This is a genomic window from Asticcacaulis solisilvae, assembly GCF_017875235.1.
In the GTDB taxonomy this organism is placed as follows: Bacteria; Pseudomonadota; Alphaproteobacteria; order Caulobacterales; family Caulobacteraceae; genus Asticcacaulis; species Asticcacaulis solisilvae_A.
This window is the reverse complement of the sequence record NZ_JAGGMI010000013.1, coordinates 1-57,671: the sequence shown is the minus strand read 5'-3', so window position 1 is coordinate 57,671 and position 57,671 is coordinate 1. Positions and strand designations below refer to the sequence as shown.

At 61.8% G+C, this 57,671-nt stretch carries 51 protein-coding genes (1 of these 51 running past the window's edge); 32 read left to right on the top strand and 19 right to left on the bottom strand.

The features are described 5' to 3' along the window. From prpC to J2X24_RS18385, 3 genes are all read right to left on the bottom strand, one after another. Nucleotides 1-517, bottom strand: partial view of a bifunctional 2-methylcitrate synthase/citrate synthase gene (gene prpC, locus J2X24_RS18395; RefSeq protein WP_245344935.1) — the 5' portion only. The gene continues 644 nt to the left of window position 1, outside the view; 517 of the gene's 1,161 nt are visible here — the first part of the coding sequence; it begins with the start codon at nt 515-517; its stop codon lies beyond the left edge, outside the window. Nucleotides 518-544: 27 nt separating this feature from the next. After that, entirely contained in the window at nt 545-1,429 is an 885-nt protein-coding gene (gene prpB, locus J2X24_RS18390; RefSeq protein ID WP_209724831.1) for a methylisocitrate lyase, read from the bottom strand. Nucleotides 1,430-1,610: 181 nt separating this feature from the next. Beyond that, nucleotides 1,611-1,859 carry a hypothetical protein gene (locus tag J2X24_RS18385; RefSeq protein ID WP_209724829.1) on the bottom strand — a complete coding sequence of 83 codons (249 nt, stop codon included), beginning with the start codon at nt 1,857-1,859 and terminating at the stop codon, nt 1,611-1,613. Between the two features lie 263 nt (nt 1,860-2,122). Here J2X24_RS18385 and J2X24_RS18380 point away from each other — a divergent pair, with 263 nt between their 5' ends. Beyond that, on the top strand, nt 2,123-2,452 hold the full coding sequence (locus J2X24_RS18380) for a hypothetical protein (protein WP_209724827.1): 330 nt from the start codon (nt 2,123-2,125) through the stop codon (nt 2,450-2,452). Between the two features lie 7 nt (nt 2,453-2,459). Here J2X24_RS18380 and J2X24_RS18375 read toward each other — a convergent pair whose 3' ends face one another. The 4 genes from J2X24_RS18375 to J2X24_RS18360 are packed head-to-tail and all read right to left on the bottom strand — an operon-like array spanning nt 2,460 to nt 4,523. Continuing rightward, nucleotides 2,460-2,720, bottom strand: coding sequence for a DUF5985 family protein (locus J2X24_RS18375; RefSeq protein ID WP_209724825.1), 261 nt, complete (start codon nt 2,718-2,720; stop codon nt 2,460-2,462). A gap of 1 nt (nt 2,721) precedes the next feature. Beyond that, on the bottom strand, nt 2,722-2,982 hold the full coding sequence (locus J2X24_RS18370; protein ID WP_209724824.1) for a DUF5985 family protein: 261 nt from the start codon (nt 2,980-2,982) through the stop codon (nt 2,722-2,724). 1 nt (nt 2,983) lies between these two features. Continuing rightward, nucleotides 2,984-3,361 (bottom strand): hypothetical protein, encoded by a 378-nt coding sequence (locus tag J2X24_RS18365; protein ID WP_209724822.1) that lies wholly within the window; start codon nt 3,359-3,361, stop codon nt 2,984-2,986. A gap of 58 nt (nt 3,362-3,419) precedes the next feature. Continuing rightward, a complete protein-coding gene (locus tag J2X24_RS18360) occupies nt 3,420-4,523 on the bottom strand; it encodes a DNA topoisomerase IB (protein ID WP_245344934.1) in 1,104 nt (367 codons plus the stop codon). 119 nt (nt 4,524-4,642) lie between these two features. On the opposite strand from J2X24_RS18360, the gene J2X24_RS18355 reads away from it, so the two are divergent. Together J2X24_RS18355 and J2X24_RS18350 are read left to right on the top strand one after the other, a co-directional pair. Further along, nucleotides 4,643-5,038 carry a BlaI/MecI/CopY family transcriptional regulator gene (locus J2X24_RS18355; RefSeq protein ID WP_209724820.1) on the top strand — a complete coding sequence of 132 codons (396 nt, stop codon included), beginning with the start codon at nt 4,643-4,645 and terminating at the stop codon, nt 5,036-5,038. 39 nt (nt 5,039-5,077) lie between these two features. After that, nucleotides 5,078-7,006 carry a M56 family metallopeptidase gene (locus tag J2X24_RS18350; RefSeq protein WP_209724818.1) on the top strand — a complete coding sequence of 643 codons (1,929 nt, stop codon included), beginning with the start codon at nt 5,078-5,080 and terminating at the stop codon, nt 7,004-7,006. A gap of 58 nt (nt 7,007-7,064) precedes the next feature. Here the strand turns inward: J2X24_RS18350 and J2X24_RS18345 are convergent, their stop codons facing one another. Beyond that, nucleotides 7,065-8,087 (bottom strand): LacI family DNA-binding transcriptional regulator, encoded by a 1,023-nt coding sequence (locus J2X24_RS18345; protein ID WP_209724816.1) that lies wholly within the window; start codon nt 8,085-8,087, stop codon nt 7,065-7,067. A gap of 454 nt (nt 8,088-8,541) precedes the next feature. Here J2X24_RS18345 and J2X24_RS18340 point away from each other — a divergent pair, with 454 nt between their 5' ends. From J2X24_RS18340 to J2X24_RS18315, 6 genes are all read left to right on the top strand, one after another. Then, on the top strand, nt 8,542-11,688 hold the full coding sequence (locus J2X24_RS18340; protein ID WP_209724814.1) for a TonB-dependent receptor: 3,147 nt from the start codon (nt 8,542-8,544) through the stop codon (nt 11,686-11,688). A 368-nt stretch (nt 11,689-12,056) separates the two neighbouring features. After that, a complete protein-coding gene (locus tag J2X24_RS18335; protein ID WP_209724812.1) occupies nt 12,057-13,592 on the top strand; it encodes a tryptophan halogenase family protein in 1,536 nt (511 codons plus the stop codon). A gap of 25 nt (nt 13,593-13,617) precedes the next feature. Continuing rightward, nucleotides 13,618-15,156, top strand: coding sequence for a tryptophan halogenase family protein (locus J2X24_RS18330; protein ID WP_209724810.1), 1,539 nt, complete (start codon nt 13,618-13,620; stop codon nt 15,154-15,156). A 28-nt stretch (nt 15,157-15,184) separates the two neighbouring features. Then, a complete protein-coding gene (locus J2X24_RS18325) occupies nt 15,185-17,503 on the top strand; it encodes a beta-glucosidase family protein (protein WP_209724808.1) in 2,319 nt (772 codons plus the stop codon). A 233-nt stretch (nt 17,504-17,736) separates the two neighbouring features. Then, nucleotides 17,737-18,336, top strand: coding sequence for an NAD(P)H:quinone oxidoreductase (wrbA, locus tag J2X24_RS18320; protein WP_209724805.1), 600 nt, complete (start codon nt 17,737-17,739; stop codon nt 18,334-18,336). Next, on the top strand, nt 18,336-18,722 hold the full coding sequence (locus tag J2X24_RS18315; RefSeq protein ID WP_209724803.1) for an OsmC family protein: 387 nt from the start codon (nt 18,336-18,338) through the stop codon (nt 18,720-18,722). Before wrbA ends, J2X24_RS18315 begins: the two co-directional genes overlap by 1 nt. A 63-nt stretch (nt 18,723-18,785) precedes the next feature. Here J2X24_RS18315 and J2X24_RS18310 read toward each other — a convergent pair whose 3' ends face one another. Continuing rightward, nucleotides 18,786-19,325, bottom strand: a complete 540-nt coding sequence (locus J2X24_RS18310) for a DUF1993 domain-containing protein (protein ID WP_209724801.1) — start codon at nt 19,323-19,325, stop codon at nt 18,786-18,788. A gap of 290 nt (nt 19,326-19,615) precedes the next feature. Between J2X24_RS18310 and J2X24_RS18305 the strand changes: the two genes are divergently transcribed. The 4 genes from J2X24_RS18305 (at nt 19,616) to J2X24_RS18290 (ending at nt 21,760) form a co-directional block, all read left to right on the top strand. After that, entirely contained in the window at nt 19,616-20,194 is a 579-nt protein-coding gene (locus J2X24_RS18305) for a YceI family protein (RefSeq protein ID WP_209724799.1), read from the top strand. A 57-nt stretch (nt 20,195-20,251) separates the two neighbouring features. Continuing rightward, the gene (locus J2X24_RS18300) at nt 20,252-21,070 is read left to right on the top strand and encodes a DODA-type extradiol aromatic ring-opening family dioxygenase (protein WP_245344933.1); all 819 of its coding nucleotides are present in this window, start codon (nt 20,252-20,254) and stop codon (nt 21,068-21,070) included. 112 nt (nt 21,071-21,182) lie between these two features. Next, on the top strand, nt 21,183-21,488 hold the full coding sequence (locus tag J2X24_RS18295; RefSeq protein ID WP_209724797.1) for an antitoxin of toxin-antitoxin stability system: 306 nt from the start codon (nt 21,183-21,185) through the stop codon (nt 21,486-21,488). After that, a complete protein-coding gene (locus J2X24_RS18290; protein ID WP_209724796.1) occupies nt 21,485-21,760 on the top strand; it encodes a type II toxin-antitoxin system RelE/ParE family toxin in 276 nt (91 codons plus the stop codon). The genes J2X24_RS18295 and J2X24_RS18290 overlap by 4 nt, the downstream gene beginning before the upstream one ends. Here J2X24_RS18290 and J2X24_RS18285 read toward each other — a convergent pair. Beyond that, nucleotides 21,757-22,608 carry an NUDIX domain-containing protein gene (locus J2X24_RS18285; protein ID WP_209724794.1) on the bottom strand — a complete coding sequence of 284 codons (852 nt, stop codon included), beginning with the start codon at nt 22,606-22,608 and terminating at the stop codon, nt 21,757-21,759. The two genes, J2X24_RS18290 and J2X24_RS18285, sit on opposite strands and share 4 nt — an antisense overlap. Before the next feature lie 182 nt (nt 22,609-22,790). Here J2X24_RS18285 and J2X24_RS18280 point away from each other — a divergent pair, with 182 nt between their 5' ends. The 7 genes from J2X24_RS18280 to J2X24_RS18250 all read left to right on the top strand — a co-directional run bounded on the left by J2X24_RS18280 (nt 22,791) and on the right by J2X24_RS18250 (nt 32,433). After that, nucleotides 22,791-24,380 (top strand): sodium:solute symporter family transporter, encoded by a 1,590-nt coding sequence (locus J2X24_RS18280; RefSeq protein ID WP_209724792.1) that lies wholly within the window; start codon nt 22,791-22,793, stop codon nt 24,378-24,380. Between the two features lie 74 nt (nt 24,381-24,454). Next, the gene (locus J2X24_RS18275; protein ID WP_209724790.1) at nt 24,455-25,372 is read left to right on the top strand and encodes a glycoside hydrolase family 16 protein; all 918 of its coding nucleotides are present in this window, start codon (nt 24,455-24,457) and stop codon (nt 25,370-25,372) included. A gap of 98 nt (nt 25,373-25,470) precedes the next feature. Further along, nucleotides 25,471-27,048 carry a tryptophan halogenase family protein gene (locus J2X24_RS18270; protein WP_209724788.1) on the top strand — a complete coding sequence of 526 codons (1,578 nt, stop codon included), beginning with the start codon at nt 25,471-25,473 and terminating at the stop codon, nt 27,046-27,048. Between the two features lie 72 nt (nt 27,049-27,120). After that, entirely contained in the window at nt 27,121-28,722 is a 1,602-nt protein-coding gene (locus J2X24_RS18265) for a tryptophan halogenase family protein (protein WP_209724786.1), read from the top strand. A gap of 171 nt (nt 28,723-28,893) precedes the next feature. Further along, nucleotides 28,894-29,115 carry an AbrB/MazE/SpoVT family DNA-binding domain-containing protein gene (locus J2X24_RS18260; protein WP_209724784.1) on the top strand — a complete coding sequence of 74 codons (222 nt, stop codon included), beginning with the start codon at nt 28,894-28,896 and terminating at the stop codon, nt 29,113-29,115. A gap of 3 nt (nt 29,116-29,118) precedes the next feature. Further along, entirely contained in the window at nt 29,119-29,529 is a 411-nt protein-coding gene (locus J2X24_RS18255; RefSeq protein WP_209724782.1) for a death-on-curing protein, read from the top strand. Between the two features lie 126 nt (nt 29,530-29,655). Then, nucleotides 29,656-32,433, top strand: a complete 2,778-nt coding sequence (locus J2X24_RS18250; protein WP_209724780.1) for a bifunctional diguanylate cyclase/phosphodiesterase — start codon at nt 29,656-29,658, stop codon at nt 32,431-32,433. Between the two features lie 103 nt (nt 32,434-32,536). On the opposite strand, the gene J2X24_RS18245 is transcribed toward J2X24_RS18250, so the two are convergent. Beyond that, a complete protein-coding gene (locus J2X24_RS18245; RefSeq protein ID WP_209724778.1) occupies nt 32,537-32,710 on the bottom strand; it encodes a hypothetical protein in 174 nt (57 codons plus the stop codon). A gap of 74 nt (nt 32,711-32,784) precedes the next feature. Between J2X24_RS18245 and J2X24_RS18240 the strand changes: the two genes are divergently transcribed. Further along, the gene (locus J2X24_RS18240) at nt 32,785-33,903 is read left to right on the top strand and encodes a glycosyl hydrolase (protein WP_209724776.1); all 1,119 of its coding nucleotides are present in this window, start codon (nt 32,785-32,787) and stop codon (nt 33,901-33,903) included. A 199-nt stretch (nt 33,904-34,102) separates the two neighbouring features. On the opposite strand, the gene J2X24_RS18235 is transcribed toward J2X24_RS18240, so the two are convergent. Next, entirely contained in the window at nt 34,103-35,212 is a 1,110-nt protein-coding gene (locus J2X24_RS18235; RefSeq protein WP_209724774.1) for a Gfo/Idh/MocA family protein, read from the bottom strand. Between the two features lie 136 nt (nt 35,213-35,348). Beyond that, nucleotides 35,349-36,044, bottom strand: coding sequence for a FadR/GntR family transcriptional regulator (locus J2X24_RS18230; RefSeq protein ID WP_209724772.1), 696 nt, complete (start codon nt 36,042-36,044; stop codon nt 35,349-35,351). A 653-nt stretch (nt 36,045-36,697) separates the two neighbouring features. Here J2X24_RS18230 and J2X24_RS18225 point away from each other — a divergent pair. The 9 genes from J2X24_RS18225 to J2X24_RS18185 all read left to right on the top strand — a co-directional run bounded on the left by J2X24_RS18225 (nt 36,698) and on the right by J2X24_RS18185 (nt 46,201). Beyond that, complete coding sequence (locus tag J2X24_RS18225) at nt 36,698-37,390, top strand: AAA family ATPase (RefSeq protein WP_209724770.1); 693 nt, start codon at nt 36,698-36,700, stop codon at nt 37,388-37,390. Next, on the top strand, nt 37,387-37,743 hold the full coding sequence (locus tag J2X24_RS18220; protein ID WP_209724768.1) for a ribbon-helix-helix domain-containing protein: 357 nt from the start codon (nt 37,387-37,389) through the stop codon (nt 37,741-37,743). The genes J2X24_RS18225 and J2X24_RS18220 overlap by 4 nt, the downstream gene beginning before the upstream one ends. Before the next feature lie 241 nt (nt 37,744-37,984). Then, a complete protein-coding gene (locus J2X24_RS18215) occupies nt 37,985-38,953 on the top strand; it encodes a replication initiator protein A (protein WP_209724766.1) in 969 nt (322 codons plus the stop codon). Nucleotides 38,954-39,674: 721 nt separating this feature from the next. Further along, nucleotides 39,675-40,394 carry a hypothetical protein gene (locus tag J2X24_RS18210; RefSeq protein ID WP_209724764.1) on the top strand — a complete coding sequence of 240 codons (720 nt, stop codon included), beginning with the start codon at nt 39,675-39,677 and terminating at the stop codon, nt 40,392-40,394. Then, the gene (locus J2X24_RS18205) at nt 40,394-41,947 is read left to right on the top strand and encodes a hypothetical protein (RefSeq protein WP_209724762.1); all 1,554 of its coding nucleotides are present in this window, start codon (nt 40,394-40,396) and stop codon (nt 41,945-41,947) included. The genes J2X24_RS18210 and J2X24_RS18205 overlap by 1 nt, the downstream gene beginning before the upstream one ends. Next, entirely contained in the window at nt 41,934-42,890 is a 957-nt protein-coding gene (locus J2X24_RS18200; protein WP_209724760.1) for an AAA family ATPase, read from the top strand. Before J2X24_RS18205 ends, J2X24_RS18200 begins: the two co-directional genes overlap by 14 nt. 10 nt (nt 42,891-42,900) lie before the next feature. Continuing rightward, a complete protein-coding gene (locus J2X24_RS18195) occupies nt 42,901-44,217 on the top strand; it encodes a DUF58 domain-containing protein (protein WP_245344932.1) in 1,317 nt (438 codons plus the stop codon). 12 nt (nt 44,218-44,229) lie between these two features. Next, the gene (locus tag J2X24_RS18190; protein WP_209724757.1) at nt 44,230-45,285 is read left to right on the top strand and encodes a stage II sporulation protein M; all 1,056 of its coding nucleotides are present in this window, start codon (nt 44,230-44,232) and stop codon (nt 45,283-45,285) included. After that, nucleotides 45,278-46,201: an RDD family protein gene (locus tag J2X24_RS18185; protein ID WP_209724755.1), complete on the top strand. Its 924-nt coding sequence runs from the start codon at nt 45,278-45,280 to the stop codon at nt 46,199-46,201. Before J2X24_RS18190 ends, J2X24_RS18185 begins: the two co-directional genes overlap by 8 nt. Here the strand turns inward: J2X24_RS18185 and J2X24_RS18180 are convergent. Then, nucleotides 46,194-47,003 (bottom strand): hypothetical protein, encoded by an 810-nt coding sequence (locus tag J2X24_RS18180; protein ID WP_209724753.1) that lies wholly within the window; start codon nt 47,001-47,003, stop codon nt 46,194-46,196. The two genes, J2X24_RS18185 and J2X24_RS18180, sit on opposite strands and share 8 nt — an antisense overlap. Nucleotides 47,004-47,158: 155 nt before the next feature. Here J2X24_RS18180 and J2X24_RS18175 point away from each other — a divergent pair, with 155 nt between their 5' ends. Further along, nucleotides 47,159-47,458 (top strand): hypothetical protein, encoded by a 300-nt coding sequence (locus J2X24_RS18175; RefSeq protein ID WP_209724751.1) that lies wholly within the window; start codon nt 47,159-47,161, stop codon nt 47,456-47,458. Between the two features lie 16 nt (nt 47,459-47,474). Here the strand turns inward: J2X24_RS18175 and metK are convergent, their stop codons facing one another. The 4 genes from metK to J2X24_RS18155 all read right to left on the bottom strand — a co-directional run bounded on the left by metK (nt 47,475) and on the right by J2X24_RS18155 (nt 54,417). Next, nucleotides 47,475-48,653: a methionine adenosyltransferase gene (gene metK, locus J2X24_RS18170; RefSeq protein ID WP_209724749.1), complete on the bottom strand. Its 1,179-nt coding sequence runs from the start codon at nt 48,651-48,653 to the stop codon at nt 47,475-47,477. Nucleotides 48,654-48,745: 92 nt separating this feature from the next. After that, nucleotides 48,746-50,110 (bottom strand): efflux transporter outer membrane subunit, encoded by a 1,365-nt coding sequence (locus J2X24_RS18165; RefSeq protein ID WP_209724747.1) that lies wholly within the window; start codon nt 50,108-50,110, stop codon nt 48,746-48,748. Further along, a complete protein-coding gene (locus tag J2X24_RS18160) occupies nt 50,107-53,253 on the bottom strand; it encodes an efflux RND transporter permease subunit (protein WP_281064978.1) in 3,147 nt (1,048 codons plus the stop codon). Before J2X24_RS18160 ends, J2X24_RS18165 begins: the two co-directional genes overlap by 4 nt. Nucleotides 53,254-53,259: 6 nt before the next feature. Beyond that, complete coding sequence (locus J2X24_RS18155) at nt 53,260-54,417, bottom strand: efflux RND transporter periplasmic adaptor subunit (protein WP_209724745.1); 1,158 nt, start codon at nt 54,415-54,417, stop codon at nt 53,260-53,262. 398 nt (nt 54,418-54,815) lie between these two features. On the opposite strand from J2X24_RS18155, the gene J2X24_RS18150 reads away from it, so the two are divergent. Then, nucleotides 54,816-57,056, top strand: a complete 2,241-nt coding sequence (locus J2X24_RS18150; protein WP_209724743.1) for a hypothetical protein — start codon at nt 54,816-54,818, stop codon at nt 57,054-57,056. A 297-nt stretch (nt 57,057-57,353) separates the two neighbouring features. On the opposite strand, the gene J2X24_RS18145 is transcribed toward J2X24_RS18150, so the two are convergent. Then, nucleotides 57,354-57,671: SIS domain-containing protein (locus J2X24_RS18145; protein ID WP_209721984.1), on the bottom strand; the 318-nt coding region annotated here is incomplete at its 5' end.

The window sequence follows — 57,671 nt, the reverse complement described above, 5'->3', positions numbered from 1 at the left end:
GATGCAGGAAATGCCCGCCGATCGTGTCGTCATCGGTTTCGACCTCAATACGCCGGCCGTGATGGCTGAAGTGGAACCAATAGAGCAGCATCGAACCCAGGGACGCCATCAGCCGGTCGGCGATGTCACGCGCATTGGCGGTGTTGTGATCGTCCTTTTCCGGCAGGACACAGCCCAGGATCGACACGCCGGTGCGCATCACATCCATGGGGTGGGCCGAAGCCGGCAGGCTTTCCAGCGCCGCCATGACTGCCGCCGGCAAGCCGCGCAGCGCCTTGAGTTTGGCTTTATAGGCCGCCAGTTCGGCCCGGTTCGGCAACTTGCCGTGGACCAGCAGATGGGCGATTTCCTCGAACTCGGACGTGTTGGCAAGGTCCAGGATATCATAGCCGCGATAGGCCAGGTCATTGCCCGTCCTCCCGACCGTGCACAGCGCCGTATTGCCGGCCACCGTTCCGGAAAGGGCTACGGATTTCTTGGGCTTAAAGCCCGTGGTGGGGTCTCCTGCCGTATCCATGTTCATTTCCTCTGGTCATCTTGTTTGTTATTTTTGGCCGCTGAACAAGGTGTCGAGCCGGTGTTCGAAATCCCAGTAACCGATGCGGTCGTAGAGCTCTTCGCGCGTCTGCATGGTGTCGAGCACCGCCTTCTGGTGGCCGTCGCGGCGGATAGCTTCGTAGACGGCTTCGGCGGCCTTGTTCATGGCGCGGAAGGCCGACAGCGGATAGAGCTGGATGGCGACGCCGGCGGAGGCCAGTTCATCGCGCGTGAACAGGGGCGTCTTGCCGAATTCGGTGATATTGGCCAGGACCGGCACCTTCACGGCATCGACGAATTTGCGGTAGGTATCGAGGTCGTGGGCGGCCTCGGCGAAGATGCCGTCGGCCCCGGCTTCGACACAGGCTATGGCGCGCTCAATGGCGGCATCGATGCCTTCGACCGCGATCGCGTCGGTGCGGGCTATCAGGAAGAAGTCGGGATCGATCTTGGCGTCGGCCGCGGCCTTGACACGATCGACCATCTCGGACGCAGGTACGATCTCCTTACCGGGACGGTGACCACAACGCTTGGCGCCGACCTGGTCCTCGATATGACAAGCGGCGGCGCCCGCCTTTATCAACGCCTTGACCGTGCGTTCGATATTAAAGGCTGACGGCCCAAAACCGGTGTCGATATCGACCATGAGCGGCAAGTCGCAGACATCGGTGATGCGTCGGACATCGATCAGCACGTCGTCGAGCGTATTGAGGCCCAGGTCCGGCATGCCGAGCGATCCGGCCGCCACGCCGCCACCTGACAAATAGATGGCGCGATAGCCGGCGCGTTTGGCCAGCAAGGCATGATTGGCATTGATGGCGCCGATGACCTGCAACGGCTTTTCGGCCGCCAGGGCGTCACGGAAGTTACGGCCGGCGGAAGTGGTCGGCATTGGCATCCCTGTGTTTCTGACCTGTATATTTTTTCAGAAGTCGTATCTTTTGCAACAAATCAAGTCAAGTGATGAAATTTACGCATGCGTCAACATCGAGGTCAAATCAAAAGGCTGGCAAATCAAAACGCCGGAGACAAAGGATGTCTCCGGCGTCGTCACGAGAATGTGTAGCGGGATTTTAGTTTACCCGGTCAACGGCCTTTTCGGCGTTACGCTGAACATTTTCGGCCGGCGACTGATCGCCCAGCTTATCGGCGGCATTGTCGACGCCGTTCGGAAGGGCCTCGACGGCATCGCCCAGGCGTTCGCTGCCGGAACGGTTATCCTGCATCATGAATACGGCGCCGACAGCCAGGGCAGCGATGATCAGGACAGCAAGAATGATGATGGCGGTGTTGTTACCGGAAGATTGTGTGGCAGTGGCCATGGCGATTGCTCCTCTCAAGCGATATCCAAAAAGTGTGCAGCGGTTTTTGGATAGTATCGCGCCACACAAACATTTGGTGCAACCGTAACAGCCCCGTTGCAAAATGACGGTGCGGGCCTTGACGCCGATGAATAAGCATCGGATCAAGCCATTGTGAATTCACTTTTCAGGCGAATTGAGATGCCGCGCATGTGAAACGAGTTTTGTTGCGGCGCCACGGCATTGATGAGACGCTTAATGCAGTTTTCAGGACGGAGGCTCCCATGACGACCGACACGATTCCCGCGCCGATCAATGGCATGAATCAGCAATCCCGCCGTGATTATCTGGCCGAGCAAATGCAGATGCTCGACAGCAGCGAATCCGAAGATCGGGTGGTGTCCGGCCTTCAGGACCAGATCGAATCGCAGACATCATTGCGCCTTGGCGATGAGGACCGGGTGGCGCTCAGGGCCTACCTGCGCCGCGTCACCTCGCAATACCGCAGCGGCGAGATGGACCAGCGCAATGCCCAGATCGACCTGAACAAGGTGCTGATGGCGGCCGTGGCCAACAACCCGGATGTGCTCAACTACATCCATATGGACGCGTAAGCGGCGCCTAACTTCCTTTCATCGACCGGTTCTTGTCGATGATGGCAATGACGATCAGCAGGAACGAGAACAGCCGGATCAGGTAGATCAGCGGGCTCTGGTCGCTTGTCTGCGTCAGCCCCAGCACAACCCTGTCTATGCCTTCGACCACAAAGGCGGCCGCGAAAAACAGGAAAAAGCGGTCGCGCGTCGTCGTCCACGACCGGGCGAGCAGGAGCGCTATGGTGAAACACGCCATGGCGGTGGCGCCGAGAAGCATAAGTTTCATGCTATTCCGTGTCCCATATAAGGCCATAAAGAAAGATGAGAAGCGATATGCCGGTGATGACGTGCCGGACCATCGACAGGTCGGTTTCCGGCCCCAGCATCACCTTGTCGACCATCAGAAGCGCGTTCGACACCGTCATGCCGCAGAAGCACAGGCCGCCCCACAACAGCAGGCGATAGCGACTGCGGAAATAGGCCGCCAGCAGGAGCCAGGCGCAGACAAAGGCCATCAACGCGCACAGGGCATAGATAATGGCGGCCATCCTAGTCCTTTCTGATCCGGAAGGCGTCGGCAAAGGCCTGGACGCGTTTGGGTTTCGAATGGATGATCTTCGTCACCGGAATGAGATATTGCCGGTAAAGGTCGGCGCACACGCCGATGAGTGCGTCCGTCTCGGGCTTTTCCGGCGCGTAACGATAAAGCTTGCCGTCCTCGACGGCCAGGATGTGCCGCTCGGCCAGGCCGTTGAGCAGCACCGCCGTTTCACCTTCGGAGATATAGAGATGGCGTGCGACATCCGCCGCATCCCAAGATCTATCGGGATGGCCGCGCAGCCACAATAGCCCCTCCCACTGCGCCACCGAATCGATATTGCGCAAAAGAAACTGCCTTGCGTCGCCTGGAATGACGCCGTCGGTCATATCCCGACGTAGCGCGACTTAGGCCGCATGCAAAATAAGTTTTTGATAAAATTTCAGCCTATTCCGCGGCGGCACGCGGTTCCAGACGGCTTTTAAGGAAGCTGAGGACACACAGCTCGTCACCGCTCAGGCCTTCATCGTCCATCCTTTCGTCGATGGCGGTCCCGAGTTGCGAGACCAGATCGCCATCAAGATAGGCATTCAGGATTTCCGGGTGGACATAGCATTTGCGGCAAACACTTGGCGTGTTGCCCAGACGTTTGGCGACGGCCTCGATGGCCTCAACGATGTTTTTCTTTGCCCGCGTCTGCGTGTCGAAGGCTTCCAACCCTTTCAGCGCCATCGCCGCCAGGACCGTCCCCGTCCAGGTGCGAAAGTCCTTGGCGGTGAATGGCTGGCCGCTGATTTCGCGCAGGTAGGCGTTGACGTCACCCGAAGAGACATCGCGCACCCGTCCCTCTTCATCAACATATTTGAACAGCTCCTGCCCTTCGATATCGGCGCAGGCCGCCACGACGCGGGCAATGCGCCGGTCGCTGAGCTTGAGGTTCCACTCCTTCCCGGACTTGCCCTTGAAGCGGAAGCGCAAGGTCGAGCCGGTGACCTCGACGTGCTCGTCCTTCAAAGTCGTCAGACCATAGGACTGGTTCTTGCGGGCATATTCGTCATTGCCGACGCGGATCAGGGTCTTTTCCAGCAGGGCGACGACGGTCGCCAGAACCTTGTCGCGGCTCAGGCCCCGCTGCGCCATATGCTGTTTCACCATAGCGCGGATGCGCGGCAACGCCTCACCGAAGGCCAGGATATGGTTGAACTTGGTGGCGTCGCGGGCGGCACGCCAGTCGGGGTGGTAGCGGTACTGCTTGCGCCCCTTGGCATCGAGCGCCGTCGCCTGGATATGGCCGTTCTTCAACGGACAGATCCAGACATTGCGGTAGGCTGGCGGGATGGCCAGCTTGCGGATGCGGATGATCTCGTCATCGTCGCGGATGCGTTCGCCCGTTGAATCGAAATAGGCGAAATGCTTGCCGAAGCGCCGGCGGGTATAGCCCGGCCGCGTATCGGTGACATAGCGCAGCCCCTGCTCGCGGGCCTGCTGACGGTAATCGTGGCTGTCGAAACGGATGACGTTCATGGCCTTGAGGCTAAGACGCAACCCCATCGCAAGGCGATGAGGAAGGCCACAAGAGGGCGTAAAAAATCCGTGACACATTATTGCCATTCTGACGATCTACGAAGTTCTTCGTTGACTCGTTACGAAGTCCTTCGTATAAGTATCCCATGACACTATCTTCTGCTACTCATGCACCGCTGAAAAAGCCGACCGAGGCCGAGCTGGAAATTCTGCGCGTCCTGTGGGCCAAGGGCCCCGCGACCGTGCGCGACATCCACGACGTCCTCAGCGACACCCGCGCCACGGGCTATACGACCGTGCTCAAGACGCTGCAGATCATGACCGAAAAAGGCCTGGTCGAGCGTGAGGAGGCCGGCAAGGCGCATATCTATTCGCCGGCCATGCGCGAAGCCGACATGCAGACGCAACTGCTGAAGGACCTGAGCGAAAAGCTGTTTTCCGGTTCGCCAGCACTCCTGGCCATGCACGCCTTGTCGCTGCAGCCAGCCAGCGAGGACGAACTGGAGCAGATACGCGCGTTGATCGCTGCGAAGTCCAAGTAAGATCAGTACCAAGATCAATACGGTCAAGAGAGGCTGACCATGGTTGAACAGGTTCAAATTCTATTCCAGGCGCTGGGCCTGACCCTGCTGCACTTCTGCTGGCAGGGCGCCATTATCGCCCTGGCCGCGAAACTGGTGTCCGCCGCCCTTCCCGGCCTCCGCCCCCGCGTACAATATGCGGTCAGCCTCGCCGCCATGCTGGCCATGGCGGCCGTAGCGACAGCAACCTTCGCCTGGGAGCAGGTACGGCTCAGCCGAGGCGAAACGGCTCTCAGCCAGGAGGCTGTCGCCGCCGGCGCCGCCATCATGCCGCAAAGCCTGGACCCGATGAGCCTGCTGCCGTGGATCGATGCCGCCTGGGCCCTGGGCGTTCTGTTCCTTGCTTCACGTACACTCAGCGGACTGTGGGCCATCCATCGTCTCAAAGCCAAGGCGCAAGCCGTGCCCGAGGCTCTGGCCGCCCGCTTTGCCCGCGCCGCCCGCATCCTCGGGCTCAGCAACGTCCATATCCGCATGCATCCCGGCATCGACAGCCCGTTCGTCGTCGGCATCTTCCGCTCGATCGTCTACCTGCCGGTGTCCGCCGTCATGACGCTGTCACCCGATCAGATCGACGCCGTCCTGGCCCATGAACTGGAGCATATCCGCCGCGCCGACTTCGCCTGGAACCTGCTGCAGACCGTGCTTGAGACACTCTTCTTTTACCATCCCGCCGTCTGGTGGCTGGGCCGGACCTTGCGTGAGCAGCGCGAGCTGGCCTGTGACGATGCGGCCGTGCGCTCATGCAGCGACCCGCTGACCTACGCCACCGCCCTGCTACGCCTGGAAGAACAACGCCGCACGACGCCCCATCTCGCCGTCGCCCTCAATGGCGATGGTTCCGGCCCGACCCTTCTGTCCCGCGTCCGCCGGATCCTGGGCGATACGCCGAAAGGAGCTCAACCCATGTCACCGCGCAATGCATCGCGCCCGGCCCTGCTGGCCGCCCCGGTCGTCCTGATCACCCTCGCCGCCCTGGCCATCCCCGCCGCCCAGGTCGTGGCCGGCACGGACGGCGCCCTGGCCAAGATCTGCAATATCAAGTCGCGTGAATCGGTCACAGGTTCGTCCGGCCTGGCGTCGAGCCTCGCCCTGGGCGACACGTCCGAAGTCGCGGGCCCCGAAACCCCCGCTGCCGAGGCAACCGCCGGCGATGTCGAGCCCCAGGATTTCTGGTCGGGCCTGATCATGGCCAGCCCGCAAAAAGAAGAGGACGAAGGCGATCGCGACTCGACCTGGACGTGGGTCGCCGACCTCGAGCCCCACATCGATCACGAAGAAATCGCCCGCGCGCAAATTGAAGGTCTGGCCGAGGCTGCCGAAGATGTGCGCCGCGAGGCCGAGCAGCTGAAGGGTTCCGACCCCGTCCGGGCCCAGCAGATGCGCAAAGCCGCCGACCGTTTGGACGCCCAGTCCCGCATCGCCCAGGACAACGCCGCCGCGCACGCGCAGCACGCCGAAGCCATGGCCCGTCACGCGGAGATCATGGGACGTGCCGCCGCGGCGCGAGCCATTGACGCGGAAGCGATCCAGAAGCACGCGGAGCGCGAAGCCCGCAAGGCGGAAAAGATCGCCCGTAAGATCGAGGCCAAGTTCCGCAAAGGCGAGTTCAGTCAGACGTGGAACGTCCCTGAGCCGCCCGCACCGCCTGCCGTCCCCGCCCTTCCGGCCGAACCGGCATTGGCTGCCCCCCCTGCACCGCCCGCCCCGCCCGCACCTGCGGCACCGCCTGCGCCAGCCGCGTTCCCAGCCCCTCCGGCGCCACCTGCTCCACCGGCCAAGCCTATGGCGATGATCTCGGTCAAGACGCAGGTCGTTGCTCTGCCGAATGGAAAGGTCGTCGTGCAGGTGCAAAATATTGGCGCAACGCCAAATCCCATGCCCAGGCCCAGTGTCGTCAGCGTCGAGCGTAAGGTCACGATCGGCTGATACTGGCGAAATACCGGAAATAATAAAGGCGGCCTCCCGGGAGGCCGCCTTTGGTTTTTCAGCCCTTGAGGGGCGCGGTCGATTCCCGCGCGATCAGTTCGTGCGGTATAATGTGGCGCGGCTGGATATCGGAGGCCCGCACCGTGTCGCCGGCCGCATTGAGGATCTGCAACGTGCGACGCGCCATGTCGAGATAGGGCTGGCGAACCGTGGTCAGGGCCGGCCAGATGGCCGACGCAATCGGCGCGTCGTCGAAGCCGACGACGGACAGGTCTTCGGGAATACGCAACCCCATCCTGTGCGCCACCGAACAGGCCGCCGCCGCCATCTCGTCGTTGGAGACAAAGATGGCGGTCGGGCGCTCCGGCAGGCTCAGCAGCTTTTCGGCCGCGGCAATGCCGGTCTTGAAGGTGAACAGGCCTTCGGCGAAATAGTCCTTTGGCGGCCGCGGGCGGCCCGACGCGTCGAAAGCCTCGTGGAATCCCTGCCGGCGCAACAAGGCCGCGGCGTGGTCGGGATGCCCCGCGATATGAGCGATTTTCGTGTGCCCCAGCGACAGCAGGTAGTCCGTGATATCGCGCGCAGCCACGCGGTCGTCCATGGCGACAGAAGGATAGTGGCTGTCGGGCGTCGTCGGTGAGATCAGCACACAGTGAATGTTGCGCGTCTTCAGGAGCGCCTTCAGCGGTCCGAAGTCGCACAGCGGTGGCAAGAGAACCATCGAGCGAATCTGGGCGTCGGTGATGAAGCGGTCAACATCGGCGAGATAGTCCGGCTGGCCGTGTTCGAACAGTTCCATGGCGACGTAGTTGCCGGTTTCCATGGAGGCCATCAGCATGGCGTGGTGGAAACGGCCCTGATAACCGCTGGCCGGATCTTCGAGCAGCATGCCGACGGACGTCTTGGTCTTGCCCAGGCGCAACGACCGGGCCTGAGTGTTGGGCCGGTAGTCGAGCTTGCTCATGGCCTCGAGGACGCGTTCGCGCGTATTGTCCTTGACGGCCCGGTCCTCATTCAGGACACGCGACACCGTCTTTGCCGAAACCCCGGCCAGTTCGGCCACATCATAGATGGTCGACATAATTTAGCTTTATAACTCCCGGTGCCGGAACGGCCGACCAATTCATAACGTGGTTGCGCTAACATGCCAATGGCCCCTTTGGTCGACCACCATAACGTGCATTTTATAGACGCAACCCCATGTGATGCAAGCTTGCAACATCCTGACAGACAAAGCTGAACATTTCATGCCTACAAATGACATCGATGGACAAAATGCTTGACATCTTTTTGTCCATTCGCCAAGTGTGCCAATGCCGGTTTTGTCGATTTTACCGAGCATAACAGCAAAAATAGCAGGGTATGTTCATAATATCATATGTTTATCAATGTCATTATAAATGACATCGATGACATGCCATATGTCCGGAAAGACAATCCGACAGGCGGAACCGGGATATCAGTAGGCGTACACACCGGCAAAGAACGGTGACTCATAAGCAATAACTCGGACAAGGATTAGGGACGGATCACACATGTCATCACACCTTAATGGTAAGAAGGCGTTGAAGCTGGCGTTCAGCACGCTGCTCTGCTCGGGCGTTTCCATGCTCGCGCTGTCTTCGGGCGCGATCGCCCAGGACACGGCGGCGCCCGCCGCGGAGCCCGTGGAAGACCAGGTTGTCATCGTCAAGGGCGTGCGCGGCTCGCAGTTGCGCGCGGTCGACATCAAGAAGCGGGCGATCGCCCAGGTCGACGGCATCTCGGCCGAAGACATCGGCAAGCTGCCGGACACCACCATCGCCGACTCGCTGCAGCGCGTGCCCGGCATCCAGATCATCCGTGAAGCCGGTGAAGGCGCCAGCGTCCAGATCCGCGGTCTGGGCCAGACCTACACCCTGATGAACGGGGAACAGTACCTGTCAGCCGGCAATATCGGCCAGGCCCAGGCCAACTTCCTCGACGTGCCGTCCCAGCTGATGAGCGGCGTCGTCGTCTATAAGTCGGTCGACCCGCGCACGCCGCTGGCCGGCATTTCGGGCACGATCGACCTGCAGACCCGCCGCCCGTTCCAGATGCCGAAGGGCCTCAGCCTGACGGGCGCGGCCGAAGCCTCGCGCGGCGACTACACCAAAGAAAACGACTATATGGTCAACGGGCTCGCCTCATGGCGCAATGACCGTATCGGCATCCTGGCCAGCGTCGCCATCGGCGACACGACCAACGGCAACAACTACTCCGGTTCCGGCGGCGGCGTCTTCTCGCAGAACGACTGGGGCGCGGGCCAGCCGCAGAACTTCATCGCGCCGCACGGCTTCGAAGTCTACAACCGCTCGATCCAGCGCAAGCGCACCGGCGCCAACCTGTCGTTCCAGGCTAAACTGGACGACGGCTGGACCCTGACCGGCGACGTGTTCTACGCCAAGCTCGAAGAACACAATCGCGCCATGGGCCTGAACATCTCCAACCGCTGGGACGGCGGCGCGTTCGCGACCTGGCTGACGCCCGATGAGCACACCGATACCGGCCTGGATGATTCGAACGGCACGCCGTGGTGGAACGTGTCGTCTTACGACATCAACGCCCAGTGGCTGAATTCGTTCACCGTCAACCGGACCAACAATTCGGAATCGACCAACTATAACCTCGAGCTGAAGTACGACAACGGCGGCAAGTTCACTGCCGAAACCCGCTTCATCAGCGCCCGCGCCAGCCGCCTCAGCATGAACGGCCAGGTCCAGGGCGACCTGTCGAACTGGCAGTATGATGCGGCGGCCCCGGGTGAATTCACTCTGTTCCGCAATCCGGATGACCGCTCGCGCGGCACCTTCTATCCGGCAGACATCTGTTCGAAATTCCCGGCCTCTCAGCGCTCGAACGCCATCACCGGTTCGGCCGGCGGCTGCTACCTCAACCCGAACCCGGAAGGCTATAACTCCAACCCGCTCCTGCACGTCGACTTCGCAGGCGGCAATGCGGTGTTCGACGGCTTTGGCGACGTCATGGCCCGCGCAGGCGGCCTGGGCGCCGGCAAGACGACCGCCGACTACATGGCCAACCTGAACTCCTACCGCGTCGGCGCCTTCTCGTCGGAAGGCAATAACGATGCGTCGTCGACGCTCAACGTGGCCCGTGCAGACGGCCATTACCGCTTCGACGAAAAGGCGCTGGGTATCTTCACCAAACTCGATGCCGGTGTCCGCGTCAGCCAGCGTACGACCGACATCGAACAGTTCCACCTGTTCTCGAACTTCTATGCCGGCAAGGGCGTCCAGGCCAACGGCCAGCCGGTTCCGGCCACGGGCTGCCTTGCCCAGTGGAAGGCCATCGACGTCGTGATGGATCAGGGCCAGTGCTCCGCCGGCGAAATGGTGCCGTCGGCCACCAACCCGGCCGTCATGGTCTTCCAGGGCTATACGGTCAACAAGCCGACGCGCATTGACGAATTCAACAATGTCGTCTTCGTCGAAGGCCTGGGCGGCGACACCGCCTCCGGCATTCCGGGCTTCTGGGCCGTCGATCCCAAGGACTTCGACGATGTCCGCTCGTTCCACGAGAAGGTCTTCGGCGGCGCGGTTCCGATCACGGTTCCGGGCCAAACCTACGAAGTCAACATGTACGAGAACAATGTCTACGCTTCGGGCGAATTCGAAGTCGGCATCTTCTCGGGTAATGTCGGCGTCCGTGTCATCCAGACCGAACTGAACGTCAAGCAGAACGTGACTGGCGACACCCTGGCCTATGGCGACACCAATGCCGATACCGGCGACACGGTCACCAACCGCAAATACACCGACGTCCTGCCGTCGCTGAACATCAATGCCGATGTCACCGACCAGTTCAAGGTGCGCTTCGGCTATGCCAAGACCATGCAGCCGCTGGACCTGGGCAACTACGGCGGCTCGATCAAGATCAACACCAATGACGATCCGGGTCACGTCCCGCCGCGCCGCGTGGTCACCTCGGCCAACTCGAACGGCAACCCGTACCTCGATCCGTGGCGCTCGACCAACACCAACCTGTCGGCGGAATACTACCTCGGCCGCGGCTCGGTCCTCAGCGCCGCCATCTTCGACATGCAGATCAAGAGCTTCGTCGTCGGCGGCCAAATCCTGTCGGCACCGGGCCAGTTCGTCAACTCCGACGGTTCGCCCGCCGGCGCCGTGCCGATCTTCCTGCCCATCCAGGGCGACAGCGGCAAGGTCCAGGGCCTCGAACTCGGCGCCAAGATCGCCCTTGCCGACTTTGTCGACGGCGGCTTCCTGTCCAACCTGGGCGTCGACACCAACTACACCTATTCGCCGTCCGAATCCGGCGATGTCGGCCTCGATGGCGAAAAACTGCCCTTCTTCAATAACTCGCGCGATCAGTTCAACCTGATCGGCTGGTATCAGGACGACAAGCTGCAGATCCGCGTCGCCTACAACTACCGCAGCGAGCGCCTGCAGAACATCGCCAGCCTGGTGGACAACTCGAAGATTCCGATCTTCGCCGAAGCCACCAACTTCATCGACGTCAACGCCACCTACGATGTCACCGACCGCGTGTCGCTGTACTTCAACGGCTCGAACGTCACGGGCGAAACGGAAACGTATAACTATCACTTCGGCGACTCGAAGCAGTACGCGTTCCAGAACCAGTTCGAACCGCGCTACACCCTGGGCGTCCGCGCCAAGTGGTAAGCTGAAACGGCGCCGGATGCGGCAGGTCCGCATCCGGTGTCACCTAAGAGATTGCGAAGCCGGCGGGGACCGGCGCGCACAGAAGTCCCATATCCGCCTGCGAACATTGCTCCCTGGGTGTGGACGTACCGGATATGCGGTCCAGGAACATGTTGGGCGTGGTTCTTCCGCCCCATTGGTTTCTGTCTTCCCCAACTGACAGGTCTCGGGCCCCTTGCCGGGGACGTGATTTCCCTCCCGTGCAAAATGGCTTAAGACTTTTGCACGGGAGCTTTTTTTCGCAGCGCGTTCGAGGACGCGCAACTACAGACCTTTCGCGGATCAGGCGTCAGACCGGACCGCGCACAGTGAAACGCTCGGGGAGTGTTATGGCAAGCATCGGGGGCGACAGGCGCCTGTCTCGTATCGTCATTCTGGGCGGGGGAACCGCCGGCTGGATGACCGCCGCGTCTCTGGTTAACCATTACCGCAATACACCGATCGCGATTACTCTGGTCGAATCGCTGGCCATCGGCACGATCGGCGTCGGCGAAGCCACCATTCCAACATTGCGCCGTTTCTATGCGGCTCTGGGCATGACCGATTACGACGTCATCGCCGCCACGCAGGCCTCGTGCAAGCTCGGCATCCGCTTCAACGGCTGGAAGCGCGAAGGCGAAAGCTTCATCCATCCCTTCGGCGCCTTCGGCCACGACTTCGGCGGCGTTGGCTTCCATCACTTTTGGAACCAGTACCGCGACGCCTTCGGCCTGAAGGACCTCGACGACTTCGCCATGGGCGCGGCGTTGGCCAAGGCCGGCAAATTCGCCCTGCCCTCGCCGACCATAGATTCCTATACCCAGTTCGACTGGGCGCTGCATTTCGACGCCAGCCTGTTCGCCAACCATATGCGCGATTTCGCGAAAGCGCGCGGCGTCCGACATATCGATGCGGTGCTGAAGGACGTCACGCTCGACCCTGAAAACGGCCACATCACGTCGCTTAACCTCGACAATGGCCAATCAATCGAGGGGGATCTGTTCATCGACTGCTCGGGCTTCCAGGCCTTGCTCATCGGGAAGGCGTTGGGCGTCGGCTACGAGGATTACGGCCAATGGCTGTTCTGCGACAGCGCCGTTGCCCAGCAGAGCGAGCGCGTCAGCGTTCCCAATGTCTATACCGACGTCACGGCGCGCCCTGCGGGCTGGCAATGGCATATCCCGTTGCAGCACCGCTCCGGCAACGGCCACGTCTATGCATCGGCCCACATGTCGGACGACGAAGCCATCGGCGTTCTGGCCGACAGCCTGCCCGGCAAGCCTATCACCGAGCCGCGCGTGATTCGCTTCCGTCCAGGCCGGCGCGCCAAGGCCTGGGAGAAGAACTGCATCGCCGTCGGATTGAGTTCCGGTTTTCTGGAACCGTTGGAGTCGACCTCGATCGCCCTCATCCAGACCGGCATCGAACGTCTCCAGATGCTGCTGCCCGTTGATGGCTTCGACGAGATGCTGGTCGACGAGCATAACGACATGGCGAAGCGCGAGATGGAACGGACCCGCGACTTCATCATCCTGCACTACAAGCTCAATCAGCGCGGCGACAGCGACTTCTGGAAAGAGGCCGCCGCCATGGACCTGCCCGATACGCTCCAGCGCAAGATCGACCTCTATCAGCGCCGCGGCCACTTTGTCCGCTACCGCTGGGAGATGTTCCACCCGGCGTCCTGGCTGGCCATCTATGCCGGCTTCGATGTCTGGCCCGACAGCATCGATCCCGCGGTCGGGCAACTGACGCCAGCCGAGGTGCGTTCGCGCCTGCTGCATATCCGCCAGGAAATTGACGCGACGGTAAAGGCCGCGCCTCCGCACCGTGCCTTCCTTGACCATTGCAATCGCCTTTCAGGAGGACACCGTGTCTCCGCATAAAGAACCGCAAATGCCAGAGAGCCTGATGAAAGATCCGAACGAGATCCGCGACGTCGTCATCTGCGGCGGCGGCACGGCCGGCTGGATGGCGGCCGCCCTGTTCGCCGTGCACATGCCTGGCGCCCGCGTCCGGCTGATCGAATCGGAAGAGATCGGCACGATCGGCGTCGGCGAATCGACCATCCCGCCCTTCCTGGGCCTGATTGCCAATCTCGGCATCAACGAACAGGACTTCATCCAGAAGACGCAAGCCAGCTTCAAGCTCGGCATCCGCTTCGAGAACTGGCTGACCAGGCGCCACAGCTACTTCCACCCGTTCGGCCAGATCGGCGCGGCCATAGAGGGCAACGACTTCTACCACTGCTGGCTGAAGGCCAGGCTCGAAGGCCATGACAGTGCGCTCCAGGACTTCGCCCCCGCCTCGGTCATGGCGGCTGAGGGCCGGTTCATGCTGCCGCAGAAGGCGCCGCGCACGCCGATCGCCTCCGCCAACTACGCCTTGCACGTCGACGCCAAGCTGGTGGCGCAATATCTCCGAAGCCACGCCGAAAAGTTCGGCGCCATCCGCACCGAGGGGTTGATCGAAACCGTCAACCAGGCGCCCAACGGCAATGTCCGCTCGCTGGTGCTCAAGTCCGGCGAGGAGATCAGCGGCGACCTGTTCGTCGACTGCACCGGCTTCCGCGCGCTTCTGATTGGCAAGACCCTGGGCGTCGAATACGAAAGCTGGGCCGACCAGCTTCTGTGCAACCGCGCCGTCGTCTGCCAGACCGAGAACGTAGGTGAGCCCGCCCCCTATACGCTTGCGCAAGCGCAGGACTATGGCTGGCGCTGGCGCATCCCGCTCCAGCACCGCTCGGGCAACGGCTACGTCTTCTGCAAGGACTATATCTCCGATGACGAAGCGACCGCGACCCTTCTCAGCCAGGTCGAGGGTAAGGTCGTGGCCGGTCCGATGATCGTGCCGTTCACAACCGGCATCCGCAAGCAGGTCTGGTCGAAGAACGTTCTGTCGCTGGGCCTGGCCTCAGGCTTTATCGAGCCGCTGGAATCGACGGCCATTCACCTCGTCTACCGCACGCTCGACTTCTTCTTCCGCTACTTCCCGGACAAGTCGTTCAATCCGGCCCTGCAGGCCGATTTCAACCGCCGTATCTATAATGACTACGACGAGATCAAGGACTTCATCATCCTGCACTATTGCGTGACGCAGCGCGACGACACGGAGTTCTGGCGGCGCGTCAAGTCGGACCCGATCCCCGATAGCTTGCGGGCCAAGCTCGATGTCTTCCGTGCGTCCGGCGCCTTGCGCGAAACCGGTCCGGAAGAGCTGTTCCGCCAGCCGTCGTGGTATTCGGTGCTGGAAGGCATGGGGGTCAGACCCTATCGCTACAACTTCCTCACCGACCGGCTGGATAGTGCCCAGTTGCATCATTTGCTGAACGAAGTGAAGCCGCAACTGCAGAGTTTTGTGCAAACCTTGCCAGCGCTGTCAGACTTCCTTAGAACCTATTGTCCAGCCGATCCCATGACATCGTCAACAGCCCATTTCGCCGCCGAATAGACCCCATAAGAGAGACGGAAACGCCCGAATGACCCTGAACAAACTCGCCCTTTTGAGTGCCTCGGCCCTGATCGCCTTCGGCCCTATGGCCGCTGTGGCGCAGACCAATACGACGAACAATGCCCCCAAGGCCGCGGCCGCGCCGACCGATGGCCCGGCCGAACGTCCCTGGATGAACAAGAGCCTCAGCGCCGACCAGCGCGTCGACCTCCTCCTCAAGGAAATGACCCTGGCGGAAAAGCTGCAGCTGACCTTTGGCTACTTCTCGACCAAGGCGCCGTGGCAGGTCAACAAGATCAAGAATTTCGCCGTGCCTGAAGAAGGCCTGCCCTTCTCGGCCGGTTTCGTCCCGGGCATCCCGCGCCTGGGCATCCCGAACCAGTGGCAGACCGATGCCGGCGTCGGCGTCGCCACCCAGACGGTTCCGGCCGCCGACAAGGCCGCCGACCTGCCGCGTGGACGCACCGCCCTGCCGTCGGGCATCGCCACGGCCGCGACCTGGAACCCGGACCTCGCCTACGCCGGCGGCGCCATGATCGGCCGCGAAGCCTTCCTTTCCGGTTTCAATGTCCAGCTAGCCGGCGGCATGAACCTGATGCGCGACGCGCGTAACGGCCGCAACTTCGAATATGGCGGCGAAGACCCCCTGTTAGCCGGCGTCATCACCGGCAAGGAAATCGCCGGCATCCAGTCGAACAATGTCATCTCGACCATGAAGCACTTCGCCTTCAACGGCCAGGAAACCAACCGCTTCAACATCGACCACCAGATTTCGGACAAGGCTGCGCGCGAATCCGATCTGCTGGCCTTCCAGATCGCCAACGAGATCGGCAAGCCGGCCTCGATCATGTGCGCCTATAACCGCGTCAACGGCTTCTATGCCTGCGAAAACAACTGGCTGCTCAACGAAGTCCTGAAGACCGACTGGGGCTACAAGGGCTATGTTCTGTCCGACTGGGGCGCCGTCCACTCGACCATCCCGGCCGCCAACCAGGGCCTGGACCAGCAGTCGGGCTGGGCATTTGACCGCTCGAACTATTTCGAAGGACCTTTGCGCGAAGCCGTCAACAACGGCTATGTTTCGCAAGAGCGCGCCACCGACATGGCGCGCCGCATCCTGTGGGCCATGTTCGACACCGGCCTGTTCGACAATCCGGTCAAGGGCGACCAGTCGGCGACCATCGACTTCAAGGCGCACGCCGCGATCACGCAAGCCGATGCCGAAGAAGCCATCGTCCTGCTGAAGAATACGCCGGGCCTGCTGCCGCTGTCGAAGACCGCCAAGTCGATCCTGATCGTCGGCGCCCACGCCGATGTCGGCGTCCTGTCCGGCGGCGGCTCCAGCCAGGTCTATCCGGTCGGCGGCTCGCCCGTCGCCGACGAATTCGGCAAAGGCTTCCCTGGTCCGAAGACCTGGTATCCGTCTTCGCCGATGAAGGGCATTCAGGCCCGCACGCAGGCCACCGTCACCTATCTCGACGGCAAGGACCTGAAGGCGGCTGCCGCTGCCGCCAAGAAGGCCGATGTCGTGCTGGTTTTCGCCGAGCAGTGGACGGGCGAGTCGATCGATGCGCCGGACCTGAACCTGCCGGACAACCAGGACAAGCTGATCGACACGGTCGCCCGCGCCAACAAGAAGACCGTCGTCGTTCTGCAAACCGGCGGCCCGGTCGTTATGCCGTGGCTGTCGAAGGTCGGTGCCGTGCTCGAAGCCTGGTATCCCGGCACGGCCGGCGGCGAAGCCATAGCCCGTGTCCTGACCGGTGAAGTCAATCCGTCGGGCCACCTGCCGGCGACCTTCCCGGCCTCGCTGGCCCAGACACCACGTCCGGTCCTGGAAGGCGATCCGAAGCTCGACCACGACTCTCACCCGATGAGCGACTACAATATCGAAGGCGCGGCCATCGGCTATAAGTGGTTCGACAAGAAGGGTCTGAAGCCCCTCTTCGCCTTCGGCCACGGCCTCAGCTACACGACCTTCGCCACCTCCAACCTGTCGGCGCAGCCGTCGGGCAAGGGTGTGAAGGTGTCGGTGCGCATCACCAATACCGGCAAGGTCGTCGGCAAGGACGCTGTCCAGGTCTATGTCTCGCCTTCGGCGGATGCGGGCTGGGAAGCGCCCAAACGCCTCGGGGCGTTTGCCAAGGTCGACCTGAAGCCCGGCGAGTCGAAGGACCTGTCGCTCGACGTCGATCCGCGCCTGCTGGCAACCTATGACTCGGCTTCCAAAACCTGGACGGTCAAGGCCGGCGAGTACAAGGTCCTGACCGGCAATTCGGCCACCGACCTGACCCAGACAGCGACCGTCACGCTTTCGCAGCAGACGCTCAACGTTCGCGGCCAGTAAGTCAGGCGTCCCCAAAATGAAAGCGCCGCCTGTTCCACGGGCGGCGTTTTGTTTTTCACCTCTCCCCTCTTGAGGGGAGAGGACGAGAGCCGAGTGAAACGAAGGCGATCGGGTGAGGGGCTTCAAGCCGCCTCCCCTAACATCCTTGTGATCACTGAAAAGCGAGCTTGCAATCTTATATGTAACTGAATTAGTTACGGCCCGCGCGTCTTATAGCAAAAGGATACCAAGCCATGACCAAGGTCCTCGTTCTCTACTATTCCGCCTATGGCCACATCGAGACCATGGCTAAGGCCGTTGCCGACGGCGTGCGCGAAGCCGGCGCCGAAGCCATCATCAAGCGCGTACCCGAAACCGTACCGGACGACATCGCCAAGGCGTCACACTACAAGCTGGACCAGGAGGCCCCGATCGCCACCGTCGATGAACTGGCCGATTACGACGCCATCATTATCGGCGTCGGCACGCGCTATGGCCGCATGGCGTCGCAGATGACCGCCTTCCTCGACAAGACCGGCGGCTTGTGGGCACGTGGCGCACTGCATGGCAAGATCGGCGGCGCCTTCTCGTCGACGGCCACCCAGCACGGCGGCCAGGAAACGACGCTGCTGTCGATCATCACCAACATGCTGCATTACGGCATGACGATCGTTGGCTTGAACTACGGCTTTGCCGGCCAGATGAAGCTCGACGAAGTCACCGGCGGCTCGCCCTACGGCGCGACCACCATTACCGGCGGCGACGGTTCGCGCCAACCCAGCGCCAATGAACTGGACGGCGCCCGCTATCAGGGCCGCAAGGTCGCCGAGGTCGCCATCAAGGTTCACGGTTGATGGCCCGCGCCACGGCTCATATCGGCACGGACGACTACGCCACCCAAATCGTCGCGGGCGGTCACAAGCTGACCAGCGACGAGCCGTCCGACAATGGCGGCAAGAATGTCGGGCCCGCGCCCTATGACCTGCTGCTCGCAAGTTTGAGCGCCTGCACGGCTATTACGTTGCGCATGTATGCCGAGCGCAAGGGCTGGGACCTCAAGGCCGCCGATGTCGCCCTGCACTTCTACCGCGTCGAGGACAAGGAGATCATCGACCGGGTCGTGACCCTGACCGGCGATCTCGATGAGGCGCAGATCGCGCGCCTGCTCGATGTCTGTGAACGTACGCCGGTGACCAAGACCCTGAAGACCGGCCTGACGATCAATACGTCACGCGGCTGACATTGGAATAAACAAAACCCTCCGGACGTTCGTGTCCGGAGGGTTCTTTTCAACAATCGCTGCTTAACCGCCCAGGAAGTCCGGCTTGCCCAGCGGCACGCCCGAATGGCGCAGAATGGCGTAGGCCGTGGTCACATGGAAGAAGAAGTTCGGAATGGCGAAGCCGGTCAGGTAGGCCAGGCCGGTAAATTCAAAAGTCCTGTTCGGGAACTTCATCACGATCTGGCGGGTCTCCGAGCCCACGAAGCCCTTGGCATCAACCGACTTCACAAAGTCGATCGTCTTTTGCAGGCGCTCATGCAACTCGGCAAAGGTGCTCTCCGTGTCGGCATAGCTTGGGACCTCGACGCCGCCCAGACGCGCCGCCACGCCCTTGGCATTGTCGCTGGCGAGCTGGATCTGTTTTGCGAAGGGCAGCATGTCAAGCGCCAGGCGCGCATTGAGGACCGTCTCTTCCTTGACGCCTTTTTCCGCCGCCCAGGCTTCGGCCTTGGCCAGGATCTTCTTGAGATTGTTGAGCGCGTTCAGCACGACGGGTACGGATGCCGCATACATGTTGATCTGTGCGGTGTCGTGTTCGAGAACTGCGGATGCCTGGGACATGGAAACCCTCTCTGTGGTCAGGTGATGATGCGATGGATCGCCGCCGATATATAGGAGACACTGTTACGGTTATAAGGCGCGTAACGCATTTTCTTGCGATCGAATTTCGCGCTCCACCGAAGGATGTGGACGGTTGCGCCACAGGATCGACTCAATTCTCAGGCCGTATCCTCGTGCGAAAAATTTCAGGGGGTACGCAAAGCCCCCCTTGAAAGGCCAAACAGTAACTATTATTGTTACGGATGACGGCGCTGTCCTCGGCGCCGATGCCCAGATGAGAGAGACCCGCCATGAATGCCATCAAATCCCTACTTGCCGCCTCCGCCGTCGCCCTCGCCTTTGCCGGCACAGCCGCCTTTGCCGCGCCGGTGACCTATAATATCGAACCGACCCACACTTCGGTGACCTTCTTCTGGGGCCATGGCGGCGGCCTGTCGCGCATGAACGGCAAGTTCATGAATGCCGTCGGCACGGTCGTGCTCGACGAAGCCGCTCCGGCGACCTCCAAGGTCGAGGTCTCGTTCGCCATCGACGGCATCAATACCGGCGTCGCCGCGCTCGACGGTCACCTGAAGACCCCGGATTTCTTCGACGCCGCGCAGTTCCCGACCGCCACCTTCAAGAGCACCAAGGTCGAAGTGACCGGCGCCAAGACCGCCAAGGTCACCGGTGACCTGACCCTGCACGGCGTCACCAAGCCAGTCACGCTTGATGTCACACTCAACAAGATCGCCGACGACAAGAAGAAGGCCGGCTTCAATGCCCGCGGCACCATCAAGCGCAGCGACTTTGGCATTTCACGCTTCATCCCGGCGGTCAGCGACGAGATCGACCTGGAAATCTCATCGGAACTGAACCTGCCGAAGTAAGATTTGCGTATCAGGGGGCGGCATACACCGCCCCCGAACCTTTTAAGGAATACCGACATGTCTTCGCGGATGCCTACCGTCTATATTCCGCATGGTGGCGGTCCGTGCTTCTTCATGGATTGGAACCCGCCGCACATGTGGGATGAAATGGGCGCCTATCTGAAGCGCCTGCCAGGAGATACCGGCGCGCCGAAAGCCCTGCTCATCATCTCGGCCCATTGGGAACAGGCGGATTTCACCGTCCAGACGAAGCCCACCCCTGGCCTCCTCTATGACTATTACGGGTTTCCCGAACATACCTACCGGCTGAACTGGCCGGCGCCGGGTTCGCCGGATCTTGCCGCCCGGGTCATGGAGCTGGCGGGCCGGGCCGGCATCACGGTCAAGGCCGACGACAGCCGCGACTTCGACCACGGCGTCTTTATACCCATGCTGATGGCCTTCCCCGAAGCCGGCATCCCGACCATCCAGCTGTCGATGAAGGCGCCGCTTGATCCCGCCGAGCACATGGCGCTCGGCCGCGCATTGGCTCCGTTGCGCGATGAAGGCGTGCTGATCATCGGCAGCGGCATGAGCTTTCACAGCATTCCCCGCCTGATGGGCCGCGACCCGGCCAACAACAGCGGCCCAGCCTCGCATGCCTTCGATCGCTGGCTGCGCGATACCGTCCTGTCCGATCCGAAGGGCCTTATGAACTGGGCATCGGCGCCCAATGCGCACGACTGTCACCCGCGCGAAGATCACTTGGTTCCCCTCATGGTCGTCGCCGGCGCCGCCAATGGTGATGGCGCCACCGTCACCTATCACGAAGACAGCCTGGGCCCGACGGGCATTGCCCTCAGCGCTTTCCAGTTTGGATCCATGGCGGCGAATTGAAATTTAGGTACTGACGTGGTATATACGTCGTCAGTACATAATTTTATCGCAATATTTAGCCAAAAACCGCTGCACACTTTTTGGCATATTGCTCTGGTTCAGGAGGCCCGCCATGTCCAAGGAAGCCGTCTTTACGCTCAAGCTCGAAGCGGACCTGCGCGACGCCTTCATGAAGGAGGCCGCCGAAAGCCACCGTCCCGCCTCCCAAATCGTCCGTGACTTCATGCGCGAATTCGTCAAGAAGCAGCAAGAACAGCGCGCATACGATGAATGGCTGGACGCCGACCTTGACCGCGCCATCAAGGCTGCGGACGATCCTAATACGAAATGGATTCCGCATGAAGAGGTCGTCGCCGATATGGAGCGGCAACGCCAGTCCCTGCTGAAACGCCTTGCGGAAAATCCTGACGCCGAATGAGCGCACTCTATTGGAACGAAGACGCGCGCGAGGCCCGCGACGCGGCGCTGGAACATACCGCGCGCTCAAGCATTCGTGCGGCACTTAGCCAGTTGGCTGAGGTTCAGAAGCAGACAACCCGATTGCTGACTCACCCTCACCTCGGCCGTCCGGGGCGTAAGAAGAATACACGCGACCTGTCGATCAATCGCACGCCCTTCGTCGTCACCTACCGCATCATCGGCGAGAATATCCAGATCCTGCACTTCCGCCATACGTCGCGCCGGACTTAATCGCCCAGGAAGTGCCTGAGGATCGCACCGTGGTCCTCGAAGAATTGGCCATGATATTGCGCCAGGTCCGCGACCGGCACCCAGCGCGCCTCGGCGGCATCATCCTGGCCTTCGACGCCTGGTAAGGGGCCCGCAGGAAATTCGAAATGGAAGCCATGCGTAATGACACGCCCGCGCGACGAACGTTCCGGATCGTCGAAGACGTGCCTCCCCTTCAGCCGCGCCATGGCCTCGGCATCGGATAACACCAGGCCCGTCTCTTCGCGCAGTTCGCGCAGGGCTGAGTTCAGAAGATATTCATCCGGCTCTATGAACCCTCCCGGAATGGCAAAGTTTCCCCGACCCGGGATGCCGCCCCGCCGGATCAGCAGCACATGCGGCATACCGCGCGGATCGGCATGTACGATTACAGTATCGACGCTCACCAGAATTACCGGATAGGGCGCCATCGCCCAGGCCCGCTTATAGTCCTCGACATAGCGTGCCTCCTCGACCATCCCTGCAAACTCTTCCGTTTGACGGAACCCATCAAGCCATCCGGCAACAGCTGCCGGCGCCGGCACATCCTCGCCGTCAAGAAAGGCGGAGACCAGAGCCGGAACATGCGCGATCGATTCGCCGTTGCGACCGTCCGCCACCGAAATTGTCACCCGTCCCGCGTCCTCGCCCAAGGCCAGGCGAAGCATGTCCGTTCGTTCGGCCACCGTCCAAGGCAGGCGGCTCGATCTCGCCAGGTCCGCGCCGGTCACGACAACCTGCACGCTGCCTGATGACAACGCACGTCGAATGACAGCGACGGCGTCGAATGTCGGCGGCGCGAAACGGCCACGGATTACAGTTTCTGACATGTCGGCTCCCTTGATCGCGGTACCTATACCCCGGTTTGGCCACGGCACAACTATCGGGGTTTCACACACCGTAAAGCTTCAGGATTTATGCTTCCAAATTCCACATTATGTGGTGTACTCAGCCCGCAAATGCCCCAGCAAAAGGGGTAAAGAATCATAACAAAGTCACAGGGTCCCGCCTCATGTTTCAGGCATCCGCCTTAAGCCTGCTCGATATCGGGATCATACTCACCTATTTTGCCGGGCTGCTCGCCTATGGCTGGTTCGACAAGCGCCGGACGCTGAAGGCGCGCGACCACTTCCTGGGCGGCAATTCGGCGACCTGGCCCAAGATCGGCTTCTCGCTTTATGCCTCGACCATATCGGTAACCTCGCTGGTCGGGCTGACCGGCAGCGCTTATGCCCACGGCATCTCCGTCTTCAACTACGAATGGAGCGCGGCCGTTGTCCTGACCGTCTTCTGCGCCTTCGTCCTGCCGACCTATATCCGCAGCCAGGTCTTCACCGTGCCGGAGTTCCTGGAACTGCGCTACGGCCGTTTCGTCCGCACCTACGTGTCGGCGTTATCGATCGTGCTCGGCATCTTCCTCGATGCCGCCGGCGGCCTGTTCGCCGGCGCCGTCCTGTTTCAGCTCCTGTTTCCCGGCTGGGCGCTATGGCAGGTGTGCGTACTTCTGGCCCTGCTGGCCGGCGGCTTTCTCGTCGCGGGAGGCCTGCGCGCAGTCCTGATGGTCGAGTCGGTGCAGGGGCTTGTCCTCGTCATGACCTGCGCGGCGATCGCGTGGTTCACCTTCAATGCCGCCGGCGGGTGGCAGACGGCGCTCAGCAATGTCGCGCCTGAGAATCTGAAGCTGATCAAGCCGGCCGACGATCCGTCCATGCCGTGGACAGGGCTTTTGACCGGCGTGCCCCTGATCGGCTTCTACTTCTGGTGCACCAACCAGACCATGGTCCAGCGCGTGCTCGCCGCCCGTACGCTCGACGACGGCCGGTGGGGCAGCCTGATGGGCGGCGCGCTGAAACTGACCACCCTGTTCCTCGTCGTCCTGCCCGGTGCGGCGACCATTGCCCTCTTCCCCAACCTCGACAAGCCGGACCAGGTCTTCTCGCACATCGTCTTCGATATTTTGCCGCACGGACTGATCGGACTGATCGTCGCCGCCTGCCTGGTGTCGGTCCTGTCGGGGCTGTCGGGCATCTACAATGCGACGTCGACGCTGGTGACCATGGACTTCATCCGCCGGCTGAAACCTGACATGAGCGAGATCGGCCTGGTGCGGACTGGCCAGGTGACGACGGTGGCGGTCATGGCCTTTTCGATCCTGTGGGCGCCGCAGATCATCCATTTCAAGGACACGTTGTGGCAGTACCTGCAGGCCATACTGTGTTATTTCGTGCCGCCGATCGCCGCGGTCTTTATCTGCGGGCTGTTCCTGAAGCGCGCCAATTCCACCGGGGCTGCCGCGGCCCTGGCCTTCGGCACCGCCGCCAGCGTCATCCTTTTCGCCGATGACATCGCATTCAAGATCATCAACCTGCACTTCCTGCTGGCGGCGATCGTCATCTTCGCCGTCAGCCTTGCCGCGCTGTTCGTCGGCAACCGCTACGGCCCGGCGCCCGATCCCGACCGCATCATGCCTCTGATGTTCTCGAAAGATGTATGGGACGCCGAAACGGCCCACCTGAAGACGGTAAAATGGTATCAGAACTACCGCGTCCTCTCGATAGGCCTGCTGATCGTCACGGGCGCCGTCGTCATCGCCTTCTTCTAGACCATCCCACCATGTGAAAAACACGTTGCGGCAAAATGTCATCGATGTCATTAGTTAAGAAAAGAGGACACGCCATGACATCCGCCGATTCCCTGCGCACCACCATCGCCATCGTTTTCAGCTTCGCCGCCCTTGCGGCCTGCGGCGGAGGCTCGGCCCAGACCTCCGGCGGCGGAACAGCCAGCAGCAGTTCCTCTTCCGCCACGGGCCCTGGCCCGACCCAGATCAACGAACCGGGCGGCGTACCCGCCGGCTATTCGCTGCACTGGTCGGACGAGTTCAATATCGACGGCCTGCCCGATCCCGCCAAGTGGAGCTATGACACTGTCCGCAACAAGGACGGTTGGTACAACAACGAAAAGCAATACTATTCGGCCAACCGCCCGGAGAACGCCCGCGTCGAAGGCGGCAACCTGATCATAGAAGCGCGTAAGGAATCCTTGAGCGGCAATGCCGATTGGGGCGGACAGACCTATACTTCCGCGCGTCTGCTGTCGAAGATGAGCTATCAGTACGGACACGTCGAAAGCCGCGCACTTGTCACCTGCCCGAAAGGCTCATGGCCGGCCATCTGGCAGTTGCCGTCGGCGCCTTATAATTCATGGCCGGACGACGGTGAGATTGACATCATGGAATATGTCGGCTGGAACGTCGACAAGATCTATCAGAGCGTCCATACCAAGGCCTATTACCATTCGATCAATACGCAAAAGAACGTACTGACTGACGTACCCAATGTCTGCAATACCTGGCACGTCTATGAAATGACCTGGACCGCCGACCGCATCACCATGGGTATCGACGGCCGTAACTATTTCAGTTTCCGCAATGACGGCTCGGGCGATTACACCAAGTGGCCCTTCACCCACCCGCAGTTCCTGATCCTCAACCTGGCGGTCGGCGGCGATTTCGGCGGGGTCAACGGCGTTGACGACGCATCCCTGCCCTGGCAGTTCAAGGTCGACTACGTCCGGGTCTACACCAAGCCCTGAACACACTCCGCTTTCCAACGATAAGGTGCACGGCGCGCTTGTCGCCGCCTGTCCGCTCATGTTAGCTGTTCCCGAAAAGCCAACGGGGATAGTGCCTTATGACATCGCCACGCAGCATCCTGATCGCCGGTGGCGGAACGGCGGGCTGGCTGACGGCGTGCTACCTGGCAAAGGTCCTGGGCAATGATCCTGGCCGCACGCCCGCCATCACCCTGATCGAAAGTCCGGAGATCGGCGTCATCGGCGTCGGCGAGGGCACCTTCCCGACCATCCGCACGACGCTTCAGACGCTCGGCATCGACGAAGCGACCTTCCTGCGCGAGACGACGGCGACCTACAAACAGGGCATCAAGTTCGTCGACTGGCTGCGCACGCCCAAGGACGGCGGGCATTCGCACTATCTGCACCCTTTCGACGCGCCCTACTGGGTCGAAGGCGCCGGCCTCCTGCCCTACTGGCTGCTGCAGGACAAGGCCGCCCGCGCGCCGTTCGCCGAGGCCGTCACCTTTCAGCCCAGGGTCGCGGATGCCGACAAGGCGCCAAAGCGTCCCTATGAGGGCAACTTCTCGGGCCCTCTGAATTTCGCCTATCACTTCGATGCAGTGAAGTTCGCCCGGCTGCTGGAGCAGCGCGGCGTTACGCTCGGCGTGCGTCACCTGCGCGGCACGATCGGCGATGTGACACTCGACGACGATGGCGCAATCGCCCAGGTGACCTCGCCCGAACACGGGGCGCTCGAGGCCGACCTCTATATCGACTGCACCGGTTTTTCTGCGCTTCTGATCGGCAAGGCTATGGGCGTCGCCCAGACCTCGGTGCGCAAGTACCTGTTCACCGACCGCGCCATCACCTGCCAGGTGCCTTACGAAGCGCCGCAAAGCCCGATCCATTCCTATACCGTCGCAACCGCCCATGAGGCCGGCTGGACCTGGGACATCGGCCTGAGCGAACGGCGCGGCGTCGGCTATGTCTACAGTTCCGATCATACCAGCGACACGCGCGCCGAAGAGGTCGTCCGCGCCTATGCCGGCCCGATGGCGAAGGACGTCGCCACGCGCATCATCAGGTTCGATCCCGGCTATCGCGAAACCCAGTGGGTAAAGAACTGCGTCGCCGTCGGCCTGTCGGCGGGCTTCTTCGAACCGCTCGAGGCCACCGGCATCATCATGATCGAAGTCGCCGCCGGCATGATCGCGGAATTCTTCCCGCATGCGGGACGCGTCGACGCCCCGGCCGACCTGTTCAACCGGCTGATGCGCCAGCGCTGCGAGAAGATCGTCAACTTCCTGAAACTGCACTACTGCCTGACGCGGCGCGACGAACCGTTCTGGCGCGACAACACGGCGGACGAGACCATTCCCTCCGAGTTGCGCCAGATGCTCGAGATGTGGAAGCATCGCCCGCCGTCGCGCTTCGACTTCCTCACCGATGTCGAGACCTTCCCCTATTTCAGCTATCAGTATATCCTTTACGGCATGGACTTCGATACCGACCTGACGGCGGCGCGCGGCTCCTATCCCAATCTCGAGGCCGCGCAGCGCATTTTCGACAAGGTCCGCACCTTTGGCGAGCACGCCGTCAAGGACCTGCCCACCCACCGTGAACTGATCGAACAGGTCTATCGCAACGGCTTTATCGACCGCCAGAAGGACAAGATCGGTAGCAAGAAAGCTTAAATTGGTACTATTGATATAATACCAATCCATGCTAACCTGGCTGGAATTGTACTCCAATGCGGCCGGGAATCCGTGGAACAGCATCATTCTTTACAGCCTCGCCGCGTCCTGATCGCGGGCGGTGGCACCGCCGGCTGGCTGACAGCCTGTTATCTGGCCAAGGTCCTGGGCCAGAACCCCGCGACCTGCCCCCGCATCACCCTGATCGAAAGTCCGGACATCGGCATTATCGGCGTCGGCGAAGGCAGTTTCGCCACTATCCGCACGACGCTCCAGACGCTCGGCATCGACGAAGCGACCTTCCTGCGCGAAGCGACGGCGACGTTCAAACAAGGCATCCGCTTCGCCGACTGGGAGCTCACGCCGGAAAACGGCCGGCACGCCCACTATTTCCACCCGTTCGACCCGCCCTACTTCGTCGACGGCGCCGGCCTCCTGCCCTACTGGCTGCTTGAGGACGAAGCGACGCGTGTGCCGTTCGCCCAGGCCGTTACCTTCCAGAAACGCGTTGCCGAGGCGCAGAAAGCCCCCAAGCGCCTGCACCAGGGCGGCTACGCCGGCCCGCTCAACTACGCCTACCATTTCGACGCCACCAAGCTGGCCAGGCTCCTGTCGAAGCACGCCGTCTCATTGGGGGTTACCCACCTCCAGGGCCGGATCACTGATGTAAGGCTGGGCGACGACGGGGCCATTGCCTCGCTCATGACCGACAGCCAGGGTGAGCTGGACGCCGACCTCTATATCGACTGCACCGGCTTCGCGGCGGTACTGATCGGCAAGGCGCTGAAGTCGCCATATAAATCCGTCAAGCACCAGTTGCTGACCGACAGCGCCATCGCCTGCCAGGTGCCCTATGATGCACCGGATGCCCCCATTGAAAGTTATACGGTTTCCACCGGCCACGAGGCGGGCTGGACCTGGGATATTGGACTCAACAGCCGGCGCGGCGTCGGCTATGTCTATTCGTCCGCCCATACCAGCGACGCCCGCGCCGAAGAGGTCCTGCGCGGCTACGTAGGCCCCAAGGGCACCGACTATTCGACGCGGGTGATCAAGTTCGATACCGGCTATCGCGAAGCCCAGTGGGTCAAAAACTGCGTCGCTATCGGTCTGTCGGGCGGCTTCTTCGAACCGCTGGAAGCGACCGGCATCATGATGATCGAAGTCGCCATCGGCATGCTGACCGAGTTCTTCCCGCACGACGGCCCGATTGATGCCCAGGCGAAGCGCTTCAACACACTGATGACGCTGCGCAACGAGAAGACCGTCAACTTCCTCAAACTGCATTACTGCGTGACCAAACGGCATGAGCCCTTCTGGCGCGACAATGCCGATAGCCGCACCATTCCGGACGAACTGAACGAACTGCTGGCCATGTGGAAGTACCGGCCGCCATCGCGCTTCGACTTCCTGGAGGACGTCGATACCTTTGCCTACTTCAACTACCAGTACATCCTGTACGGCATGAATTTCCGCACGGATATTTCGGCCAAGGCCGGCGGTTTCACCCCGCGTCAGGCGGCGGCCGACGCCACTTTTGCGCGCATCATCCGCTTCGGCGAACAGGCGACCCAGGAGCTGCCGACCCACCGCGCCCTCATCGAACAGGTCTATGCCAGCGGCTTCATCGAAAAGCCGAAAGAAAATTACGTCGCCCTGTCCAAGCGGGCGTAAGCCTTCCTTTGATATGCTCAACCAAGTGTTAAGCCATGATTTGGTACCTTTCGGACGCCATCATGGCCGTGCGTCGATTTTGCGTCCCACACGCGTTGGAACGCATGCCTCGGCACTTGCGCAAATTGATGTTAATACATTAGTATAATCGACACGAAGGCGTTATTTTTCATGGAACTCAAGGTCACGAAGATCGGGAATTCACTGGGCGTCATCCTGCCGCGCGAACTGCTAATCCGGCTGAAGCTGGACAAGGGCGACAGCATTTTCATCACCGAGACGCCCGAGGGATTCCGCATGTCGGCGCTGGATCCCCAGTTTGCCGAGCAGATGCAGACGGCGCGGGCCCTGATGCGCAAACGCCGCAACGTCCTCAACGAACTGAGCAAATAGGCCGTGGCGTTCGTACTTTTGAAAGACGGCATCATCGCGGCCATTCAGGCCGAACTGGCCGCCGAATATGGCGGGCCTGCGGGCCTGCGCGAACTCAGCATGCTTAAGATGCTCATGGCGCGCACCGAGGCCTTGAGCGAAAGCCGGACCGCCGACCTGGCCAGCCTGGCCGCCTGCTACGGCTTTGGCCTGGCCCATGACGAGCTCTTCATGAGCCACAACCTGACGACCGCCCTGCTTACGATTGAAGTCTTCCTATCGCAGAACGGCTACCGCCTCGTCGCCGACGACACGACCTGCTATCTGGGCTTCGGCGTCGTCGCCAACGGGGAACTGAGCGCCGAAGCCTTTGCCAGCTGGATACGCGGCCACATCGTTCCGGTCGACAGTGCAAACGTTACCGCAAGCGTTTAAAATAAGGCACCGCCTTACGCAAAATACTGGAATTAACGGGAAAAAAACGTCGTCAGCCTAAGGTGAGCACCTGAATAGCCGCGCCAGAAGGCGTGGTCCTTTGTGCAAAAGGCCTGGCCCAAGTTTATGTATCGCATTCTCTCCTGTCTCGAAACCGCCCATGACTGGAAGCTGGTCCTCCTGGCCGCTCTGGTTTGCATCGTTTCGTGCGCCGTCACCATCCTTGTCCTCGGCCGCGCGCGCACCATACGGGGCCGCGGGCGCCTGCGCTGGATACTGACGGCCGGCGCGGCCGGCGGTTTCGGTATCTGGGCGACCCACTTCATCGCCATGCTGGCGTTTGATCCGGGCCTGCCCCTGGCCTTCGATCTTCCGCTCACCCTGATCTCGCTGCTGGCTGCCATGGCCATTACCGCCGGCGGCGCGGAAGTCGCTATTTCGCGCGGTTTCAAAGGCTCGGCGCTGGCCGGCGGCGCCGTCATGGGTTCCGGCGTATGCACCATGCATTATCTGGGCATGATGGCCGTCAGCACCCACGGCTACCTGCGCTGGGCCCCGGACCTGGTCATCGCCTCGATCGTCGCGGGTCTTGCCGTCGGCGCCGTCGCCATGTGGGTTTTCGAAAAAAAGACGGCCTGGACGCGCACCGGCGCGGCGGGCCTGCTGGTCCTCGGCATCGTCGCCCACCACTTCACGGCCATGGGCGCCGTCACGGTCGTGCCCGATCCGCGCCACCTGCCCACCGGCCTTGCCCTTTCCCCCGACACCATGTCGCTGATCCTGGCCATCATGGCAGCCGGCGTAATGGGCCTGTGCGCCGCCGCCGTGCGCTGGGGACGGCAAATGGACGACATGCAGGCAGCAAATGATCGCCGCTTCTCGACCCTACTGGAAGGTGTGCGGGACTACGCCATCTTCATGCTCGATCCCGATGGACGCATCGCCAACTGGAACAAGGGCGCGCAACGCATCAAGGGCTACACCGGCGATGAGGTCATCGGCCGGCATTTCGCCGAAGTGTCGGCGATCGACGCCGCCGCCCGGGTCACCGCCGCAGCGGGCCTGAAGACCGCCCTGGAAACCGGCCGCTATGAGGCCGAGGGTTTGCACCGGCGCAAGGACGAGTCGACCTTCTGGGCCCATACCGTCATCACCCCGCTGTATGACGACCAGCAGAAGCTGCTGGGCTTCGCCAATGTCACCCGCGACATCACCGCCCAGAAGGCGGCTCAGGACCAGATCCTGGAGGTATCGCGCAACCTCGACGCCGCGCTGAGCCATATGTCGCACGGCCTTTGCCTGTTCGACGCCAATGAAAAACTGGTTCTCAGCAATTCGCGTTTCAACAGCATCTACGGCCTCGACAGCGATTTCGTGAAGCCGGGCTTGTCGTTGCGCGACCTTCTGGCCGGCATCATAACCTTACGCGAAGGCCATGCGCCCGACGAAGCCAAGCTGGAAGCCTTCCACGCCAAGCACCGCGCCGTCATTTTCCAACCGGGTGGCGGCATTATCGTATCGGAGCTGCTGGCCAACCGCACCCTGTCGATCGCGCACCGCCCCATGCCGTCCGGCGGCTGGGTGACAACCTTCGATGACATCACCGAACGCCGCGCCTCGGAACAGCGCATCGCCCACATGGCGCGCCACGACGGCCTGACCGGACTGCCCAACCGCGTCCATTTCAATGAACATCTCGACACCGAACTCGGCTGGGCCGCCCGTCACGGCGAACAGGTCGCCGTCGTCACCATCGACCTCGACCGGTTCAAGGATATCAATGACCAACGCGGCCACGAAATCGGCGACGAAGCCTTGAAAATCCTGGCTGAGCGCCTGGCGGCGCTGACCGGCGGCGACGGCCGCTTCGTGGCCCGGTTGGGCGGCGACGAATTCGCGGCGGTCAAACGCTTCGACCAGGATACCGATATCGCCGCCTGCGTCGCCGTGCTCTACAACTGCATCTGCGAGCCGATCCTCGTCGACGGCATCGAAGTCACGCTGCAGGCCTCGCTCGGCGTCGCCGTCTATCCGCAGGACGGAAGTCTACGCGAAACCCTGCTCAATAATGCCGACCTTGCACTGTATCGCGCCAAGACACCCGGCGGCGACAAGATCTGTTTCTACGAGCCCGGCATGGACGAAGCCGCGCGCGACCGCCGTGCCCTGGCCAAGGACCTGCAACGCGCCCTGGCGAACAAGGAGTTCCGCGTCTTCTACCAGGTCCAGCAGGACGTCCGGACACGCGAAATCACCGGCTATGAAGCGCTCGTCCGCTGGAAGCATCCGGTGCGCGGCTATGTCTCGCCGGCCGATTTCATCTCGGTGGCCGAAGAAAGCGGCGCAATCGTCGAAATGGGGGCTTGGGTCTTACGCGCCGCCTGTCACGAGGCCGCGTCGTGGAACGACCGGCTGAAGATCGCGGTCAACCTGTCGCCCGTGCAGCTGAACGACGTCAACCTGATCGAGGTCGTGCATTCGGCCCTGGCGGACAGCGGCCTGTCCCCGCACCGGCTGGAGCTGGAAATCACCGAATCGACTATCATCGAGGACAAGATCCGCGCCCTGCACATCCTGCGTCAGATCAAAGCGCTGGGCGTGACCATCGCCATCGACGATTTCGGCACCGGTTACGCCTCGCTCGACACGCTGAACGCCTTCCCGTTCGACAAGATCAAGATCGACCGCTCCTTCCTCATGGAGGCCGACAAGAGCCAGCAGGCGCGCGCCATCGTCCGCGCCATCCTGGCGCTTGGCAGGTCGCTGGACATCCCCGTCCTGGCCGAAGGCGTCGAAACCGAAGGCCAGATGGCGCTGCTGCGTGAGGAAGGCTGCGACCAGGCCCAGGGCTTCCTGCTAGGCCGTCCGCAGGAGGATATCTCCCCGTCCCGCCTGGCGTGCTAAAGCGATATGCCAAAAAGTGCGCAGCGGTTTTGGCTAAATATCGCGGTAAAACAAAAGCCTGGAGCATGATGGTGGTTCGACTTAAACGCATCCTGATCCAGGATTAGCGCCGCGCGCGTGACGCCCGGACCAGGACGGCCGTCGCCAGCAGGATCATTCCCACCAGCCCGCCGACGGCCAGAAGTCCCGCCGGCGTAATGCGCGCGCTCATGCGAATGGACGCATTGCGGGTCTGCAGGGCGAGCCGAGCCGCCATGACTTCTTTCGTTTCCGACACCAAAGCCTCCATCATTGACGCGTGCGCGGTTTCAGTATGTGCTGGGTTCAATAAAAAGCACAGGCGGAAACACCATGCGCATTCCTGCTTTCACGGCCATCGTCGCCTTACTGGGACTCATTCCTGTCACCGGCGAAGCACGGCCGCAATGGACGCCTGCGCAGGCCAACGCCTGGTATGCGCAACAGCCGTGGCAGGTCGGCAGCAACTTCGTCCCCAGTGACGCCATAAACCAGCTGGAGATGTGGCAGGCTGACAGCTTCAATCCGGCCCTTATCGACCGCGAGCTGGGCTATGCTGAAAAGGCGGGCCTGAGCGTCATGCGCGTCTATCTTCATGATATGCTTTGGGAAGCTGATCCGAAAGGTTATGAGCAGCGCATCCGGACCTATCTCGACATAGCCGAGAGGCGCAGGATCAAGACCCTGTTCGTCCTGTTCGACTCGTGCTGGGACGCGCATCCGAAGCTGGGCAAACAGCCCCTCCCCCGCCCCGGCCTGCATAATCCCGGCTGGGTCCAGGGGCCCGGGATCGACCGTCTGAAGGACAAGGCCACCTATCCGGCCCTCGAAGCCTATGTGAAGGGCGTGGTGGGCACATTCGCCAGGGACGAGCGCGTCATTGGCTGGGACGTCTGGAACGAACCCCACGAGGACGGTGGCGCAGATACGATACACACCGCCGGTGCCGGCGCCCTGGTGGCCGCCCTGCTGCCCAAAGTCTTCGATTGGGCGCAGTCGGCCGACCCGACCCAGCCCCTGATCAGCGGTGTCTATGACGGCGGCGACTGGTCACCGGACGGGTTCGAGAAACTCAATGTCATCCAGAAGGTGCAGTTGAGCCGGTCCGATATCGTCAGTTTCCACAATTACAGCTGGCCCGAGGACTTCGAACGCCGGATCAAGGAGTTGCAGAGATATGGCCGGCCGATCTGGTGCACGGAATATCTGGCCCGCAGCGCCGGATCGACCGTGGATACGATCCTGCCCGTTGCCAAACGCTACAAGGTCGCCATGTACAATTGGGGCCTGGTCGACGGCAAGACGCAGACGCGCTTTCCGTGGGATTCCTATGCCCACCCTTACACCGACCGCGAGCCGGTCGTGTGGTTCCACGACCTGTTCCGCGCCGACGGCACACCCTACCGCCAAAGGGAAATCGAGATTATCAAGGAACTAACGGGGACGCAGTGACCTCGCTATGCTGACGGTATCCCCCTTCCGTCATTTGCTTCGCAAATGCCACCTTCCCCGTGAACGGGGAAGGAAGACTTGTTAGAGGCTAACCAACAATTTCCAGTAAAAACAGCTATCTCAATGATTTGTATTCCTTCCCCGTTCACGGGAAGGTGGCGCGGCGTTTGCGCCGCGACGGAAGGGGGCCTTAGACGGGTTAAACTTTCACCGTCTGCCCGCCATTGTCCGCGCTGCGGTAGATAGCCTCGATCAGCCGCAGGTCGCGCCAGCCCATCTCGCCCGGCGTCCGGTGCGGGGTATTGCCGAGCGCCGCCAGCGAGAAGCCATCGATCTGAGCGGCGAACTGCTGGCGAGACTCGCCCGCGGATATGGCCTGGGAGGCAGCACCAGCCTTCTGGAGGCTTGCTTTCACGCCGTCATAGGATGAAGCCGGGTCGAGCACGATCTGTCCTCCCGCGCCGTCCACGACCTGCCGCGTGACATATGAGCCGGTATAGAAGGACTGGCCTTCAACCTTCAGACCCGATGCGAAGTTGATCTTCCAGTCGACGCCGCCCTCGACCTCGGCAAAGCGCGGGTCGTTCCTGTCGTAGGTATAGACGGCCGAGACGCTTTGGGGCGCCTCATCGACGAACATCAGCCCGCCATTCAGGGCATAGATGCCGATATCGTACATCGAGCCCCCTCCCCCGATCTCCTTGTCCAGGCGCCATTTGTGCGGACCGTAGTTCGGATTGATCTCAAAGCCCGCCTTCCCCGACACGTGCTTCAGCGCACCGACCTCGCCGGCCTTGAAGCGCTTCAGGGCCTCGACATTGTTCGGCTCGAAATGGACGCGGTAGCCGACGCCCAACTGGCGATTGGCCGCCTTGGCGGCCGCGACCATGGCCTCGCATTCGGCGGCGGTCGACGCCATCGGCTTTTCGCACAGGACGTGCTTGCCGGCCTTGAGCGCACGGATGGTGTATTCGGCGTGCAGGCCCGGCGGCAGCAGGATGTAGACGCAGTCGATTTCGGCGTTCCCGGCAATGTCATCGAAATTGTCGTAGCTGTAGTGGTGAGTGACGCCGTACTTGGCGCCCTGCTCCTGCAGCTTCGACGGCGTGCCGGAGACGAAGGCAGTCATTTTCGAGTGTTTCGTGTGCGCGAAGGTGGGCATGATCTGACCCACGGCAAACGAGCCCAGGCCCACCATGGCCCAGCGCGCCGGCTTGTCCGATGGCGTGGCGGCGCAAGCCGATCCCACAAACGGCATGGCGCCGGCGGCCATAAGCAGGCCGCGGCGGCTGATATCGAACTGGCTCATCATTCCCTCCATATTGTTTGCCACATGATAGCGCTATCACACATGCAGGCAAGACGGCATGTGGACACGTCTTCGTGCAGGACACGCGGACAGGCCGTCTTTTCCCCTCCCCTGCCCTTTCAGTCCGGCCCAAATCCTACTCTGGCATCGAGTCGATAAATTCCAGAGATTCGGAAATAAGATGCCGCATGGCTGTCTCGGCTGCACCGCTGTCGCCACGTTCGATCGCCGTCAGCACGGCGGCATGATCGCCGATATCAGCGGTATGGCCAGCGATCCGGTTGGTCAGCCCGATCGAAATGGTCAGCGCAGTATGGATCAGTTCCTTGAGCTGGATCAGGAACGGATTGCCCGACGCCTTCAATATGGCGACGTGGAAGTCGATATCGGCCAGCAAGGCCAGGTCGTGGTGATGGGCCTGATCCGCCATGGTCTGAAGCGCGCTGCGGATGGCGCGCAGGTCCGCCTGGGAGGCCCTCTTCGCCGCCAGCAATGCCGCGATCGGCTCGATGGCCAGCCGTACCTCGGTATAGTCGCGATAGACTTTCGAAGTGAACGGGCGCTCGGTCATCCATCGCGTGACGTCAGGATCCAGCAGGTTCCAGTGCGTCACCGGCTCGACACGCGTGCCCTGGCGCGGGCGCGAAGTCAGAAGCCCCTTGGCCGCCAGCATCTTGACGGCTTCGCGCGCCACGGTGCGACTGGCCGAATATCTAACCGCCAGCTCGGCTTCGGTCGGAAACGGCGAATTGTCGTACTCACCCGCGACAATGGATTGTCCGAGGGTTTCCAGCAACCCGAAGGTCAGGCTCATTCCGTGGGTACGCCGCATCAGGTTTCCGCAAGTCAAAGCGCCAGACGGCGCAAATTTTCACATTTGAAACACTTAAGCTTCAGTCACGCAAGTGCCCCCTCCCCTTGCTGGCCGGATCCGCCACGCGGCTCCTTAACCCTTGGTTAACCCAATCAGCCCACCTGTAGTCCTGCCCATTCGTCCGCGTGCCGGGACGACGGCGTGTCTTCGTGTCGCGGATGCATGCATGTCCGCAAGCCGGCCTATCCACCTGTCAGCGTAACCACCTGCCCGCCCGCCCCCTTTCCGGCGTTTCGACCCATCCGCATGTAGAAGTGTCGGATACCGGACGCGAGGACAGGCGCGCACAGGGACAGGTCCATATGCCCGCAGGGCCGCACGTCGGCTGGCGTGCCGGTCAACAGACAGACGTGTCCACACGCCGCGATGACGAGGCGAGGGCATGCCCACATGTTGGTGTGACGATCCGTCGTCAGCTCCGCATGGCCGCGCGCAGGATTTTCCACCCGCCGGCTTGCAGGAAGGCGGGCGCGCGGGCGGGCAGGATTATCCACATATTGGCGGGTCAATGCGTCCGCATCTTAACAATGCGTTAGGCATAGTCCTTTACGTTTTGGCGTGTCCACACCTTGAACGGTCCTCGGGTCCGGCAGTTGGAAGGTAGTAAGCCTATGAAAACACTGGCTATTGTTTCGCAGAAGGGCGGCGTCGGCAAGACGACCATCGCCGTTCACATCGCCGTCGCCGCGGCCTCCGCCGGTTACAGCGTCGCCATTATCGACCTCGATCCGCAAGCCACGGCCGCGCAGTGGTCGGACTGGCGCAACGCCGGAAGCGGGGAGGGCGCCGCCGAAAATCCGGTCGTGGTCGCAGCACCTCATGCCCGTCTGGCCGCCACGATCAAGGAAGCCGACAAGATGGGGGTCGACCTGGTGATCCTTGATTCACCGCCGGCTGCCGATTCCGCCGCCGTCGCCGCGGCCAAGATCGCCGACCTGGTGCTGATTCCGACGCGCGCCTCGGCCTTCGATCTGCACGCCATCAAGACCACGGCCGAGCTGGTCCGCGTCGCCCAGAAGCCCGCCAGCGTGCTGCTGAATGCCGTGCCGGCGCGCGCCAATGCCCTGATCGAAGAGGTGGCGACAGTCATCCATTCGCTCAACCTGAACATCGCGCCGGTGTGTCTGGTCGACCGCGCAGCGTTGCGTCACGCCGTCATCAACGGCCAGACGGCGGCCGAATTCGAGCCGGCCGGCAAGGCCGCCGATGAGGTCCAGAAGCTCTACACGTGGGTGTGTGGACGCCTGGACATGCCAACCACTCCACAAAAAGTTACGAACGAGCCGCTTAAAGGTGCCGCATGAGCAAGTCCAACGCCCGCCCGAGTCTCGCTGAACGCCTGGCCGCCGTCGCCGGTCCCCAGGTCCAGCCCGCCGCCATCATCGCCCGCGAAGCCGCGCCCGAGCCCTCGACTGTCGTCCAGGCGCCGCGCGTCAAGCCGAAGCCCGTCGCCGTCGTGGCGCCGCCGCCGGTGGCCGATGCCGCGCCCAAGGCGCGTGACGGCAAGACTATGATCGCCGGCTATTTCAGCCCGCAGATGGCAAAGGCCGTCAAGCTGCTGGCGGTCGAACGCGACACGACGGTGCAGGCGCTGATAGGGGAGGGGCTCGACGCCATTCTTCATAAATATGGGAAGCATCCGATGGGGGAACGTTAAGGCTTGCAGGAGGCACGGCCTCCTGCACCTCGGAACGCGACAGCGTTTAATCGTTTCAATAACAAAAAGCCGGGCCATCTTTCGGGCCCGGCTTTTTGTTATTGAAGCAAGTAATCACTACCGAGTGTCGGGGTGCAGGGGTCCGCGACCCCTGCAGACCTACCCGTCCACACACCGGACGTGTCCACACGCCCAACAATTGACTCCTGCCTGCGAAGGAATCATGACAGGCTGACGCGTTATGACCCGCCGTCGCGACCCGAACGCCGAACTCGACCTGTTTATCCCGCTGCTGCACGATGTGTCGCTGAAGGATCAGCGCGAGACCATGGAACGGCCGTTCTTCTCGCTCCAGAAGCGCAAGCGGCTCAAGCCCATCGAATACAAATCGCCCGACGGCGAGGTCTGGGTCAAGGTCGAAGCCATGCCGGCCTACGGCATGGCGACCATCTGGGACGCCGACATCCTCATTTGGGCGGCGTCGGCCCTGGCGCGAATGAAGAGCCAGGGTGTGAACGATCTGCCCCGGACGCTGCGGACGACGACGTACGACCTGCTGCGTGCCATCAAGCGCGACACCGGCGGCAAGGCCTATCAGGAGCTTCAGGCGGCGCTTCAGAGGCTCGAAACCACCTCCATCCGCACCTCCTTGCGCGCGCCCACCCGGCGGACCGAGGCCCAGTTCGGCTGGCTCGACGGCTGGACGCTGGAAATCGACCAGGCGACCGGCCAGCCGCGCGGCATGACCCTGACGCTGTCGAACTGGGTTTATGAAGGCATTGTCGGCGACCGCTCGCTGCTGACCATGCACGGCGACTACTTCCTGCTCACGGGTGGGCTGGAACGCTCGCTCTACCGCATCGCCCGCAAGCACGCCGGTGTGCAACCCGAAGGCTGGCTGTGCCGTATCGAGGTATTGCACACCAAGACCGGGTCCGACAGCCCACCGAAAGAGTTCAACCGCATGCTGCGCAAGGTGGTCGAGCGCAATCAGCTGCCGGAATACGACCTGAAACTGACCACCACCCAGGATGGCTCGCCAGCCCTGTTCGTCATCAGTCGCATGGCCGCCCTGGAAGGGGCGGTAACGGCAGAACTGGCGCACCTCAATGCCCGCGACGGCCTTCCGCCACCGGCCAAGCCTCAGAAAATGGTGCGGAAAACCCCGGCAAAGCCCAAGGCCGGCACGAAAACCGCGGCCCCTGCATAGGCGTGATCTATCGGGGGATCGCACACCTCGTTCGCGGTCTGATCCCTTTATTAACAAGGCAGGAGAGGGGGATAGCGACCCCGAATCATCGGGGGATCACACACCCGATTCGCCAAAGCGACCATCAAATGTCCTTTTGGCCCGGTCTTCGGGGGATCGCACACCTGACTTACCGGGCGCCTGCCTGACAGATAATAGCCAAAAGCCGCGCGAAGGGCTGTTCAGACGGGCTTGAGAGTAACCGTCGGGGGATCACACACCTAAGGCCAGGCGAACATCGCACGTACATCTGTGGGTAAAATTGTGGATAAGTCCCATTGCGTCGCCGTGATGCTCGGGGGATTGCCCACTTCGCTATCGGGGGAACACCCGCCGCGGGTGCGGGGGAACACCCACTGAAACACGGGGTATCGCACACTGCCCGCCGCATCAACCAATTGAAAACGATAATAAAAAAGACGAATTAACCCGCCTTAACTTACTTAAGGATTCTTATAAAAGACTCTTAAGCGAAAAGCGGTGTGTTGTTACTTTCGGAGCGCCTGCGGGCCCTGGCCTTAAAGAAGGGCCGGGCCCGCGCGCATTACAGTGCCGGAGTGTGCGACCTTAGGGAATCACAATAAATGCGGCGGCTATTGACGCTGTTAATAAGTGGCCCTTAAGTTGGCCAAACATGCCGGAAGGGGACCGGTGTGTACGACCTGAAGGGGATTCCGTCATCGTGTCAGCTTCCGGCCTTCAGGCAGCGAGTGTGCAGGCTCAGACCGGCAACGCCCTCGCGTCCGCCCCGAAGTCCGGCATGACTGTCGAAGAGGCGCGCAAGCTGATTCAGGCGATCAATGCCGACAAGGATATCCAAACCTCGTTCGCCCACACGCCCAAGCCCGATCCAGCGGTCGCCGAATTCTGGCGCAAGCTGGCGGAAGGGTTTGGCAGCTTCTTCAAAGGCGCCAGCGACCTGTTTGCACCGATCGCGCCGGTCCTGCCCTATCTTTTATATGCGCTTGGCCTGGCCGTCATTCTGCTGCTGCTGTCGCCGGTCGTGCGCCTGTTCCTGACCACACGGTTCGAGCGGCTGATCGCCCGTGACCATCTGCGTGCCGACACGGCCTGGCGGCCATCGCGAGCGGCCGTGGTGGCTATATTGAGCGATATCGACGCCCTGGCGGGGGAGGGGCGCTACGACGAGGCCATCCACCTGCTGCTGGTGCGCTCGGTGGCCGACATCAATGCCTTCCGGCCGGACATGGTGCGCCCGCACTATTCGTCACGCGACATTCTTACCCACCCGCTATTGCCCGAAGCGGCGCGACCGGCCTTCCGCAGCATCGTTGAGTGGGTGGAAAAGAGTTATTTTGCTGGTCTTTCCGTAGGCCAGGCAGGCTTTGACGCCTGCCGCCAGGCCTATGTCGACTTTGTCGCCGCGGAAGGAATTGCCTGATGCCCGGCTTTGTCCTGCCGAAACTGACGGTCCCCGAGGCGCGGCGCTGGCTGCCGGCCGTGGTCCTGATCCTGTGCCTGTCGATGTTCGGCATGGTGGCCGTCGCCATGTTCTCGGTGGGTGCGGATCCGGAAAGCGGGCCGTCGTCCCTGCCAACCTCGACGGCGGCGCAGGGCTATCAGGGCCTGAAGCGATTGTTGCTGCGCCAGGGCCATGCCGTGTCGAGCAACCGTTTCGAGGACGGCGGGGAGGGGGCGCAGGCCCTGCACGCCGATATCGAGATCATCACGCTTAATCATGATGGCTTGGGCGCAATACGGCGAATGCGATCGGCATCGTCCTCGTCTTCCTCCGAGACGTCGTCGGCGTCCGCCTCCTCACAGGCCGAGGAACAGCCAACGGAGGCGAATGTCCCGGAAAAACGCCGTGCCGACCACATTCTCTATAAGCCGCTGGGCAAGGTCGTCATCGTCGTCGCGCCGAAGTGGGTATCGGGGCCGGCGCGCGGCAAGCCACGCTGGGGCAGCGATCCGCAACCCTATCCCGAACACGTCCTCCGCCGGATGCTGATGGTCCTGTCGCCCGTTGCCTCCAGTCCGTCACCGAACGCGGACTACGACGAAGACGATGAGAACGCGCAATGGGTCCGGACGACGGCCCCGGCCGGCAAGGAGGTCTATGACGACGGCCAGACTCTGCTGACCTACGACGTCCCGGTCTACACCATCCGCCATTCGCGCCTGGCGGGACCGATTACCGTCCAGGGCGCGGCGGGACAGACGGTGTTTCGCACACCGCTCGCGGTGGGTACGATCACCGATCTTCAGTCGATCACGGGCCCCAACCTGACGCCGGTCCTGGTCGGACCTAACGGAGAGGCGCTGATATCAAAGGTCTCGGTCACCCAGGGACGCGCACAACCCATCGCCCCCGTCTATCTGGTCAGCGATCCCGACCTGCTGAATAACCAGATCCTGGCCGACCCGAAAAAGGTCATCGCCGCGCTCGGCATTATCCAGGCCCTGGCGCCGGCGAAAGCGCGCCCATCCGTGGTGTTCAACCTGACCTTCAACAATCTGTCGGTCGACCGCGACCTGCTGCATGCCCTCAGCCGTCCGCCCTATCTGGGTCTGTCGTTAAGCCTGATCCTGCTGGGCCTGGGCCTGACCTGGGCGGCGTTCAGCCGCTTCGGTCCGCCCTTGCCCGTGGCGGAGGGCCCGGCGCTGGGACGCGGGGTAAAGGTTCTGGCCGACAATGCCGCGCGTATCATGGCCATCGCCGTCAAGGAAGCAAAGCTGGGGCCCGCCTACGCCCAGCTGGTGCGCGACGAGGTGCTGAAGGCGAGGGGGCATGGCTTAAGCAACCTTCAGCAGGCGCCGGACGACCTGGCGGATCGCATCGGCCGGCTTTACGGTGCTTCGGATACATATACGGACCTCAAGGCAGGCGCCGACAAACTTCTGACCGTGCATCAGCTGATCGACTACGCGCGACGGCTGCATGCCTGGAAGGAACAGATTGGAAGATCGGAGATCGAACGTGCACATAAGTGACATTCATACCCTGGCCCAACGCCTGCGCGACGAAATCGGCAAGGTCATCGTCGGCCAGAAGGACACGCTCGACCTCATGCTGACCGCCCTGTTCTCGGGCGGCCACATGCTGCTGGAAGGCCCGCCGGGCACGGCCAAGACCCTGCTGGCGCGCACCTTCGCCCAATCGCTGTCGTTGCGCTACGGCCGGATCCAGTTCACACCGGACATGCTGCCGGGTGACGTGCTGGGTTCGAACCTGTTCAACTTCCAGACGTCGGCGTTTTCATTGAGCAAGGGGCCGATCTTCTGCGACCTCCTGCTGGCCGACGAAATCAACCGGACGCCGCCCAAGACCCAGGCCGCCCTGCTGGAAGCCATGCAGGAGCGCCACGTGACGCTTGACGGTGTGCGCCATGACCTGGGCGCGCACTTCACCGTCATCGCCACCCAGAACCCGATCGAGCAGCAGGGCACCTATCCGCTGCCTGAAGCCCAGCTCGACCGCTTCCTGTTCAAGCACATCCTGGGCTATCCCAGCCAGGAGGAGGAACGCCGGATCATCGAAACCTCCGGCAATGCTTCCGCCTCACCCGATCCGGCGACCGCCGGCATCACGGCCGTCCTGACGCCGGCGGCCCTGACCGAGGCCATCGATACAGTGGCGGCCATCCGGCTCAACGACGCCAATCTCGACTATATCGTCGCGCTCATCCGGGCGACGCGCGAAACGGCGCAGCTGTCGGTAGGGGCATCGCCGCGTGCCGGGGCCCTGCTGGCGCGCGCCGCGCGCGCCTACGCCGTACTCGATGGCCGCGACTATGTGCTGCCCGACGACATCAAGACGCTCTACAAGCCCTGCATGCGCCACCGCGTGCTGCTGTCGCCCTCGGCCGAAATCGAGGGCCTGAACGTCGACGGCGTCCTGCAGACCCTGCTCGAGACCATCGAGATCCCGCGCTGAGCCTCTGACCTTGTCCATCTCGCCCACGACACGCCTGCTGGTTTTGCTCGCTCTCGGCCTGCCCGCCGCGATCGCGGTGGGTCTCTTCGCGCCGCACGCCTGGCCGTGGGTGCCGGTCGTGCTGCTGGCGGTGTTTGTCCTGGCCGTCCTGGACGGCGTCTTCGCGCCGGTGGGGCAGGGGCTTGCGATCGTCATGCGCCTGCCGCGGACGGTCGGCGTTGGCCGCGCCGTGACCGTGCCCTTTTCCGTCCGCTTCGCCAAGGCCAGGCAACCGGCCAGGCTGGAAGTCCGGCTGGGGCTGAACACGATACTGGCCGGATCGCCCTACGACCGGACGCTCGACAGGACGGCGGAGGGCTTCAGCGGCCGTCTGCATCTCGACGCGCGGACGCGTGGACGCGGAGACATCGACAAGGCGTGGGTGCGCTGGCAAGGCTATCTCGGCCTGGTCGACGTCCAGAAGGCGGTCCGGATCGACGGACATGTCGTCGTCACCCCGGACCTCAAGGGCGTTGAGCAGGATGCTTCGGATCTGTTCTCGATGGACAACATCTATGGTGTCCGCATCCAGAACCAGTTGCACAATGGTTCCGAATACCACGCGCTGCGCGAATACGACGCCTCGCAGGACCATCGCCGCATCGACTGGCGCTCGTCCGCCCGGCACATGAAACTCTACAGCCGCGAATACCAGGCCGAACGCAACCACCATATCGTCCTGGTCTATGACACCGGCCGGCTGATGGGCGAGCCGCTGCACGGCCTGAAACGCCTCGACCGCGCCATCTATGCCGGCCTGCTGCTGGGCTACTGTGCTCTCAGGATCGGCGACAATATCCGCACCTTTGCCTTCTCATCACGGCCCTATCACGCCGCCCCCATGATTTCGGGCACCAAGGCGTTCGAAATTCTCAAAGGCCAGTTGTCGGCGCTTGAGGACAGCGAGGATGAATCGAACCACACGCTGGCGCTCGCCGACCTCAATGCGAAGGTGGCGAGACGGTCGCTGATCATCCTGTTCACTGACTTCATCGACGAAATCTCGGCCGACCTGATGCTGGAGGCGCTGAACCGCCTGTCGAAGAAGCATCTCGTCATGTTCGTCGCCTTCAAGGACGAGGTCGTCGACGGTCTGATCGCGCGCCGGCCGGACCAGCCAGAGGACGTGACGCGCGCCGTATTCGCCAAGCGCCTGTCGCTCCAGCGCGACCGCGTCCTGACCCAGCTGCGGCGCCAGGGCGTCGAGGTCCTGGAGGCGCCGACCGAAGGCCTGGCAACCGCCATCGTCACCAAATACCTGGCGCTGAAGCGCGCCGACCGGTTGTAGGGGAGGGAGGCCATGGCCGATCCAGATCCAGCGTCCCAAAGCCCAGCGTCCAGGACTCCACAGTCCAAGCCTGCGCTTCAGCTCAAGAGCCAGAAGTTCCGCGAAGCGCGCGAGGGTGACTGGCGCGCGCTCAATGGAGCGCTCGACCGCGCCGAACGCCAGGGGCTTGGCGGCTTCTCGATCGACGAGCTTCTGAACCTTCCGGTGCTTTACCGCCAGGCCATGTCGTCGCTCAGCATGGCCATGGCGATCTCGCTCGACCGCAACATGGTCGTCTACCTGCAATCGCTGAGCGCCAGGGCCTATGTCTATATCTACGGCCCGCATTCACGCCTCAAGGACGTGCCGGCCGACTTCTTCGGCAAGGCGTGGCCGCAAAGCGTGCGCAGGCTGACGACGGAGCTGTGGCTGGCCTTCGCGGCGCTGATGGCGGGCATACTGATCGGCTGGCTCCTGTGCGCCGGCGACTCGAGCTGGTACGACGTCTTTGTGCCCGCGTCTCAGGCCGATGGCCGCGACCTGTCGGCTTCGGCGCAGTCGCTGCGCGAGACGCTGGGCAGCGGACCCAAGGACACGGCCCTGTCGCCCTTTGCGGTCTTTCTCATGACGCACAATACCCAGGTGTCGATCATGTGCTTTGCGCTTGGCGCAATATTCGGCCTGCCGACCCTGATGCTGCTGATCCAGAACGGCATAAGCCTGGGCGCCATGCTGTGGCTGTTCGCGCGCAAGGGGTTGGGGTTCGAGTTCGGCGCCTGGCTGACCATCCACGGTACGACCGAGCTGTTCGCTATCATCATAGCTGGCGCCTGTGGTTTCCACATCGGCCGGCGGCTGATGTTCCCGGGCGAGGCGACGCGCATGGCGTCCTTGAGCCAGGCCGGCCGCCTGACGGGCACGGTCATGATCGGGGTCGCCCTGATGCTGACGGTCGCGGGCTGCCTGGAAGGCATAGGCCGCCAGACCATAACCGACAGCTTGGTCCGCATTGCCGTCGGCGCTGTCATGCTGGTCCTGTGGCTGGCCTACTTCCTTATGGTGGGCAGGAAGGCCAAGACCGATGGCTGAGACGCATAAGGCCCGGCGCGACCTGATGAGCGATGCGCCCTATGGCGAATACGGCCGCACGGCGACGGAAATCGTCACGCCCGAAGGCGTCGTCCTGCCGTTCATCAACGCCAGCTTCGGTGAGCGCCTGGGCGCCCTGATCATCGACCTCATCATCGTAGTCCTGGCCCCGATAGTGATCTTCATCGCCTGGGTCATCCTGCCGGGTGACCAGATGAACAGCGATACGACGGCATCGGCGATTTTCCAGATCGCCATCATCGCCCTCATGTTCTTTCTGCGCTCGGGCTATTTCATGTTCTTCGAAATGGGGCCCAAGGCGGCGACGCCGGGCAAGCGCCTGATGAAGCTAAGGGTCATCGCTCACGACGGCGGGCGTCTGACACCGGCGGCGGTATTTACCCGCAACGCCATGCGAGAGGTTGAGCTTTACCTGCCATTGACCCTGGCGGGCGCTGGGATGGCCGCGCAGAATTCCCTGGGCTGGCTGGCGCTGATATGGGCGCTGGGCGTATTGTTGCTGCCGCTGTTCAATCGCCAGCACGCGCGGTTGGGCGACTATTTCGCCGGCACGCGCGTCGTCCACATGCCGCGTGCCAAGCTCAGCTACGACCTGGCCGATCTCGACAGCGACCGTCGCCTCGGGCTGACCTTCACGGCGGCGCAACTGGCCTATGGCGAGATGGAGCTGGGCGTGCTTGAGCAGGTGCTGCGGGAACGCAAGGTCCCCGTAATGAAGGCCGTCGCCGACAAGATCAAGGCGCGCATCGGCTGGCAGGAACCGAAGAATCCGGCCGATGTTCCGCGCGACGAAGACTTCCTGCGCGCCTATTACAGTGCCCTGCGCGCCCACCTCGAAGCCCGGATGCTGCTGGGCCGGCGCCGCAAGGATAAGCACGATCCGGCGCTTAGTTAAAGACTTCCGCGGTCGTTTCCGGCGTCAGCCTCTCGCGGGTTTCGCGCAGGCAGACATAGATGGCGGCGACAAGAACCGTACCGAGGACGCGAATCACGCCGTCAACGGCGGCATTGACCAGCATATAGGGCATCATGGCCGTGCCCATGCTGGCGGCATCCGGTGTCGTGCCTGGGGTGAACATGAAGGGCATGGCCATCGAGCTGATCGTCCCGCCGATGACCATGGCCCCGATGCCCAGGACAATGAAGATCAGCAGCAGCCACCAGCGACGGCCCTTGGTCAGTTCGAAGCTTCGCGAGATGCTGCCGGTTATACCGCGTGCGGGCTCACCGACATAGGCGGGGACCGCCACGCACGTCGCCAGTCCCAGGAAGATACCGGGGATGATGAGGGCAATGAATCCCAGGACGACCATGATGCCCACCAGGATGGAGATGGCGAGCAGGGGCAGGATGTTGCGCAGGGCGTGACCGAATATCGTGCCGACGTCCACCGGCTTTCCGATGGCGCGCAATATGGTCACCTCGGTGATCATCGACAGGATGATCAGGTTGAGGACGAACAGCAGCAGGCCGCTGCCGAAAGAGATCCCCATATTCGTACCTGTGAACATGCCGAGATAGGCGTCGGCGGGGTTGGCCGCGCCGATCAGGCCGCCCAGCATGGAGGTCACGCCGTAGGCCACGACGACCGACGGCAGGATGACGCCGATAAACCCCAGCGCGGCAATGATGGCGAAATTCTCACCAACAAGCCTGATGAAGCGGCTGAACACGGTTCCGATATCGAAGGCCGGCATGGCTATCCCCCCTCATGTTGCCGGCAAAGCGTAACACAGTTCGCCGCTTCGTCCAGCGTCAGGACACGCCTTTACGGCTTCTTTGGTTTCTTAACCAAAATGCCGACTGAAGCCATAATGACGGCATGCCATGATACGGCTTTACGGAGTCTATCATGCGTATTGCACAACGGATTGGACAGGGTATTCAAAGCGCGGCGCTGGCGGTGTGCGGGATTGTTCTATACATCCCCGCGGCTATTGGCCTTGCCGTGGTTGAAGTGGCCCGCCGTCCCGAACCCGACGACGACCGCTGGCGGTTCGTACTGCCAGGAATGACACAATGCCTCGGCCCCACGGCCCGAAAGACCGACCTCTGGGCACATATGAACCTATCTCAATATTTTTCACTGATCCCGGGCGTCACCGCTCTGGACAGCAACAACTGCGCCTTCAGTCGTCCGTGCTACGCCTGAATCGTCCGGCGAAGGACTATGCGCCGAATTCCGATTTCAGGGTTGCGACCAGATCGGTATTTTCCCACGAGAAGCCACCTTCAGCGTCTGGCGTGCGACCGAAGTGCCCGTAGGCTGCCGTGCGCTCATAGATCGGGCGGTTGAGGCCCAGATGCAGGCGAATGGACCTGGGTGTCAGGCCGCCGATCAGTTCCGGCAGGACCTTCTCCAGCTTTTCGACGTCAACCTGGCTAGTGCCATGGGTATCTACATAGAAGGACAGGGGGCGGGCCACGCCGATGGCGTAGGAGACCTGCAACGTGCATTTCTTCGCAAGTCCCGCCGCAACGACATTCTTTGCGAGGTAGCGCAAAGCATAGGCCGCGGAACGGTCCACCTTGGTCGGGTCCTTGCCTGAGAATGCGCCGCCGCCATGCGGCGCGGCGCCGCCATATGTATCGACGATAATCTTGCGGCCGGTCAGGCCGGCGTCGCCGTCTGGGCCGCCAATGACGAAGTTACCGGTCGGGTTGACAAGCCATTCGGTATCCGCGCTTACCAGGCCTTGCGGCAGGGCTTCGAGAGCGTAAGGCTTGACAATGGCCTCGACATCCTTGGGAGTCAGGCCGTCCTTGTGCTGATGCGAGACCAGGATCTTCAGGATTCGGCTGGGTACGCCGTTTTCGTACTGGACGGTGACTTGACTCTTGGCGTCAGGTTCGAGGTTATGCTCGCCGTCATGACGCGCTTCGGCCAGCCGGTGCAGGATATTATGCGACCACTGCAGCGGTGCCGGAGTCAGCTCCGCCGTTTCGTCGGTCGCATAGCCGAACATGATGCCCTGGTCGCCGGCGCCTTCGTCCTTGTTGCTGCCGGCGTCAACGCCCATAGCGATGTCGGCGGATTGCGCATGCAGGTGGCAGGCATAGTCGGCGGTCGCCCAGTGGAAGCCCTTCTGAGCGTAGCCGATCTCCTTGACGGCGCGACGAACCTTGTCTTCAAGTCCGCCAATAATGTCGCTAATTTGGTCATCATCGGCGCGGACTTCGCCCGCCAGAACGATGCGATTGGTGGTGACCAGCGTTTCGCAGGCCACGCGCGCCTCGGAATCCCGGCTCAGGAAAGCATCGACCACAACATCCGAAATGCGATCGGCGACCTTGTCGGGATGGCCCTCGGAAACACTTTCGGAAGTGAAGATATAGGACGGACGCATGACGAAACCCTCGGCTGGCAACTCATAATCATATAAAGATGTCTTTATATGAGGCAAGTTTTAATTTTTTGCCGGGTCATAAATTCCTGAATTCAGTCCACGCCGCCGGTGTCGGCCACACTGCGATAAAGCGCCACCAGGTTCGATGCCTTTGCCAGCCGGAGATTGACCAAGCTTTGCTGTGATCCATAGAGGGTCCGCTGGGCATCGAGCAGCACGAGATAGCTGTCCGCGCCATTCCGATAACGCGCCTGGCTCAAGGTCAGGCTGCGCTGGGCGGCGTCGGTCGCGGCCTGGCGCGCCGACAGACGCTCATCGATGCGCGCGCGCACCGCCAAGGCCTGTGAGACGTCAGTGAAGGCGGATTGGATCGCCTTTTCATATTGCGCCAGGGCAATGTCGCGATTGACCTGGACGCTTCTGAGGCCCGCCCGGTTGGCGCCGCCGGAGAAGATCGGCAGGTTCAGGCGCACGCCATAGGAGTAGCTATTGGTGCCGTTGGAAAACAGGTCACCCAGGGCGTTGCTGGCGGAGTCGGCTGATCCGGTCAGCGATATGCTGGGGAAGAAGGCTGCGCGCGCGGCGCCGATATTGGCGTTGGCGGCCTTGAGGTCGTGCTCGGCCGCCAGCACGTCTGGGCGGTTGAGCAGGACGTCCGACGGAACACCGACAGGCAGCGAGGCGGTCACCGCCTGGTCGTGCAAGGCGGCCGGCAGCAGATTGCCGGGCAGGGGCGCGCCAGCCAGCAGGGTGAGAGCCGCCTTGTCCTGGTCGATCTGGGTTTCGATATTGGCAATATCCTCGCGCGCTTCTTCAAACTGGACGCGCGCCTGATTCAGTTCCAGGTCGTCGATGGCGCCCAGGCGTGCGCGGCCCTGCGCGATGTCGTAGGCGTCCCTACGCGCGGCAAAGGTCTGGCGCGTAATGGCCAGCAGGTCCTGGTCGGCGGCCAGGGTCAGCCAGGCGTCGGCCGTGTCGGCGATCAACGAGATCGCGACGGCCTTGCGGGTCTCTTGCGTCGCCAGGAAGTCCTCCAGGGCGGCGCGGTTGAGCGACCGGATACGTCCGAACAGGTCGAGTTCCCAGTCGAGGTTGAGGTCCGCCGAATAGGTGTCGCTGTTGCCGGCAGTATCGCTGTGCGAGCGGTTGCCGCCGGCAGAGGCATCGAGCGTCGGCAGAAGATCGGCGCGCTGGATGCGGTAAAGTGCACGGGCACGTTCGATGTTGAGCGCAGCGACGCGCAGGTCGCGGTTATTGTCGAGCGCCAGCTGGATCGTGCCCTGCAGCGCCGGGTCGGTGAACAGGTCGCGCCATTTCAGGCTGCCGGTGGCAGGCAGTGGTGCGGCTGTCGGCCACTCCGCGGCGACGGGCAGGGCCGAACGCTCGTAGGTAGGCGCCATCGTACAGGCCGACAAGGCCAATGACAGGGTCATCAGGGAGACAAGGGCCTTGGTCATGCCTTCACTCCCTTTTTGGCTTCGATGTCCTGGGGCAGGTTGTCGTGCTTGAACAGGCGCTGGACCAGTATGAAGAACAACGGCACGAAGAAGATGGCCAGGAAGGTCGCGGCCAGGACGCCGCCGATCAGGCCGGTGCCGATGGCGCGCTGGGCCCCCGAGCCGGCGCCGGCGGACAGGGCCATGGGCAGGACGCCGAAGACGAAGGCGAACGAGGTCATCAGGATGGGCCGCAGGCGGATGCGCGCGGCTTCCAGCGTGGCGTTGAGCAGGGTCATGCCACGCTCCTGATGCAGCAGGCGGGCATATTCGACGATCAGGATGGCGTTCTTCGACGACAGGCCGATCGTGGTCAGCAGGCCGACCTGGAAGAAAATATCGTTGTCGAGCCCGCGCGCCCATGTGGCCAGCAGCGCCCCCAGGACGCTCAGCGGAATGACCAGGATGACGGCGAAAGGTATGGTCCAGCTTTCGTACAGCGCCGCCAGCAGCAGGAAGACGACCAGGATCGAAAGCGCGTAGAGGGCAGGGGCCTGGGCGCCCGACTCGCGTTCCTGCAGCGAAATGCCCGTCCACTCGATCGCAGTGCCCTGGGGCAAGTCGCGCGCCAGTTCCTCGACGGCGGTCATGGCGTCACCCGACGACACGCCATCGGCGGGCATGCCCTGGACGCCGGTCGAGGGCGAGCCCTGATAGCGTTCCAGCGACGGCGTACCGGTCGTCCACCGCGACGACCCAAAAGCCGAAAATGGCACCATCTGGCTTTCGCGGTTGCGGACATACCAGCGGCTCAGATCGTCCGGCCGCATGCGGTAGGGTGCGTCGGCCTGGACGTAGACGCGCTTGACGCGGCCGCGGTCGATAAAGTCGTTTACATAGGACCCGCCCCAGGCGGCGCTGAGCATGGCGTTGATGTCGGAGACATTGACGCCCATGGCGCCGGCTGCGGTCTTGTCGATATCCACTTTAAGCTGCGGGGTCACATCCTGGCCGCCGGAACGTACCGAGCCGACACGTGGATCCTCTTCCGCGCGCTTGATGAAGTCGTTGCGCGCCTGCAGAAGCGCTGCCGGGCCGACGCCGCCGACGTCCTTGATGACAAAGGAGAAGCCCGATGCGTCGCCGAGCGAGCGCACGACGGGCGGCTGGGTCGGAATGATGCGCGCGCCGCCATATATAGGCTTGGCGAACTCCTTGCGGGCGCGTTCGATGACGGCCGGCACGCGCATGTTCTCGGTCTTGCGCTCCTCGAACGGCTTCATGCGGATCGAGACCTGACCCTGGTTCTGCGAGCCGCCGGTCCGGGCAAAGATGTATCGTGCGGTCGGGTCGGTCTCGAGATAGGCGCCGACCTTGTCGATGATCTTCCGCGTCTCCTGGGTTGGCGTGCCGGGCGGCAACTGGACGATGGTCTGCACGATGCCCTGGTCCTCCTCGGGCAGGAAGGAGGTCGGCAGGATGCGGAACATCAGTCCGCAGGCGACGATGACCGCACCGTAGATGACTAGGTAGCGGATGGGCTTGGCGATCATGGCGCCGATCCCACCGCGGTAACGGTTGGCGGTCACCTCGAAGCCCTTGTTGAAACCGCCGAAGAAGCGGTCGAACAGGTTCTTGCGTTTGGCCTTCTTTTCGTGGTCGATCGGCTTGAGCAGGGTGGCGCACAGGGGTGGGGTCAGGACCAGGGCCACGACGACCGACAGGGCCATGGCTGACACGATGGTGATCGAAAACTGGCGGTAGATGATGCCCTGCGTGCCGCCGAAGAAGGCCATGGGCACGAACATGGCGGCCAGCACCAGGCCGATGCCGATCAGTGCGCCGGTGATCTCGTCCATCGACTTGCGCGTCGCTTCCTTGGGGGACAAGCCCTCTTCATGCATCACGCGTTCGACGTTTTCGACGACGACGATGGCGTCATCGACCAGCAGGCCGATGGCCAGAACCAGGCCGAACATTGTCAGAAGGTTGATGGAGAAGCCGAAGGCGGCAAGTATCCCCATCGTGCCGAGCAGCACGACCGGCACGGCGATGGTCGGGATCAGGGTCGCGCGCCAGCTTTGCAGGAAGAGGTACATGACAACGAAGACAAGGAGGATGGCCTCGACCAGCGTCTTGATGACTTCCTTGATCGACAGCTTGATGAAGTCGGTCGAGTCATTGGGAATGGCGTAATCGATGTTCGAAGGAAAGCTTTCGGCCAGCTCCGCCATCTTGGCCTTGACCAGTTCAGCGGTTTTGAGCGCATTGGCGCCGGTCGCCAGGCTGATGGCGATGCCGCTGGCAGGCTTGCCGTTGATCTTGCTGAACGATTCATAGTTCTGCTGGCCCAGCTCGACGCGGGCGACGTCGCGCAAATAGACGGTGGCGCCCGTGGCGTCGCTTTTCAGGATGATGTTGGCGAATTCCTGAGGCGAGGTCAGCCGCGATTGCGAAGTGATGGTAGCGTTCAATGCGACGTCGTCGGTCGCCGGCTGGGCCGCCAGCTGGCCAGCCGAGACCTGAGCGTTCTGGGCGCGAATGGCTGTGACCACGTCGGCGGGCGTCAGGTTGAAGCCGGCCAGCTTGCCGGGATCGAGCCAGATGCGCATGGCGTAGCCCGAGCCGAAGACATTGGTTTCGCCGACGCCGTCGACGCGGCCCAGCGTGTCCTGGATGTTCGACACCAGATAGTCGCCGAGGTCGGCATTGGTCAGCGAGCCGTCGGTCGAATACAGCGAAAAGACCATCAGCATGTTGTTCGACGCCTTGTTGACGCGCACGCCCTGGGCCTGCACGTCCTGCGGCAACCGGTTGATGACCGACTGGATCTGGTTCTGGACCTGAACCTGGGCGACGTCGATATCGGTGCCGGCTTCGAAGACCAGGGTGACGTTGGCGCCGCCGTTGTCCGACGAGGAGGCCGTCATGTATTTCAGGCGGTCGAGCCCGATCATGCCCTGTTCGATGATCTGGGTGACGCTGTCCTCGACCGTCTTGGCCGAGGCGCCCGGATAGCTGGCATTGACGCGCACCTGGGGCAGGGCGATGTCGGGATATTGCTCGACCGGCAGGCGGGTAATGCTCAGCGCACCGGCCAGCATGATGACAATGGCGATGACCCAGGCGAAGATCGGCCGGTCAATGAAGAAACGCGACAACATGGGCTTTTATTGCTCCGCGGCCGGGGCCGGCGTGACGGCGCGAGGTTTGATCGGCCCCTTGTCCTTGACGTTGGCGGCGCCATCTACAATCACCTTGTCGCCGGGATTGAGGCCGGACAGGATACGCCACTCCTTGCCGATCATCTCACCAAGCTTAACATCGCGCTTCTGCGCCTTGTTGTCGGGACCGGCCAGCATGACGCTGGCGCCGCCCTTCGGATCGAGGATGACGGCCGGCTGGGGCACCAGTATGCCGTTCGATACGGTGCCCTTGACGATGCGGGCGCGGACGAACATGCCAGGCAGGAGCAGGCCGTCGGGATTATCGAACACGGCGCGCAGAGTCACCGAGCCGGTGGCCGGATCGACGCTGACATCGGAAAACTGGATGCGCCCTTTGAGCGGATAGGCCGAGCCGTCATCAAGGGTCAGGGTGACGTCGGCGTGGTCGACGGCGCCGACCGTGCCGGCGGCGATATCGCGCTTCAGCCGGACCATTTCGGACGAAGACTGGGTAATATCGACATAGACCTTCGACAGGTCTTGGATGGTGGCCAGCGGCGTCGTCTGGTTGGCGGTGACCAGCGCGCCCGGGGTGACGGTTGAGCGGCCGATCCTGCCCGATACCGGCGCCGCCACATGGGTATAGTCGAGCGCGATCCTTGCCTGCTGGACGGCGGCCTTCTGCGAGGCCAACTGGGCTGCGGCCTGCTTCGCGGTCGCGCGGGCGTCGTCGAAGTCCTGCTGGCTGATGGCCTTGATGGTGATGAGCTGCTGGGCGCGCCCGAAGCGCAGCTGGGCGGCGTCCAGGGCGGCCTGGGCCTGTTGCTCGGCGGCCACCGCACTGTCGTAATCGGCCTGATAGGTCGCCGGATCGATCCGATAGAGCGACTGCCCGGCCGTGACGACGGCGCCTTCGGTGAACTCGCGCGCCTTAATGATGCCGCCGACCTGGGGGCGGACCTCGGACACCAGCCAGGCCGACGTCCGGCCGGTCAGTTCCTGCGTCAGGTTGAGGGGCTGCGGCTGCGCCACCATGACGCCGACGCTTTGCGTACCGCGATTGCCCCGGCCATTGCCTTCGTCTTCCTTTTTGTCACAGGCAGACAAGGGAAAAAGTGTTGCCGCTGCAATGAAGGCAGTAAGCAAGACGCGGTTGGACATAAATGGAGCCTCATAGTTACAGGGCTAAAACGCTTTACAGGGCTAATCCCGGCGCAGGAATGAAAAAAGATTTCGCGGTGTAATTATTTCATAACGACAGGGATGGCTTTGCGCGCCTTGAGGAAGGGCGAGATTGAAAAGCTGTGAGTTTGGGCCTAATCGTCTCGGTTGTCTTATCGGCGAAATTCCGATCCCTTAGTCATCTGCGTATTAGGTCGATCTTGGCTACATCCAGGCTTTCTCTGATGTACGCTTGCCCGAATTTCTTATTCTGAAACAACTTGCGACGACAGCGAGCCATCAACGAATAACGGTATAGTTGAACTCGCTTTTGTTGCAGGGGCGATTTGACACAAGGCGTATGGTAACAGAGTATATGAGAGGTAGGGAGAACTGATATGCGCCGGGTAGCCACCATGTTTTTTGTCGCCTGTGTTACGCTTCTTGCGGCATGTGGCGGTGGAGGTAAGGGAGGAAATGATTCTGGCGGTGGAGGTTCCGGCAGTTCATCATCTTCTGCTAATTATTCAAATCAGGCTCTCTCGGCGTCCGCGACGGCAACTGTTAACCTCGTCAATAATGATGTTACGCTTTCGTGGAACGACACTTTCCCAGCATCCGCAACATATGAAGTCAGGACAAAGCAGGCGGACGGCAGTTTCAGCTTAACGGAAAAGATTGGCGGCGCAGGCGGCAACGGTCTTCGTCTGACGTGGCGGCGGTCAATTTCATCCACGGCTGTTTATCAGTTGTATGCGAACGTTGACGGACAATCGTTTTTGCTGCGGACCTCATCGGGCGCAACGACGCTTATAGCTGATGTCCCGGTTACGCTGCCGCAAATTGTCATCAACCAGACAGAACCCGTTTCTGGACTCGTGACCGTCTCTCTAAGCGGCGGCGTTAGTTATCCTAAAGTCGAATGGTATGCGGATTCCACAAAGATCGGAGATGGTGGTGCCGGTCCTGGCAATTCATTTGATTGGTCTACCGGGACGTCTACAGAGGGATTACACCCTGTTATGGCGCGCATACAGACTTCTAGCGATACGACGTTGGAAATTGGCCGCAATGTACAGGTTGCAAATGGTGGGGTCGGCGCGGTGTACTTCGTCGAGAACGGAGCGATTTATGTTAAGGCGACCTCGCCCGCGGATATCGCAACAGTCTACCTTTCAATAGACGGTGGACCGGTCACGACATTGAGCATGCGCAACGGTTGTCGTGAAGGCGAGGTTTGCCAGGGCCCGTCGTTGACGAGTTACAGATTTTCCACACAGGGTCTGGCTTCAGGTTCTCATTCGGCGACGTTAACAGTTACCGATAAGGCTGCGCAGACTGTGACATCGTCTTTTCTGTTCTTCATTGTAAATGCACCGAGGATTTCGCTCAGCTCACCACTGGATGGTGATCTTGCGTTCGGTACGTTGTCGATCAAAGGAGCCTCAACATCTGACAGGGGCGAAACGATCACAACAACGGTCAAGCTTCAGGATGTTCAAATCTTTCAGACTACAGAAAGCAATTATACGACAAATTATGATATTTCAGGATTGGCGGCCGGAACGTATACTTTGAGTGTCCAGGCAATGGATGCCTCAGGCAAGTCCAGTGTCCTAAACAGTACGATAACGGTTACGACCTCATCGTCGACGCGGCCTGAAAAGGTTTTTGCGATGGGCATCGAATCGGAAATGCTGGCAGGTACGGGAGATGTAATAGTTTATCGCAGTGGCAGCGATTCAGAGATCCGCTTGCACAATGTCGTCACCAACTCCAGTGTTGTACTGGCCGATGCAAGGTCTTTGGCTTACGCCACGGATTGGACTATTCAAAATGGTTATGTTTTCGCCATGGGACGGGGAGAGGATTGTTTAGCTTATTCATGCGCCTATAAGTGGTCGACGGACGGCTCAATCACGAACCTGTCGAGCCTGGCGCCTGGCTATACACCATTGGTACATCAGGGTGGTTTGATAGCCAAATCCGGCTACGTGCTCTGGTCTGTTTATTCGGGTGTAGGTGGAGAAGATCTGGTTCTCTACAATATCTCTGCAAACACATTTACTAAAATTCGCGCTCACAGTGGTAATTTCGGATATGATTTGCTTGTGTCTGGAGAGAACGTCGATGTGTTTTTCTGGACGTCGTCAGCGTTTGCCATCCACAAGTGGGCATCGGTTGATAATACGATCACGGCTATCACCGATGGAAGTATAAAGTCTCTTTATCCGCAGGTCTCTGCAGACCGTGTTGTATGGCTGGAAGGAGAGACGCGGCTTGCCGGTGTGCCGCTGATGGGGGGGGGTAAGGTTGTATATGCGGAGGAAGTAGGGACCTACGGTCTTGACGGCTCTGTACTGGCTTGGGAAGACAGGACAAATAATCAAAGAACTGTCAAAATTTCCATTGGCGGGCTTACAACTCAAATAAGCAACAGCTTTGGTCCCGGCCTCTATCGCGTCGACTCAGGGTATGTTGTTTTTTCAGACGGAGGAAAATTCTACACCTGGCAGGTTGCGACCGGTAAAAAGACTTTGATCTTAGACAGCGTTCCTACATCTCGTAAATTTACCGGAGACGGAAAGCTATACTTCCATAATGCATCGGGAAGCGTGTATCGGGTCGATTTGAATTAGAGGCAGGTTGGCATTGGTCTTTACCGGTGTCGTCTACCGGGAAAAATTTACTGCGCTTCTTTGCGTTAAACTGATAAACACGTCCTAAGTCAATTTGATTTGCCTCATGCATTCCCCAAGCTGACGTGCATCGCATGTTGATCCGTCTGACGCGGAAGGCTCTGCATTTTTGGAGTGATAGACTCAGGCGGGCAACGGGTGTTGAAGTCGTCGCCCTGTCGATCGCTTACAAAGATCGTCCTTGATCCAGCCCAGCCGATTCCGCAGCGGCCTGAACGGTTGCGTGACAGGGAGTAGCTACTCCACCGTCACCGACTTGGCGAGGTTGCGCGGCTGGTCGACGTCGGTGCCCTTATGGACGGCGGTGTGGTAGGCCAGAAGCTGGATCGGCACCGAATAGATCAGCGGGGCGATAAAGGGATCGCAGGCCGGATTGCGGATGACCTTCAACGCTTTGGCGGCATCCCCGGACAGCGCTGGAACCTTGTCCGGTGCATCGGTGATCATCACCACACGGCCGCCGCGCGCCGCGACTTCCTGGACATTGGACGCCGTCTTTTCGAACAGCTCGTCGTCGGGTGCGATGACCACGACCGGCGTATTCTCGTCGATCAG

Excerpts from the sequence above, each read along its gene's own strand:
- J2X24_RS18260 (WP_209724784.1), top strand. The coding sequence starts at position 28,894 with ATGGAACTCAAGGTCACGAAGATCGGGAATTCACTGGGCGTCATCCTG.
- J2X24_RS18165 (WP_209724747.1), bottom strand. The coding sequence starts at position 50,110 with ATGACCAAGGCCCTTGTCTCCCTGATGACCCTGTCATTGGCCTTGTCG.
- J2X24_RS18175 (WP_209724751.1), top strand. The coding sequence starts at position 47,159 with ATGCGTATTGCACAACGGATTGGACAGGGTATTCAAAGCGCGGCGCTG.
- J2X24_RS18225 (WP_209724770.1), top strand. The coding sequence starts at position 36,698 with ATGAAAACACTGGCTATTGTTTCGCAGAAGGGCGGCGTCGGCAAGACG.
- J2X24_RS18295 (WP_209724797.1), top strand. The coding sequence starts at position 21,183 with ATGTCCAAGGAAGCCGTCTTTACGCTCAAGCTCGAAGCGGACCTGCGC.
- J2X24_RS18340 (WP_209724814.1), top strand. The coding sequence starts at position 8,542 with ATGTCATCACACCTTAATGGTAAGAAGGCGTTGAAGCTGGCGTTCAGC.
- J2X24_RS18365 (WP_209724822.1), bottom strand. The coding sequence starts at position 3,361 with ATGACCGACGGCGTCATTCCAGGCGACGCAAGGCAGTTTCTTTTGCGC.
- J2X24_RS18375 (WP_209724825.1), bottom strand. The coding sequence starts at position 2,720 with ATGAAACTTATGCTTCTCGGCGCCACCGCCATGGCGTGTTTCACCATA.
- J2X24_RS18235 (WP_209724774.1), bottom strand. The coding sequence starts at position 35,212 with ATGAGCCAGTTCGATATCAGCCGCCGCGGCCTGCTTATGGCCGCCGGC.
- J2X24_RS18240 (WP_209724776.1), top strand. The coding sequence starts at position 32,785 with ATGCGCATTCCTGCTTTCACGGCCATCGTCGCCTTACTGGGACTCATT.
- J2X24_RS18205 (WP_209724762.1), top strand. The coding sequence starts at position 40,394 with ATGCCCGGCTTTGTCCTGCCGAAACTGACGGTCCCCGAGGCGCGGCGC.
- J2X24_RS18345 (WP_209724816.1), bottom strand. The coding sequence starts at position 8,087 with ATGTCGACCATCTATGATGTGGCCGAACTGGCCGGGGTTTCGGCAAAG.
- J2X24_RS18150 (WP_209724743.1), top strand. The coding sequence starts at position 54,816 with ATGCGCCGGGTAGCCACCATGTTTTTTGTCGCCTGTGTTACGCTTCTT.
- J2X24_RS18370 (WP_209724824.1), bottom strand. The coding sequence starts at position 2,982 with ATGGCCGCCATTATCTATGCCCTGTGCGCGTTGATGGCCTTTGTCTGC.
- J2X24_RS18280 (WP_209724792.1), top strand. The coding sequence starts at position 22,791 with ATGTTTCAGGCATCCGCCTTAAGCCTGCTCGATATCGGGATCATACTC.
- prpB (WP_209724831.1), bottom strand. The coding sequence starts at position 1,429 with ATGCCGACCACTTCCGCCGGCCGTAACTTCCGTGACGCCCTGGCGGCC.
- J2X24_RS18305 (WP_209724799.1), top strand. The coding sequence starts at position 19,616 with ATGAATGCCATCAAATCCCTACTTGCCGCCTCCGCCGTCGCCCTCGCC.
- J2X24_RS18290 (WP_209724796.1), top strand. The coding sequence starts at position 21,485 with ATGAGCGCACTCTATTGGAACGAAGACGCGCGCGAGGCCCGCGACGCG.
- J2X24_RS18355 (WP_209724820.1), top strand. The coding sequence starts at position 4,643 with ATGACACTATCTTCTGCTACTCATGCACCGCTGAAAAAGCCGACCGAG.
- J2X24_RS18285 (WP_209724794.1), bottom strand. The coding sequence starts at position 22,608 with ATGTCAGAAACTGTAATCCGTGGCCGTTTCGCGCCGCCGACATTCGAC.
- wrbA (WP_209724805.1), top strand. The coding sequence starts at position 17,737 with ATGACCAAGGTCCTCGTTCTCTACTATTCCGCCTATGGCCACATCGAG.
- J2X24_RS18335 (WP_209724812.1), top strand. The coding sequence starts at position 12,057 with ATGGCAAGCATCGGGGGCGACAGGCGCCTGTCTCGTATCGTCATTCTG.
- J2X24_RS18350 (WP_209724818.1), top strand. The coding sequence starts at position 5,078 with ATGGTTGAACAGGTTCAAATTCTATTCCAGGCGCTGGGCCTGACCCTG.
- J2X24_RS18220 (WP_209724768.1), top strand. The coding sequence starts at position 37,387 with ATGAGCAAGTCCAACGCCCGCCCGAGTCTCGCTGAACGCCTGGCCGCC.
- J2X24_RS18315 (WP_209724803.1), top strand. The coding sequence starts at position 18,336 with ATGGCCCGCGCCACGGCTCATATCGGCACGGACGACTACGCCACCCAA.
- J2X24_RS18380 (WP_209724827.1), top strand. The coding sequence starts at position 2,123 with ATGACGACCGACACGATTCCCGCGCCGATCAATGGCATGAATCAGCAA.
- J2X24_RS18360 (WP_245344934.1), bottom strand. The coding sequence starts at position 4,523 with ATGGGGTTGCGTCTTAGCCTCAAGGCCATGAACGTCATCCGTTTCGAC.
- J2X24_RS18385 (WP_209724829.1), bottom strand. The coding sequence starts at position 1,859 with ATGGCCACTGCCACACAATCTTCCGGTAACAACACCGCCATCATCATT.
- J2X24_RS18330 (WP_209724810.1), top strand. The coding sequence starts at position 13,618 with ATGAAAGATCCGAACGAGATCCGCGACGTCGTCATCTGCGGCGGCGGC.
- J2X24_RS18275 (WP_209724790.1), top strand. The coding sequence starts at position 24,455 with ATGACATCCGCCGATTCCCTGCGCACCACCATCGCCATCGTTTTCAGC.
- J2X24_RS18185 (WP_209724755.1), top strand. The coding sequence starts at position 45,278 with ATGGCTGAGACGCATAAGGCCCGGCGCGACCTGATGAGCGATGCGCCC.
- J2X24_RS18160 (WP_281064978.1), bottom strand. The coding sequence starts at position 53,253 with ATGTTGTCGCGTTTCTTCATTGACCGGCCGATCTTCGCCTGGGTCATC.
- J2X24_RS18190 (WP_209724757.1), top strand. The coding sequence starts at position 44,230 with ATGGCCGATCCAGATCCAGCGTCCCAAAGCCCAGCGTCCAGGACTCCA.
- J2X24_RS18270 (WP_209724788.1), top strand. The coding sequence starts at position 25,471 with ATGACATCGCCACGCAGCATCCTGATCGCCGGTGGCGGAACGGCGGGC.
- J2X24_RS18310 (WP_209724801.1), bottom strand. The coding sequence starts at position 19,325 with ATGTCCCAGGCATCCGCAGTTCTCGAACACGACACCGCACAGATCAAC.
- J2X24_RS18215 (WP_209724766.1), top strand. The coding sequence starts at position 37,985 with ATGACCCGCCGTCGCGACCCGAACGCCGAACTCGACCTGTTTATCCCG.
- J2X24_RS18300 (WP_245344933.1), top strand. The coding sequence starts at position 20,252 with ATGTCTTCGCGGATGCCTACCGTCTATATTCCGCATGGTGGCGGTCCG.
- J2X24_RS18230 (WP_209724772.1), bottom strand. The coding sequence starts at position 36,044 with ATGCGGCGTACCCACGGAATGAGCCTGACCTTCGGGTTGCTGGAAACC.
- J2X24_RS18180 (WP_209724753.1), bottom strand. The coding sequence starts at position 47,003 with ATGCCGGCCTTCGATATCGGAACCGTGTTCAGCCGCTTCATCAGGCTT.
- J2X24_RS18250 (WP_209724780.1), top strand. The coding sequence starts at position 29,656 with ATGTATCGCATTCTCTCCTGTCTCGAAACCGCCCATGACTGGAAGCTG.
- J2X24_RS18155 (WP_209724745.1), bottom strand. The coding sequence starts at position 54,417 with ATGTCCAACCGCGTCTTGCTTACTGCCTTCATTGCAGCGGCAACACTT.
- metK (WP_209724749.1), bottom strand. The coding sequence starts at position 48,653 with ATGCGTCCGTCCTATATCTTCACTTCCGAAAGTGTTTCCGAGGGCCAT.
- J2X24_RS18325 (WP_209724808.1), top strand. The coding sequence starts at position 15,185 with ATGACCCTGAACAAACTCGCCCTTTTGAGTGCCTCGGCCCTGATCGCC.